General features: G+C 70.6%; 67 protein-coding genes, 1 pseudogene and 1 riboswitch. Of the genes and pseudogenes, 15 read left to right on the top strand and 53 right to left on the bottom strand.

What is annotated here, in order from left to right:
* Positions 1-157: 157 nt before the first annotated feature.
* The 10 genes and pseudogenes from ACFRKB_RS11385 to ACFRKB_RS11340 all read right to left on the bottom strand — a co-directional run bounded on the left by ACFRKB_RS11385 (position 158) and on the right by ACFRKB_RS11340 (position 4370).
* On the bottom strand, positions 158-370 hold the full coding sequence (locus tag ACFRKB_RS11385) for a hypothetical protein (protein ID WP_383105242.1): 213 nt from the start codon (positions 368-370) through the stop codon (positions 158-160).
* Positions 371-467: 97 nt separating this feature from the next.
* Positions 468-1037, bottom strand: a complete 570-nt coding sequence (locus ACFRKB_RS11380) for a hypothetical protein (protein WP_383105240.1) — start codon at positions 1035-1037, stop codon at positions 468-470.
* Entirely contained in the window at positions 1034-1540 is a 507-nt protein-coding gene (locus tag ACFRKB_RS11375; protein WP_383105238.1) for a hypothetical protein, read from the bottom strand. Before ACFRKB_RS11375 ends, ACFRKB_RS11380 begins: the two co-directional genes overlap by 4 nt.
* Positions 1537-2112, bottom strand: a complete 576-nt coding sequence (locus tag ACFRKB_RS11370) for a hypothetical protein (protein ID WP_383105236.1) — start codon at positions 2110-2112, stop codon at positions 1537-1539. Before ACFRKB_RS11370 ends, ACFRKB_RS11375 begins: the two co-directional genes overlap by 4 nt.
* Before the next feature lie 7 nt (positions 2113-2119).
* Positions 2120-2266, bottom strand: coding sequence for a hypothetical protein (locus ACFRKB_RS11365; protein WP_383105235.1), 147 nt, complete (start codon positions 2264-2266; stop codon positions 2120-2122).
* A 454-nt stretch (positions 2267-2720) separates the two neighbouring features.
* Positions 2721-3354, bottom strand: a pseudogene (locus ACFRKB_RS38935) (DUF2637 domain-containing protein); the annotation flags it as partial.
* An 89-nt stretch (positions 3355-3443) separates the two neighbouring features.
* A complete protein-coding gene (locus ACFRKB_RS11355) occupies positions 3444-3680 on the bottom strand; it encodes a hypothetical protein (protein ID WP_383105232.1) in 237 nt (78 codons plus the stop codon).
* Positions 3677-3832 carry a hypothetical protein gene (locus ACFRKB_RS11350; protein WP_383105231.1) on the bottom strand — a complete coding sequence of 52 codons (156 nt, stop codon included), beginning with the start codon at positions 3830-3832 and terminating at the stop codon, positions 3677-3679. Before ACFRKB_RS11350 ends, ACFRKB_RS11355 begins: the two co-directional genes overlap by 4 nt.
* Positions 3832-4095 carry a hypothetical protein gene (locus ACFRKB_RS11345; protein WP_383105229.1) on the bottom strand — a complete coding sequence of 88 codons (264 nt, stop codon included), beginning with the start codon at positions 4093-4095 and terminating at the stop codon, positions 3832-3834. The genes ACFRKB_RS11350 and ACFRKB_RS11345 overlap by 1 nt, the downstream gene beginning before the upstream one ends.
* Entirely contained in the window at positions 4095-4370 is a 276-nt protein-coding gene (locus tag ACFRKB_RS11340; RefSeq protein ID WP_383105228.1) for a hypothetical protein, read from the bottom strand. Before ACFRKB_RS11340 ends, ACFRKB_RS11345 begins: the two co-directional genes overlap by 1 nt.
* A 199-nt stretch (positions 4371-4569) precedes the next feature.
* Between ACFRKB_RS11340 and ACFRKB_RS11335 the strand changes: the two genes are divergently transcribed.
* The 6 genes from ACFRKB_RS11335 to ACFRKB_RS11310 all read left to right on the top strand — a co-directional run bounded on the left by ACFRKB_RS11335 (position 4570) and on the right by ACFRKB_RS11310 (position 9083).
* Positions 4570-5376, top strand: coding sequence for a GntR family transcriptional regulator (locus tag ACFRKB_RS11335; protein ID WP_383105226.1), 807 nt, complete (start codon positions 4570-4572; stop codon positions 5374-5376).
* Positions 5377-5638: 262 nt separating this feature from the next.
* Positions 5639-6565 (top strand): DUF6192 family protein, encoded by a 927-nt coding sequence (locus tag ACFRKB_RS11330; protein ID WP_383105225.1) that lies wholly within the window; start codon positions 5639-5641, stop codon positions 6563-6565.
* Between the two features lie 2 nt (positions 6566-6567).
* The gene (locus tag ACFRKB_RS11325) at positions 6568-7053 is read left to right on the top strand and encodes a hypothetical protein (protein WP_383105223.1); all 486 of its coding nucleotides are present in this window, start codon (positions 6568-6570) and stop codon (positions 7051-7053) included.
* A 249-nt stretch (positions 7054-7302) separates the two neighbouring features.
* Positions 7303-7641: a DUF6233 domain-containing protein gene (locus tag ACFRKB_RS11320; RefSeq protein WP_383105221.1), complete on the top strand. Its 339-nt coding sequence runs from the start codon at positions 7303-7305 to the stop codon at positions 7639-7641.
* A 23-nt stretch (positions 7642-7664) separates the two neighbouring features.
* Entirely contained in the window at positions 7665-8525 is an 861-nt protein-coding gene (locus tag ACFRKB_RS11315; protein ID WP_383105220.1) for an ATP-dependent DNA ligase, read from the top strand.
* 252 nt (positions 8526-8777) lie between these two features.
* Positions 8778-9083 (top strand): peptidoglycan-binding domain-containing protein, encoded by a 306-nt coding sequence (locus ACFRKB_RS11310; RefSeq protein ID WP_383105663.1) that lies wholly within the window; start codon positions 8778-8780, stop codon positions 9081-9083.
* Between the two features lie 107 nt (positions 9084-9190).
* On the opposite strand, the gene ACFRKB_RS11305 is transcribed toward ACFRKB_RS11310, so the two are convergent.
* The 28 genes from ACFRKB_RS11305 to ACFRKB_RS11170 all read right to left on the bottom strand — a co-directional run bounded on the left by ACFRKB_RS11305 (position 9191) and on the right by ACFRKB_RS11170 (position 23754).
* Entirely contained in the window at positions 9191-9373 is a 183-nt protein-coding gene (locus ACFRKB_RS11305) for a hypothetical protein (RefSeq protein ID WP_383105219.1), read from the bottom strand.
* 57 nt (positions 9374-9430) lie between these two features.
* Positions 9431-9646: a hypothetical protein gene (locus ACFRKB_RS11300; RefSeq protein WP_383105217.1), complete on the bottom strand. Its 216-nt coding sequence runs from the start codon at positions 9644-9646 to the stop codon at positions 9431-9433.
* A gap of 1 nt (position 9647) precedes the next feature.
* Positions 9648-9977 carry a hypothetical protein gene (locus ACFRKB_RS11295; protein ID WP_383105216.1) on the bottom strand — a complete coding sequence of 110 codons (330 nt, stop codon included), beginning with the start codon at positions 9975-9977 and terminating at the stop codon, positions 9648-9650.
* Positions 9970-10362 carry a hypothetical protein gene (locus ACFRKB_RS11290; RefSeq protein WP_383105214.1) on the bottom strand — a complete coding sequence of 131 codons (393 nt, stop codon included), beginning with the start codon at positions 10360-10362 and terminating at the stop codon, positions 9970-9972. Before ACFRKB_RS11290 ends, ACFRKB_RS11295 begins: the two co-directional genes overlap by 8 nt.
* A gap of 193 nt (positions 10363-10555) precedes the next feature.
* Positions 10556-10870, bottom strand: a complete 315-nt coding sequence (locus ACFRKB_RS11285; RefSeq protein ID WP_383105213.1) for a hypothetical protein — start codon at positions 10868-10870, stop codon at positions 10556-10558.
* Positions 10867-11229 carry a hypothetical protein gene (locus ACFRKB_RS11280; protein WP_383105661.1) on the bottom strand — a complete coding sequence of 121 codons (363 nt, stop codon included), beginning with the start codon at positions 11227-11229 and terminating at the stop codon, positions 10867-10869. The genes ACFRKB_RS11285 and ACFRKB_RS11280 overlap by 4 nt, the downstream gene beginning before the upstream one ends.
* Positions 11230-11509: 280 nt before the next feature.
* Positions 11510-11878 carry a hypothetical protein gene (locus ACFRKB_RS11275; protein ID WP_383105212.1) on the bottom strand — a complete coding sequence of 123 codons (369 nt, stop codon included), beginning with the start codon at positions 11876-11878 and terminating at the stop codon, positions 11510-11512.
* Between the two features lie 35 nt (positions 11879-11913).
* Positions 11914-12390: a hypothetical protein gene (locus tag ACFRKB_RS11270; protein ID WP_383105210.1), complete on the bottom strand. Its 477-nt coding sequence runs from the start codon at positions 12388-12390 to the stop codon at positions 11914-11916.
* A 46-nt stretch (positions 12391-12436) separates the two neighbouring features.
* Positions 12437-12760, bottom strand: a complete 324-nt coding sequence (locus tag ACFRKB_RS11265) for a hypothetical protein (RefSeq protein ID WP_383105208.1) — start codon at positions 12758-12760, stop codon at positions 12437-12439.
* The gene (locus ACFRKB_RS11260) at positions 12757-13455 is read right to left on the bottom strand and encodes a zinc finger domain-containing protein (RefSeq protein WP_383105206.1); all 699 of its coding nucleotides are present in this window, start codon (positions 13453-13455) and stop codon (positions 12757-12759) included. Before ACFRKB_RS11260 ends, ACFRKB_RS11265 begins: the two co-directional genes overlap by 4 nt.
* The gene (locus ACFRKB_RS11255) at positions 13452-14333 is read right to left on the bottom strand and encodes a hypothetical protein (protein WP_383105205.1); all 882 of its coding nucleotides are present in this window, start codon (positions 14331-14333) and stop codon (positions 13452-13454) included. Before ACFRKB_RS11255 ends, ACFRKB_RS11260 begins: the two co-directional genes overlap by 4 nt.
* 91 nt (positions 14334-14424) lie before the next feature.
* A complete protein-coding gene (locus ACFRKB_RS11250; protein WP_383105203.1) occupies positions 14425-14868 on the bottom strand; it encodes a hypothetical protein in 444 nt (147 codons plus the stop codon).
* A 20-nt stretch (positions 14869-14888) separates the two neighbouring features.
* Positions 14889-15110, bottom strand: a complete 222-nt coding sequence (locus ACFRKB_RS11245) for a hypothetical protein (RefSeq protein WP_383105202.1) — start codon at positions 15108-15110, stop codon at positions 14889-14891.
* Complete coding sequence (locus ACFRKB_RS11240; protein WP_383105201.1) at positions 15107-15388, bottom strand: WhiB family transcriptional regulator; 282 nt, start codon at positions 15386-15388, stop codon at positions 15107-15109. Before ACFRKB_RS11240 ends, ACFRKB_RS11245 begins: the two co-directional genes overlap by 4 nt.
* Positions 15385-16686: a DNA cytosine methyltransferase gene (locus ACFRKB_RS11235; protein ID WP_383105199.1), complete on the bottom strand. Its 1302-nt coding sequence runs from the start codon at positions 16684-16686 to the stop codon at positions 15385-15387. Before ACFRKB_RS11235 ends, ACFRKB_RS11240 begins: the two co-directional genes overlap by 4 nt.
* The gene (locus ACFRKB_RS11230; protein WP_383105197.1) at positions 16683-17102 is read right to left on the bottom strand and encodes a hypothetical protein; all 420 of its coding nucleotides are present in this window, start codon (positions 17100-17102) and stop codon (positions 16683-16685) included. The genes ACFRKB_RS11235 and ACFRKB_RS11230 overlap by 4 nt, the downstream gene beginning before the upstream one ends.
* Positions 17099-17695 (bottom strand): hypothetical protein, encoded by a 597-nt coding sequence (locus ACFRKB_RS11225; RefSeq protein ID WP_383105196.1) that lies wholly within the window; start codon positions 17693-17695, stop codon positions 17099-17101. The genes ACFRKB_RS11230 and ACFRKB_RS11225 overlap by 4 nt, the downstream gene beginning before the upstream one ends.
* Positions 17692-18099 (bottom strand): hypothetical protein, encoded by a 408-nt coding sequence (locus ACFRKB_RS11220; protein ID WP_383105195.1) that lies wholly within the window; start codon positions 18097-18099, stop codon positions 17692-17694. Before ACFRKB_RS11220 ends, ACFRKB_RS11225 begins: the two co-directional genes overlap by 4 nt.
* Positions 18099-18800 carry a 3'-5' exonuclease gene (locus ACFRKB_RS11215; RefSeq protein WP_383105193.1) on the bottom strand — a complete coding sequence of 234 codons (702 nt, stop codon included), beginning with the start codon at positions 18798-18800 and terminating at the stop codon, positions 18099-18101. The genes ACFRKB_RS11220 and ACFRKB_RS11215 overlap by 1 nt, the downstream gene beginning before the upstream one ends.
* Entirely contained in the window at positions 18797-19582 is a 786-nt protein-coding gene (locus ACFRKB_RS11210) for a hypothetical protein (protein ID WP_383105191.1), read from the bottom strand. Before ACFRKB_RS11210 ends, ACFRKB_RS11215 begins: the two co-directional genes overlap by 4 nt.
* Complete coding sequence (locus ACFRKB_RS11205) at positions 19579-20628, bottom strand: YqaJ viral recombinase family nuclease (RefSeq protein WP_383105190.1); 1050 nt, start codon at positions 20626-20628, stop codon at positions 19579-19581. Before ACFRKB_RS11205 ends, ACFRKB_RS11210 begins: the two co-directional genes overlap by 4 nt.
* The gene (locus ACFRKB_RS11200) at positions 20625-21587 is read right to left on the bottom strand and encodes a hypothetical protein (RefSeq protein ID WP_383105189.1); all 963 of its coding nucleotides are present in this window, start codon (positions 21585-21587) and stop codon (positions 20625-20627) included. The genes ACFRKB_RS11205 and ACFRKB_RS11200 overlap by 4 nt, the downstream gene beginning before the upstream one ends.
* A complete protein-coding gene (locus ACFRKB_RS11195) occupies positions 21584-21943 on the bottom strand; it encodes a hypothetical protein (protein WP_383105187.1) in 360 nt (119 codons plus the stop codon). Before ACFRKB_RS11195 ends, ACFRKB_RS11200 begins: the two co-directional genes overlap by 4 nt.
* Entirely contained in the window at positions 21936-22073 is a 138-nt protein-coding gene (locus ACFRKB_RS11190; RefSeq protein ID WP_383105186.1) for a hypothetical protein, read from the bottom strand. The genes ACFRKB_RS11195 and ACFRKB_RS11190 overlap by 8 nt, the downstream gene beginning before the upstream one ends.
* 8 nt (positions 22074-22081) lie before the next feature.
* Positions 22082-22723, bottom strand: a complete 642-nt coding sequence (locus ACFRKB_RS11185; RefSeq protein ID WP_383105184.1) for a hypothetical protein — start codon at positions 22721-22723, stop codon at positions 22082-22084.
* Positions 22720-23070 (bottom strand): hypothetical protein, encoded by a 351-nt coding sequence (locus ACFRKB_RS11180; RefSeq protein WP_383105182.1) that lies wholly within the window; start codon positions 23068-23070, stop codon positions 22720-22722. Before ACFRKB_RS11180 ends, ACFRKB_RS11185 begins: the two co-directional genes overlap by 4 nt.
* Before the next feature lie 89 nt (positions 23071-23159).
* Positions 23160-23411 carry a hypothetical protein gene (locus ACFRKB_RS11175; protein WP_383105181.1) on the bottom strand — a complete coding sequence of 84 codons (252 nt, stop codon included), beginning with the start codon at positions 23409-23411 and terminating at the stop codon, positions 23160-23162.
* A complete protein-coding gene (locus ACFRKB_RS11170) occupies positions 23395-23754 on the bottom strand; it encodes an XRE family transcriptional regulator (protein WP_383105180.1) in 360 nt (119 codons plus the stop codon). Before ACFRKB_RS11170 ends, ACFRKB_RS11175 begins: the two co-directional genes overlap by 17 nt.
* 211 nt (positions 23755-23965) lie before the next feature.
* Here ACFRKB_RS11170 and ACFRKB_RS11165 point away from each other — a divergent pair, with 211 nt between their 5' ends.
* From ACFRKB_RS11165 to ACFRKB_RS11145, 5 genes are all read left to right on the top strand, one after another.
* Positions 23966-24346 carry a helix-turn-helix domain-containing protein gene (locus tag ACFRKB_RS11165; RefSeq protein ID WP_383105178.1) on the top strand — a complete coding sequence of 127 codons (381 nt, stop codon included), beginning with the start codon at positions 23966-23968 and terminating at the stop codon, positions 24344-24346.
* A gap of 432 nt (positions 24347-24778) precedes the next feature.
* Positions 24779-26032 (top strand): tyrosine-type recombinase/integrase, encoded by a 1254-nt coding sequence (locus ACFRKB_RS11160; protein ID WP_383105177.1) that lies wholly within the window; start codon positions 24779-24781, stop codon positions 26030-26032.
* A gap of 275 nt (positions 26033-26307) precedes the next feature.
* A complete protein-coding gene (locus tag ACFRKB_RS11155) occupies positions 26308-26817 on the top strand; it encodes a GNAT family N-acetyltransferase (protein ID WP_383105175.1) in 510 nt (169 codons plus the stop codon).
* A 56-nt stretch (positions 26818-26873) separates the two neighbouring features.
* On the top strand, positions 26874-27146 hold the full coding sequence (locus tag ACFRKB_RS11150; RefSeq protein ID WP_383105174.1) for a DUF4873 domain-containing protein: 273 nt from the start codon (positions 26874-26876) through the stop codon (positions 27144-27146).
* A gap of 78 nt (positions 27147-27224) precedes the next feature.
* Positions 27225-27449 (top strand): DUF2277 domain-containing protein, encoded by a 225-nt coding sequence (locus ACFRKB_RS11145; RefSeq protein ID WP_383105173.1) that lies wholly within the window; start codon positions 27225-27227, stop codon positions 27447-27449.
* Positions 27450-27456: 7 nt separating this feature from the next.
* On the opposite strand, the gene ACFRKB_RS11140 is transcribed toward ACFRKB_RS11145, so the two are convergent.
* The 7 genes from ACFRKB_RS11140 to ACFRKB_RS11110 all read right to left on the bottom strand — a co-directional run bounded on the left by ACFRKB_RS11140 (position 27457) and on the right by ACFRKB_RS11110 (position 34361).
* Positions 27457-27873, bottom strand: a complete 417-nt coding sequence (locus ACFRKB_RS11140) for a VOC family protein (protein WP_383105172.1) — start codon at positions 27871-27873, stop codon at positions 27457-27459.
* Between the two features lie 9 nt (positions 27874-27882).
* Entirely contained in the window at positions 27883-28356 is a 474-nt protein-coding gene (locus ACFRKB_RS11135; RefSeq protein WP_383105170.1) for a helix-turn-helix domain-containing protein, read from the bottom strand.
* Between the two features lie 65 nt (positions 28357-28421).
* Entirely contained in the window at positions 28422-29066 is a 645-nt protein-coding gene (locus ACFRKB_RS11130) for a DedA family protein (protein ID WP_383105169.1), read from the bottom strand.
* Positions 29067-29238: 172 nt separating this feature from the next.
* The gene (locus ACFRKB_RS11125; protein WP_365970997.1) at positions 29239-29685 is read right to left on the bottom strand and encodes a DoxX family protein; all 447 of its coding nucleotides are present in this window, start codon (positions 29683-29685) and stop codon (positions 29239-29241) included.
* Positions 29686-29752: 67 nt separating this feature from the next.
* Positions 29753-31795: an FAD/NAD(P)-binding protein gene (locus ACFRKB_RS11120; RefSeq protein WP_383105168.1), complete on the bottom strand. Its 2043-nt coding sequence runs from the start codon at positions 31793-31795 to the stop codon at positions 29753-29755.
* 130 nt (positions 31796-31925) lie between these two features.
* Positions 31926-33623: an alkaline phosphatase D family protein gene (locus ACFRKB_RS11115; RefSeq protein WP_383105166.1), complete on the bottom strand. Its 1698-nt coding sequence runs from the start codon at positions 33621-33623 to the stop codon at positions 31926-31928.
* Positions 33624-33707: 84 nt separating this feature from the next.
* Positions 33708-34361 carry an HNH endonuclease family protein gene (locus ACFRKB_RS11110; protein WP_383105165.1) on the bottom strand — a complete coding sequence of 218 codons (654 nt, stop codon included), beginning with the start codon at positions 34359-34361 and terminating at the stop codon, positions 33708-33710.
* A 311-nt stretch (positions 34362-34672) separates the two neighbouring features.
* Between ACFRKB_RS11110 and ACFRKB_RS11105 the strand changes: the two genes are divergently transcribed.
* Positions 34673-35410: an ABC transporter permease gene (locus ACFRKB_RS11105; protein ID WP_383105164.1), complete on the top strand. Its 738-nt coding sequence runs from the start codon at positions 34673-34675 to the stop codon at positions 35408-35410.
* A gap of 25 nt (positions 35411-35435) precedes the next feature.
* Here ACFRKB_RS11105 and ACFRKB_RS11100 read toward each other — a convergent pair whose 3' ends face one another.
* Both ACFRKB_RS11100 and ACFRKB_RS11095 read right to left on the bottom strand, forming a co-directional pair.
* Positions 35436-36110, bottom strand: coding sequence for an HAD-IA family hydrolase (locus ACFRKB_RS11100; protein WP_383105162.1), 675 nt, complete (start codon positions 36108-36110; stop codon positions 35436-35438).
* A gap of 170 nt (positions 36111-36280) precedes the next feature.
* Positions 36281-37096, bottom strand: a complete 816-nt coding sequence (locus ACFRKB_RS11095) for a peptidoglycan-binding domain-containing protein (RefSeq protein ID WP_383105161.1) — start codon at positions 37094-37096, stop codon at positions 36281-36283.
* 346 nt (positions 37097-37442) lie between these two features.
* On the opposite strand from ACFRKB_RS11095, the gene ACFRKB_RS11090 reads away from it, so the two are divergent.
* On the top strand, positions 37443-39491 hold the full coding sequence (locus ACFRKB_RS11090; RefSeq protein WP_383105160.1) for an MDR family MFS transporter: 2049 nt from the start codon (positions 37443-37445) through the stop codon (positions 39489-39491).
* Positions 39492-39527: 36 nt separating this feature from the next.
* On the opposite strand, the gene ACFRKB_RS11085 is transcribed toward ACFRKB_RS11090, so the two are convergent.
* Positions 39528-40196 carry an O-methyltransferase gene (locus ACFRKB_RS11085; RefSeq protein ID WP_383105159.1) on the bottom strand — a complete coding sequence of 223 codons (669 nt, stop codon included), beginning with the start codon at positions 40194-40196 and terminating at the stop codon, positions 39528-39530.
* Between the two features lie 323 nt (positions 40197-40519).
* On the opposite strand from ACFRKB_RS11085, the gene ACFRKB_RS11080 reads away from it, so the two are divergent.
* Positions 40520-42580, top strand: coding sequence for a bifunctional glycosyltransferase 87/phosphatase PAP2 family protein (locus ACFRKB_RS11080; protein ID WP_383105157.1), 2061 nt, complete (start codon positions 40520-40522; stop codon positions 42578-42580).
* A gap of 15 nt (positions 42581-42595) precedes the next feature.
* Here ACFRKB_RS11080 and ACFRKB_RS11075 read toward each other — a convergent pair whose 3' ends face one another.
* The 5 genes from ACFRKB_RS11075 to ACFRKB_RS11055 are packed head-to-tail and all read right to left on the bottom strand — an operon-like array spanning position 42596 to position 48441.
* Positions 42596-43426, bottom strand: coding sequence for an ECF transporter S component (locus tag ACFRKB_RS11075; RefSeq protein ID WP_383105156.1), 831 nt, complete (start codon positions 43424-43426; stop codon positions 42596-42598).
* Positions 43423-45198 carry an ABC transporter ATP-binding protein gene (locus tag ACFRKB_RS11070; protein WP_383105155.1) on the bottom strand — a complete coding sequence of 592 codons (1776 nt, stop codon included), beginning with the start codon at positions 45196-45198 and terminating at the stop codon, positions 43423-43425. Before ACFRKB_RS11070 ends, ACFRKB_RS11075 begins: the two co-directional genes overlap by 4 nt.
* The gene (locus ACFRKB_RS11065; protein ID WP_383105154.1) at positions 45195-46358 is read right to left on the bottom strand and encodes an energy-coupling factor transporter transmembrane component T family protein; all 1164 of its coding nucleotides are present in this window, start codon (positions 46356-46358) and stop codon (positions 45195-45197) included. The genes ACFRKB_RS11070 and ACFRKB_RS11065 overlap by 4 nt, the downstream gene beginning before the upstream one ends.
* Entirely contained in the window at positions 46355-47116 is a 762-nt protein-coding gene (locus tag ACFRKB_RS11060; RefSeq protein WP_383105152.1) for an SCO2322 family protein, read from the bottom strand. The genes ACFRKB_RS11065 and ACFRKB_RS11060 overlap by 4 nt, the downstream gene beginning before the upstream one ends.
* On the bottom strand, positions 47113-48441 hold the full coding sequence (locus ACFRKB_RS11055) for a prenyltransferase/squalene oxidase repeat-containing protein (RefSeq protein ID WP_383105151.1): 1329 nt from the start codon (positions 48439-48441) through the stop codon (positions 47113-47115). Before ACFRKB_RS11055 ends, ACFRKB_RS11060 begins: the two co-directional genes overlap by 4 nt.
* A gap of 132 nt (positions 48442-48573) precedes the next feature.
* Positions 48574-48642: riboswitch (cobalamin riboswitch) on the bottom strand.
* A gap of 366 nt (positions 48643-49008) precedes the next feature.
* On the opposite strand from ACFRKB_RS11055, the gene ACFRKB_RS11050 reads away from it, so the two are divergent.
* On the top strand, positions 49009-51420 hold the full coding sequence (locus ACFRKB_RS11050; protein WP_463291732.1) for an endonuclease/exonuclease/phosphatase family protein: 2412 nt from the start codon (positions 49009-49011) through the stop codon (positions 51418-51420).
* The last annotated feature ends 171 nt before the right edge of the window (positions 51421-51591 follow it).

Raw genomic sequence — 51591 nt, 5'->3', positions numbered from 1 at the left:
TGACCGCGCGGCCGGAGGTAGTTACGGGAACTGGTCGAGGTGGTGCTACTTGGTTTCTCGGTGCGTGCCACGATGGCGGTCCTGTCTCTTGATCGGGATAGGGACCGGGGCGGCCGGGATGCCTGGCAGCTGTCGGCCGCCCCGGGGGAACTGGCCGTCAGGCGTGCTTCGGACGCCAGCGGCCGGCGCCGAGATCGGCCAGCTCGTCCAGGTGCTCGTCCGTGGCCTCGCGCATGGTTTCGGCAAGGCCGTGCTGCCCGGCGGCCTGAAGGTCGCGCTGGCTGCGCCGCGATGCGGCGATGTCGGCCGTGATCTCCTGTCGGATTTCTTTCTTGGGCTGGTCCGCGCGGAAGTGTCTGCTGCTGGCCATGTGTGCCTCTCTCAGGTGGGGTAGAACGGCGGTAGATCCGCCGTAGATCTGGGGTAGATGAGTGGTAGAACCGCAGGTAGACCCGGTGGTAGACGGCCTACGCGGCCTGCTCCTCAACGGCCTCCGGGGAAGGGGCTACGAGATCGTCCCGATGGACCCCGTACGCCACCCGGCGGGCCACCTTCACGGACCGCCGGACGGGCACCCCGAGCGCCTCCAACCGGGCCCGCACATCTGCCACCGTCCAGCCCTCTCCTTGGCCCTGTTTCTGGAGGTGCTCTAGGACGGTGGAGAGGTGCACTCCGGGACGGTCGCCGATGAGGTCGGACAGCATGGCCCGGAGGTGGTCCTCCGCGTCGTCCTCGGGGAGGTCCGGTTCGGCCGCCGGGGCCTCACTACTCGGGGGTGTGGCGCGGACTGCTTTCCAGCACCACACGGGGACGATCAGCCACAGCAGCGCGGGCATGGCCCGGATGACCCGCCAGAGTAGCCAGAGGCCGGCCAGGACGAGCAGGGCGCGGAGTATGCAGCCGAGGACGGCGGCCACACCGTTCAGGTCGTCCCGGCGGCCCTTCCGGATCCACGCGGTGACCGCGTCGGCCAGGCGCCGTGCCTGGATGCTGGAGCCGTCCCACAGGCGGCGCGCCAGGGTCTGGAGCCGTGTCACAGGATCCCCGCTCCCTCAACGGCCGCGCGCAGCTGCTCGCCCGCCGTGTTCAAGGAGCCGGGCAGCCAGTTCAGAAGGCTCGCCACACCTGCGGTCACACAGAGAGTCGCGCCGCAGAAGCCGCCGCCGGCCATGCGCTTCTTGTCCTGCTTGCCCGCGGCCTTCCACGCGAGGACGACGCCGACGGTCAGCAGGAACACGATCACCGCGCCCTCTGGGGTGAGCTGTCCGAGGTCGCCTCGGGTGAGGGCGCCGCTGCCCGCAGTTCCGGTAACTGCCTGAACGCCCTTCTCTCCAGCGCTGTTGGCTACGCCGGCGGAGCATCCGGCGAGCCATCCGAGGAGGCCGCCGGTGCAGATGGTGGCGACGGCGCCGAGGGCGAAGCCGGAGCCGAAGGGGATCAGTGCCCTGGGCTCGCGGCTGCCTTTCCACCAGTGGCGAAAGTTGAACCAGAAGATCGCGGCGGAGATCGCGAGTCCGGTGAGGGTGAGGCTGGTGGTCATCGGCGGGTTACTCCGGTCAGGATCGTGACGGCGTCAAAGGGGTCGATGGCGCCGAACGCGCCGACAAAAGTGGTGGCGAGGAAGAACACCCGCAGGAAGCTGCTCCCGTGGCCGTCGCGGCGCTGTTCGCGCTTCCTGACCAGGGCGTATCCGGCGAGGAAGAGGGCGCCTCCGCCGATGGCGTAGCCCCAGCCGGTGCCGAACTCACGGGCCTGGCCGACGGTGTAGTACCAGGTCCCGGCGCAGGAGTAGCCGCGGGGCAGGATCGGCGCGACGGCGAGGACCAGGCCCGCGGTGGCCTGGAGGGGTGTGGCGAACGTCCGCAGCCATGCCCGCAGGCGTTCCCAGCGGGTCGGCTCGGGCGGGAGGGGCGCGGGAAGGAAGGTGACGTACACCTCGATCGGCCCGGGGTCCGGCGGGGGCGGTGCGGGTACGGCGGGCGGGGCCGGCGGTGCGGGCGGCGGGGGTGGTGGTTGTCGCCAGGGCGGAATGTCGTCGGGCTCCGGCGGCCGGTCGGGCAGAGGCGCGCCGGCCGGGATGACCCGGGTCGGGGTGATCGGCTTGTCAGACATGAGGTCCTCAGGCGAGTGCGGTGACGAGTGCGCATCCGGCGATGAAGCCGAGTGCGATGGCGAGTGCGGTGGAGTGCTCGGGACGCATCCGGTCGAGTGCGCAGTAGGCGGCGACCATGGATGCGGATGCGAGTGCGGCGAACGCGGCGTGCATCAGCTGGCCTCGCGGTCGAGTGCGTTGCGGATGCGGGTGGCTCGGGCCTGGCCGATGCCGAGTTCGCGCTGCATCCGGCGTAGGGAGAGTGGCCCGATGGCGGCGAGTGCGCGTGCCTGTTCGATCAAGTCGGCGTCGGATGCGGTCGCACTCGGCCGAGCGGGTGCGGGTGAGGGGGGTGTTGCCGAGTGCGCATCTGCGGTGACCTGGTGGATTGCGGGCAGCATGGGTTTGAGGTCGAGGACGAGCGCGCTGTCCAGGTGCGGTGCATCTGGGGCCGGATGCGCACCTGGTGCGGCGAGTGCGAGCGCATTCGGATGCGGCGTGAGTGCGGGCGTATCCGTGGTCGGTCCTGCGAGTGCGGTTGCGTCGGCCACCACTCGGTCGAACTCCGCATCCGCATCCGGGGCCGCGGCGCCGACGGATGCGGGCGCACCGGGCGCATCCGTGAGCGGGGCGAGTGCGCGCCCGTAGCGGGTCAGCCGCAGTGGCATCCGCATCTCTACGGGTGCACTCCACCGCCACGTCCGGCCGTACCGCATCTGCAACCGTGCCCGGTAGATCAGCCGTTCCTGTTCGAGTGCGATGACGTCCTCGTACGAGCGCAGCTCCCACAGCTTCATCCGCCGCCAGAGCTTGAAGGTGGCCAGCGGGGCGAGGATCCAGCGGATCAGCCGTACAGGCTCCATGTGCCTGTCGGCGGTGATGTCCGCGATCCGGCCGGTTGCGTGGCGCGCGGCCTCGGTGACGACCACGAACAGGACCGGGATCACCGCGTGCATGCCCACACCGAGCGGGTCGGGCCATGCCGCGGCGGCGTTGAACGCGATCGTCGCCGCGGTGAGGAGCCAGGCCACCTGACGTAGCAGTGGGTACGGCATGCGGACCCAGGTGAGCAGGAGGTCGAGGGCGAGCAGGACGATGATGCCTGCGTCGATACCGATGGGGAACGCCAGCGCGAAGCTGCCGAAGCCCTTGGCCTCGGCGAGTTTGCGGACGGCGCCGTAGGAGCCGACGAAGCCGATTCCGGCGAGGAGGACGCCGCCGGCGGTGACGGTGTAGATGAGGCGTCGTTGAACGGTCGTCAGCGTGGGGCGGGCGTTCACGGTTCGGCTCCCGAGTAGGGGGCCGGGCCGCGCGGTTGGTGTGGCACGCGCGACCCGGCCGGTCAGGTGGGTCAGCGGGCCCGGTCGGTGACGTAAGGGCCTTTCGGGTACGGGCCGAAGAGGCGCGCCCATGCACGTCGCAGGGCGGATCCCTTCGGGGCCGTGCTGGGCTGCTCGGCCGTCGCTGCGGCCAGTGCGAGCGTGGCGTGGACCTGAGCCTCGGCGTAGATCTCGGCGGCGTCCCCGTCGAGATGTCCCGCGAGTTCCAGAAGGCGCTCGGCTTCGGCGTAGTGCCACGGGCCGTTCATTGGGCGCCTGTTGCGTTGCTGTCGGCAGCGCGCGCGTCCGCGTCCGCCTTGGCAGCAGCGCGGCGGCGTTCGGCTTCGGCGCGGGCGGCGTCCTGGCCCCGCTTGTACGCGTCGGCGGCGTCCTTGTCGCTGACGCCCTTGGGCTTGCCCATCAGCGGGTCACCGCCCCGAGCTGCTCACGCAGACGCTCCGCGTAGGCGCCGCGGGATCCGGTGAGCGGCAGGTCTGCGACGGCGGCGAGCGTGTCGGTGATGTCGCGGCCGACCGCAGCGTCGTTGTAGATCCCGTGCCAGTCCCAGACGCTGAGCTGCACCTCGGAGTGGAGGGCGCCCACGCTGATGGCGGTGGCCGGGTTCATGACGGTGAGCCGGTCGGCGGTCGCTGTCAGAATCACGTCGAGGGTCGCGGAATCCATCACGCCCCCCGGGCAGCAGCGCGGAGGCGCAGTGCGTACTCACCGCGGCTGATCGGCTGGTCAACGGTCGGCATGTAGCGGAGCAACTCGCGCTCGGCGGCCTCGGCGTCCGCAGTGAACCCGTGGGCTTCCGAGGTGTATCGCAGAGCAAGGGCGAGTCGACGCGACCCGGTCATGGGCTCATCGGGTCGGACCGCAGTCATGCGCTCGGCGATGGCGAGCAGCAGGGCGCGGGTATCGCGGTCCTGACCGGTGCGGCGCAGCGCTTCGTCCATGTCGGGGGCAGAGCTGTCTGTACCCGGTAGATGAGCACTGTGCAGGATAGGGTTCGTGGCCATATGTGGATCTCCTGAGGCATGGGCGGTCTCACATAGGCCCTGATCTGGTGTGCAAGACCAGATCAGGGCCGCGTGTCGTGGCGACAGCACGCACGCTATCCCATCTAGGAGTGCTCTGTATAGGATAGGAGGGTAGATGACCCGAGAGGACGCCATGGCCGGCACGTACAGGGACGTCGCTGCGAAGATCCGCCGTGACGTCGAAGCTGGGCTGTGGCCGATGGAGCGGCCAATCCCCGGCATCGACAGGCTGCGCGAGCGGTATGGCGTGGCCCGGGACACCGCCCACCGAGCGGTCAAGCACCTGGTGGCGGAGGGGCTCCTGTACAGCGAAGGGCGCCGCGGCACCTTTATCCGCCCGGTGCCACCCGAGCCCACAATCGTCAGGGACCGCTACGCGTACCGAGACGAGATCGGCTACTTCTTCGACCGCAACGCACAGGACTGGCGCGGAGTCGGCCCTGCGACCCAAGAAATTGGGGTCCCTCCGGAGGATGTCGCCGACTTGCTCAGCGTGCCGCACGGTGAGCACGTGATGATCCGCGACCGCGCCGTCGGTCCACCTAAGGCGGATCATCCGCACCAACTCGCTACGTCCTACCTTCCAATACGGCTGGTGAGCGAGCTGCCGGTCCTGGGCGCTGCACAGACCGGGCCGGGCGGGATCTATGACCGGATCGAGGAGCACCTCGGCGCGCCGATCGAATGGGGCGAGACGATAGGCGCGCGGCCGGCCAATGACACCGAGCAGCAGCGCCTCCGCATAGGGGGTGGTCTGCCGGTGCTGGTTGTGACGCGTGTGTCGCGGGTGGGTGACCTGGTCGTGGAGGTCAATCAGACGCGGATGAGCGCGGATCGCTTCGCCGTGTCGTATCGGGTGCTGCGCGACGAGTCGGCGCGGTGGCCCCGGCGTAACGACGGTGGCGAGCAGCCGGAGTCATAGCGAGCGCACGACAGAGGGCCCACCCCAGCACTAATGCGGTGGGCCCTCCGTTCTGCGCTTGTCGTGCGCCACTGATTCCGGCGAGAACGCCGGCATGCCTCCACTGCTCAGAAGCGCCCCCCCCGAGCCGGAGAGTTAAAATGCAGTAAAAGTGTCGTTTGATCCGCTTTGGGGGCGGAAGTACATACCTGACCAGTGCCAAGAACTGGCGTACGGGGCGGCGTAGCACGTCGCGGCTCCTAGCCAGGGGAGAAGGTGGCTCGTGACTACGTCAACCATTCCGGCCTCATTCGGAAAGCAGGAGTGGGACCGCTTCGTGCGGCGTGGCCGCACGCTGGTGAAGAAGATGTCGGCTATCCAGTTCGACCTCGGAGATCTCATGATCGAGATGCTCCAGGGGCGTCGCCGGGGGAACGGTGAAGTAGGCGAGGTTATCGAACTGTTCGCGCACGAGATCGGCCTGGCGCCGGCCACACTCCGCACGTACTACGACGTCGCCCGCCAGTGGCCGAAGGATAAGCGGCGCTCGGATGTTTGCTTCACGGTTCACGCAGCGCTGGCGTACACGCGAAGCCGCTATGTCAAGATCCGCAAGGACCCGGTCGATCCATTTACCGGCGAGCGGCACTGGACGGTGAACGAGGCGCTACGGGCGGCTGACCACGACCGGAAGCCACACACGCCCACGAACGCTGAGGAGCGACTAGCGAAGACCCGTGAACTTCTGCGCAGCGAAAGCGATGCCGCCGAAGCAGTGAGAGAGATCCTGGCCCGGCCGGACGTCCGCAGTCGCGCGGCCTCCGACCAACGGACCCGGCATCTGATGCGCCAGGCGCAGTATGAGCACTGGCAGCAGGTGGACGAAGCGGCCGAGATTGACCAAGAGCTGGCGGAAAGCATCGAGGGCGAGGAAGAGCTGGAAGAGGAAGCTCCGAAGGTCTCTTACGACGAAGGCCCCATCGAGATCCTCAGACTACTGGGTAGTTTCGCAGCATTCTTCGTCTCACTCCAGAAGACCATTCCGCAGATCCACTCCCAGGATTACACAGAAGAGGCCAAGGAAGCCGTGCTGGACAATATCGCCAAGGCGCGCTCCTTCCTCGACTGGTGTGAATCTGCGGTCACAACAGGCAAGACCGATATGGACAAGGCGCTCGCGCGCCTGTTGGAGGATGAAGAAGGCGAATAGTCATGGCAACCAGGCGTCGTCAGGCTGCGCACGATAGCGGGGAGGATCTTTGGAATCGAGTGGAAGCGGCCGGCGAGCCGGGTCTCGCAACGGATGAGGCCATGGGCAGCAATACCCGGGGGCAGTTTGAGTACGGGAAGGGCTGGATCAAGGACAAGAAATGCAAGGCTGAGAAGAAGTGCTGGGTTTATCACCACGGTATGTATTCAGTGACCGTTGATCCGGACAAGTCAACGATGTACGCCAGTGAGAGGATGCGTTCTCTCTACAGGCAGGCACGAAGGATTTATGACTGTTCGATCGCCCCCCTGCCGCCTGCTGCGCAAAAGTTGCCAACCGTGAAACTTCTGCGCAGTCAATGTGAAAGCATTTTCGCTGCGATGTCGGTTCTGGAGGCTGCGGGATTCTCGGCTGAGACGGCCGTGAAAAAGGAAACCAGCGCGAAGAAGAGAGCATCGACTAGCGCCGTGAAGACGCGCACTCGATGAACACTGTCGGGGATGCTCGCGAGTGTCAGCCTGGGGCGTGTTGAAGCGCGGTGAGGGTGACGCCCGGGTAGACCGTATGGCCAAGGCCCCCACCCGGGTCGCTCAGGATGGGGGCTTTCGTGTTGTCTGCTCGACTGCGCCATCGCTGGCGGCGGGATTCGTACCCGCGTCGTGACGATCACGGTAGCCGACGGGGGCGGTCGACGGGTGGATGACGCGGCGCGTGTCGCCCCATCTAGACTCGAACGTGTGATCGATAAACCATCGGCCCGGTTGGAGGCCCTCTACTTCCTGAAGCGCGTCCAGCTCGAACAACTGGAGCGCACGGAACGGTGGATCGCGGACGAGGAGGGGCGCCTCGCGGAAGTCGCAGCCCGTCGGCCACGCGCGGAGCCGCCAGCATGGGTGGCCGAGCGCGGCATCAGCGCCCGCCGCGAGCCCATCGCCATTCATGCAGGGACCTGTTCCATGGCCCGCGGAAAACTCCAGGCCCTCACCCGCGAGCAGGCGGTGGAGGCGCTCACCGTGCACGGGATCCGGCCGTGCCAGCTCTGCCGGCCGGACACGGACCTGGGTGTGCTGGACTGACCGGGCGGTCGCACGCTGGAGGTGTGGAACTTCCTGTCGACGTCGCGCTCGCCAAGGCCGTACCGACGCTGCCCGCCGGTGAGGGCTGGTGGTACGAGCCCAAATTCGACGGACACCGCACGATCATGGCTCGCACCGCGGAGGCCGCGGTCTTGTACGCCCGCTCGGGCCGGGTCGTGACCCCGTGGTGGAGAGACCTCGCGCGTGCCGGTGAGCAGCTGCTGCCTGGCGCGGTCCTCGATGGTGAGGCAGTTATCTGGACCGGCCATCGCATCGACTTTTCGGCGGCTCAGTCCCGCGCCGCGTCGGCGCCGGCCCGCGCTCTGCTGCTCAGCCACCAGCTGCCCGCGGCATACGCCGTGTGGGATCTCCTGTCCCATCCGTCACTGGGTGACGTGCGCGGTCGGCCGTACGTGGAGCGCCGCGGTCTGCTGCTCGGGGTGCTGTCGGAGATCGGTCCGCCGATCCAGGCCGTGCCCGCTACGGACGATCGTGATGTGGCGATCGCCTGGTACGAGGGGCTCCGCGAGCAGGGAATCGAGGGTGTCGTGGCGAAGCGCGGGGATGGCGCGTATCCGGGCGGCCGGCGGGGCTGGTTCAAGGTGAGGCATGCGGATACGCGGGATGCGACGGTGGTCGGTTATGTGGGGTCGAGGTCCCGGCCGCGGGGGCTGGTCCTCGCGCTGGAGGGTGAGGTGCGGATGACGAGTCGTCTGGATCCGGTGGTCGCTGCGCGTATCGGCGCGGTGCTGGCTGGGGTGAGTGAGTTGGGGCCGGCCACGGTTGGGGATGAGCGGTACACGGCGGTGGAGGCGAGTGTGGTGGTGGAGGTGTTGGTGGGGACGGGGCGGCATGCGCTGCTCACGGTGACGCGGATGCGATGAAATGCGCGGCGCAGACGGGCGAACGCCCGCCCCCGCAGATGCTTGGGGGACGGGCGTCGCTCGGGATGGGGATGGCTTTTCGGCCACTTTCGCATGCTTAGTCGAAACTTTTCCGTCGCGTGTATAGGTTCCCTCTCGATCGGCTGCGAACACCATTTGGTCTTCGCTCGCTTCTCATGAGGGGGAACCGTGAGCTACGCAATCAGAGGGATTGCTCTTTTCGCTGGCGCTGGCGCGTTGGTGGTGAGCAGCATGCTGGGGACGGCGTCAGTTGCCAGCGCGAGCCCCGCCGCGGCCGCCGCTGTAGTGCCGGCCGACTCCTGCGGTTACTACAGCGGGACGGCCCTGACTCAACGAGGCAACTCCGGCCCCCGTGTGTACGAAATCCAGTGCCTGCTGAACTGGTACAGCGGGTACCCCGTCTCGGTCACACCGGACGGCGACTTCGGTCCCGCCACGGAGCGAGGCGTCCGCTGGCTCCAGTCCTGTGCCGGTCTTACCGTTGACGGTCTGGTGGGAACGAACACGTGGAGGGCCCTTAGGACCAGCTCCTGCTGACAGTAGGAAGGTGCGCTCTGCCCTGGCTGCTGGTGCTGGGGCAGAGCGCACGGCTGTGCCAGCCGAATTGGGATTCGTATATTCGCGTCCCGGCGTCGTTCAGCGGCTCACCACCGCGGGGTGGTCGCGGCCCCCTCTTCGAGCGCGCCCATGTTGCGGGGCTCGGCGTAGTAGGCGTCGGCCTCGGCGTTGATCGCGTCGCACCGACATTTCGTCGGGGCCCACGAGGGTCCGTCGCTGGTGTTGACGGGGCAGTCGCCGTAGTGGTCGGGGTCGGTCTTCTGGGACATGGGTGGTTCCCCCTTCGGTGGTCTGTTTCAGGGTGGCAGGGTGTGGTCTGCGGCGGGTCAGTTTTCGTCGGTCGGCTGCTCAGTGATCGTGGTGATCCGCTCCATCAGCCGGTGCTCCCAGTTCGGCTGCATCTCGCGTCGATAGGCAAGCTTCTTTAGGGCCTCAGCTTTGGTGTCCCACCCGACCAGGACGCCGGCCGGCTTCCGCCAGGGTTGGCTGGGCGCGGGGCGGGACTGGATGAAGTAGGTGATGCTGGCGGGCTGGTCGGGCATTTCACTCCTTGGTGGAGGGCTGGCCATCGGATGTAGTGACGGGCGATGACGGGATGTCGAGGCCGCCCGCACGGCCGGTGCTCTGCTGGGCCGCGTGGCTGAACGGATCGTCCGGCTGCTCAACGAACGGGTCGAGCGAGGCGAGGAGTTCGCGTAGCGGTCCCTCCTTGCGGTCGCTGGTGTAGCGCCACCGTTCGGCGAGGGCGCGTATGCGGGCGACGGCGCCCTCGGCGCGGCGCCGGTGACGGGCGGTGTCGCGGGCGCACCAGGCGGCGGCGAGCAGGGCGACGGCGGACGCGGTGAGCGAGGCGACGTCGACGGGGTCAGGCATGGCCGGCCTCCGTCTCGGGCGCGGCCAGGACAACAGACGCGGACGGCGACTCCTCAGCGTCTCCACGCTCGCCTGTGAGGAGCGCGCGCACCTCGGCCTGCGCCGCCCGGTAGCCCTCACCGAACGCGCCCTTGCCGACCTCGCTCCACGACCAGATCAGGGCCCTCCCGATGCGGGCCGAGTCACTGAGCCAGGGTTCCGGCTGCTGCGCCTCGGCGGCGAGCAGTTCCCGCAGCACCTCGGCGACATGGCGGGGGCCTACCGGATGCGCGGCGGGCCAACCGTCGGGGCCCTTCTCATGGCGGCTCATCCGCGAGTAGGGGTTGCCGAGTTCGGTGAACCGCTCAGTGAGAGCGGCTTCGAGGCGGGCGGGCAGATCAGGCATGGTCGGTCTCCTTCATGCAGTCGGGGTGATGGCGGTACAGGTGGCCGGGCTCCCACCAGCCGGGCGTGCTGCTCCGCGGTTCGGGCGGCGCGCCGGCGGGTGTGCCGGTGTTCGGCGTGGAGCATCGCGGCGAGCGCGGCCGCGGCGGCGAGGAGCAGCAGGGGGATGCCGGCGCCGATCCAGCGGGCGGCGGTCACTGGGTGCCGTTGATCTGCCGGGCCACGGCGAGGGCGTGGCGGTCAGGACCGACCTGCTCGGCGTCCTCTGCCGCGCTGTCCAGCCAGTCGGCAAGGGGCAGACCGAGCGCCGGGTCCATCGCGGCGATGTAGTCGGCGTCGGCGCGGCCCTGGTCGCTGTCCTCGGTGTCGACAAGGCCGGCCGTCGGGCTGGAGACCGTCCAGCCGTAGTCGCCGATGCCTGTCTGGGTCCAGGGGCCTGGTGTCGCGGTGGTGGCGAACGCGCGCAGTTTGTGGGCAGCGGCGCGGAGTTCGTCGGCGGGTGTGGTCATCGGGTCACCGCCGGGTCGACCTCGGGATGCGTGAACCGGACCGGGATACCGAGCGCCCGCGCGTACCGGATCTCCGCCGTGGTGGAGGTGCCGATGTAGTCCCCGACGACCAGGACCTCATCGGCCATGCGGATCTTCGCCCGGTGCAGGTCGTCGAGCATGACCTTCAGCGCCTCGGCGCCGGCCGGGTCGGCCCACAGTTTGTGCGGCTGCTTCATGTTGACGCCGGGCCGGACGACGATCCGGCCGGCCGCAGTCTCGCGCAGGTCTGCCTCGGCCATCTCCGCCATGAACCTCGTGCTGCCGCAGATGCAGACGATGTCCGGAATCTGCAGGCGCTCCTTGGCGGCGGTGAGCATCTCGCTCGGGCTCCGCAGGTTGGGGTACGACACGTGGGTCTCCTTCGGGGTTTGTGTGGTCATGAGGTGTCCGTTCCATGGAAGTCCTGTGTGGCTATCTACTGGCCTAGTGGGGGCTGGGGTGGGAAACCCGTGCGCTGCGGGGCTCGCGGGGCGCCTGAAGGGCGTACACCCGGGTCCATGGGCCCGTCGCGGCGTCAGCGCCACGGCGGGTGCGCCCAATGCGCCAGCGGGAGGCCGGCGGTGACGATGACCAGGACCACGAAAAGCACCGTGTCGATCACTGCTGCTCCCCAGCACGTCTCTGCCGCATGGCCATCGCGTCCGCCACTGTGAACCCGTTGACCGTGACGTGCGGCGCGGCCTCCCTCGCGAGGCGCAGCGCGGTCTCCTCGTCGAACCGATGCTCCTCCAGCCACCGCTGACGACTCGCCTCGTATGCCTCGTACTGGTCGCTGGTGGGCTCGCCCGGCCAGTCGTGGCCCCAGGACCATGTGCCGTCGGCGCCGAGGTACGAGCTCCGGAGGACGACGGCCCATCGGCTCTTGCCCCGGTATTCGACGGTGATCCCGAAGAGGTCGCTGTCGATGCCGTCTTCGGGAAGGCAGTTGATCCGGTACTGAGTGACTTGAGTGGTCGGCTCGTGCACGGCGACCTGGGTTGGGTCGGGGGATTGTTGGGTCGTCACTGCTGCTGCGCCCCGTCCGTGGACACCGGGCCCGGCTGCTCGACGGTGCGGGCCATGCTGCGGAGCTCGGCGGTTGCCCACCGGGCGCCGTTGTCGAACATGTCGACGTGGTCCTGCGGGAGGTCCATGGCGTCGATCCGGTCGGCGGCCCGGGTGAGCGTGATGGCGCGGGCCTGATCCAACTCGGCACGCAAACGGGCGTTCTCTTGGCGGATGGCGGCAGTGAATCTGACTGCCGCGTTGGCCATCTCCTGCTGCTCCTCGTCCGCCACGGCCATGTAGGCGCGGAGAGCAGCACGGTCGACGGGCCGTTTGGCGGTGCGGGCAGCTGCCTCCCAACGGACACGCCGCTCATGTGTCTGCCACGTCTCCAGAGGCATGTGCAGGCCATCGGCGTGTCCGGCCGGTCGGGCGCACTGATCGCCGTCTACGAAGGTCACGTTGCAGCGGGTCTCGGGCTCGGGCTGGTCCATGGTGATCCTTTAGGTTGGCTAACGTTCTGTGTAGGTGGGGCGTAGGTCAGGCGACGTTCTGCGTAGCCCGCGCGGCGGCTCGCCAGCGAGTGACGGTGCGGGAGGTGACGGCGAAGATCCGGGCGATCTCCGCGGCAGAGAGTCCAAGGCTGGTGAGCTGGACGCCGGCTGCGGCGCGTTCTTTGGGGGTCATTCCGGCGGGGGGTCTGCGGTCGCGTACGGCGGTGTCGATGGCTATGGGGTCAGGGGTCGCGTGTGTCTGGTGGGGGTTGCCGAAGCGCCATTGGCGGCAGCGGTGGGTGTGGCACATGAGGTAGCGGGGTGCGGCGGTGCGGGGGCATCCGGTGATGCGGCAGGGGCGGGTGGTCATGCGGCGTTTCCGTTCGTTGTCGGCCAGGTGTCGGCTGGTACGGGTTTCATCGCGGTGGTGGCGGCCTCGGTGCGGGAGGGGTGTGCACCGGTGGTGAGGGTGTGGCGGGTGCCGTTGCGGCCGGGGCGGGTGCAGGGGCGGCCGGCGTAGGCGCGGCAGGTCTCGACCGGGCAGGCGACAGCAAGGGCATCAGGGAGACCGGCGCGGATGTTCCGCTCCCGCTCCGCACGTGCCGGCCGCAGGATGCGCAGGGCTTCAGCGACGGATGGGGGCATGTACGTTCCGAGTTCGGCCATGCGCTGTTCGACTTCGGCGGCTGCCGGCCCGGAGGTGAGCGCCTCGTGCTCGACGGGTGGTTTCTGGCCGGTGATGACGGCGCGGCGGTGGGCGGCGAGCGCGGCCCGGTAGGCGGCTTCGTTGTCGGGGTCGACTGGCGGGGCGGGGTCGACGTCGCGGTTCATGCGGTCGCGGACGGTGGCGGCCCACTGTGTGGCGATGTCCGCGGGGAGGATCGGCCACGTCGACTTGGCGTAGTGGGTCTGGATGGCGGTGATGGCGTAGTCGTACGGGACTTCGGCGAGGATGCCGGCCCACATGTGGATCTGGGCGCGGCGTTCCATCTCATCAGCGCGGCGGACGCGGGGGTCGGCAAGCGCGACCTGGGCGAGGAGTTGCGGCAACTCGGAGGGTTTCACTGGGCGTTCCTCTCTGCGGCGTCTTCGGCGGCGCGGAGTTCGGCGGCGATGCGGGCCATGTCGGCGAGGTAGTCGGACGTGGCGGATGGCGGTCCGGTGATGGCGCGGGGGCCGGTGTAGGTGGGCGCGTTTTGGAGGCCGGTCCAGCCGGTGAGGAAGTAGCGGGCGCTGTAGGGGGTGGTCTTCGCGGCGGTCCAGGCGCGGGCGGCGTGGTCGACGAGGGCGGGTACGCCGACGCGGCGTACGGCATCGCGGAGTTCGAGCCATTCGGTGGCTTGGAAGGTCCAGGAGATGTTCATGCCGCGGGCGGCCATGGCCTCGATGAGGGGTTGGACTTCTCCTCTTCCGGAGGGCTCGGCCACGGCGGTGCCGGGGGTGTTCGTGGAGGGGGGAGGGGGAGGAGGTTCCTCCGTAGGAGGAACCGGACGGGACGGGGATGGGGACGGGGTGTCGTTACTCCCCCCGTTACGCGACGCGTTACGTGATGCGTTAGTAACGCCGTTACTTTCGATCTTGTCGGCGTTCCGCTTTGCGTCCTGCTCGGCCTTCTTCCGCTCTCGGTATGCCTGCTGACGTGCTGCGTTGGCTTCGCGGTCGGCTTTCACCTTTGCGCGGTCGGGGTTGTACTCAAGGAAGTCGTGAATCATCCAGCCGTCTTCAACCCGGTCCCACAGCCGAGCATCTTCAAGTTCCCTGGCCGTCTTTTTCATGTCGCGTACGCGTGCCACAAGTGTCAATTCGCGGTCGGTGAGCTTGCCTTCGGTGAGGTTTTCGGAGGACCAGCAGAGGGCGGAGACGTATAGCCGGAACGCGCGATCCGACAGCAACGCGACCTTCCGGTGCGAGGGGAATCTGTCGTCCAGGCGGACCCAGGGCATGTGCGTCTTCCTTCACGGGTGCGGGGTGGTGCGGTGTCTCGTCCGGGGCGGGGCTCGGGGCCGGCCGCCCCGGACGGTGGGGCGTCGTGGGTCAGGAGGTGCGGCCGGTCATCTCGTTGAGGGACACGACAGCCATGTCGAACAGGGCCCGGATGCCGTCGGCCAGCGCCTCGGCTGCCTGCTCGTCGCCCGGCCGGACGAGTGCGTTGAACAGGGCGTGCGCGGTGTCCCGCTCGTTGTTGGCCCACGCGGTGGAGAACTGGGCGGCGAACCGGATGCCGGGCGGCAGGACGGCGATGTCGCCCGGCTTTCCGGTGGTGGCGTCCAGGACGAGGAGGCCGAACGCGTCGCCCTTGGGCAGCGTCTTGCGGGGGGTGATGGCGGACATCTCGGCCAGTGCTGCACAGAGGCCCATGGCGCTGGCCGGGCCGCCGGTGATGAACGGCTCGAAGAGCGGGCTGGCCTTCTCAGGGTGGCCGGTCATCCCGTGCGCGAGGGCGGCCATGATGGTCTCGGACGGGTCGTCCTGTGGCACGACAGGAATCGTGTGGTCCATCAGAGTTGTCCGTTCTGGTAGGCGTCGGCCGCTTCGGCGGCCTGCTGCTGGAGGGCGGCCTCCGCGCATGTCTTGTGCGCCGGGGACCGCTTCGAGTCACGGAGTTGGGTCGGACCGCCGCAGTACCGGCACGGCCGCGGTCCCCTGCTGTCCCAGTGCGAGGAATCGCCCCAGTCGAGGAGCCCACCCGGGGGCGGCTGCGGGCGTGGTCGGCGCGTCATGCCGCGTCCTTCTCGTCCGCGACGTCTGCGGCGTCTGCGGTCTTGCGGCGGAGCTGGCCCCGTTGCCGCGCCGACATGCCGCCCCACACGCCCTGCGTCTCGGGCACAGAGAGCGCATGAGCCAGACAGTCGGTACGGACGGGGCAGCCCATGCAGATGTTGCGGGCGGGTGCGCTGGTGACGCCCTTCTCGGGGTGGAACAGGTCGGGGTCGGTCTCGGCACAGAGCGCGTCGGCCATCCACGCGGGCCTCGGAATGTTGTGTGCGCGGTTCGTCATGGCAGCACCGCCATGACGCGCTCGCCGATCCAATGAGCCGCGTTGACCGACACTGCGTTGCCGATGCCGAGGATCTGCTGCTCCTGACTGGCGTCCGGGAGGACGTAGTCCGCCGGGAACCGCTGCGCGCTCGCCAGCTCGCGCGGGTTCAGCATCCGTAGCGTGCAGTCATCGACCTCCGGCGCTGGACGCACCAGGCTGTGGTGCGGCTTGCACGCGATGGTCGTGAGCGGCTCCGCGGTCGTACGGACGGCGCCCTTGCGGCCGTTGGGCACGATGAGCGCGTGATGCCTGCCCTGTGCGGAGACCGCCGGTACGGGACCTGTGGCGGCGACCGCCGTGGTGTTGCGCCGGAGCATCGTGACGTGCGGCGCGTACCCGAACTGGTCGAGGCCGGCCGCGACGCGGGCCCTGGTGGATGCGGCGTACGGGGTGAACTTCTTCCGGTCTGGGCGACCGTCCCCGATGCGCGTGCCGTCCAGAGACCAGTCGATGACGTCACCGATGGGCCGTACGGTCGGGTCGAGGATGAGGTGTCCGCACTGGCGGTTGGGGCAGCGGTAGTCGTACTGGACGCCCCAACTGCCCATCTTGCGGCGGCGCGGATTGCGCCACACCTGCCGTGCCTGCACAGGCCCGCACTCCGGGCAGAGTGCGGCGGGCCGGACCTCCAGGTCGGGGAGCGGGATGCCCTCGCGGGTGAAGACGACGTACCCGCGGTTGCGGTGCTGCGGCGCGAGCTCGTTGTCTTCCCCGCCGAGGTGCGCGCTGGAGGCGCACACGATCTGGTGGTTGTAGCCGAGGATCTTGAAGCCGCCGAGCCACCAGTCGAAGAGCTCCCAGTCGATGAAGAACTCCGGGACGTTCTCGCAGATGACCGCGTCGTACCGGTGAACCTCGGTCGCGGCGATGATGTCGAGCGCGGTCGCCCTGGTCCGCTCGAATCCGGGCTGGATCGGGTTGCCGTACTCGTCGACGCGGACCTTCTCGCCGTCCGGGCCGACGATGCACGTCTGTCCGTATGTCCGCTTCCGGCCGCCGGCCGGGGCGATCTCGGTGCAGATCGGGGAGCCGGACAGGACGCGGGTGCGAGGCAGCGACCGTTTGTCGAAGGCGTTGATGTCCTCGGTGAGGTGTTCGGCGTGCGGGTGGTTGGCGCGGTGTGCGTCGACCTGGACGCGGTTGTGGTTCATAGCCAGGCGTAGGCGCATGCCGGCCTCGCTGAGACCGCGTCCGAATCCGCCGAGTCCGCAGAACAGGTCGGTGAAGTCGACATCGCTGTCGTGTCGGAAGATCACCGGGTCACCTCCCCGAAGATCGCGGCGTACTGCTCGCGCATCGGCCGGTCCTCCACATGCGCGGGCGCCACACAGCCGTCGTAGCCGCAGCCCGGCCGTACGTTCCCGACCGGGTCCCGGTCGTACTGGAGCCGGAACGCCATCACCGCGGCACTGACGCGCTGGTTGCGGACGGTCAGCGAGGGAGTTCCGGCGTTGACGTACCCGGTCCAGCGGAGGTGACCATCGCCGTCGGGGGCGGTGCGGGCGTAGAACTGCTGTGCCGGGTCGAGGCGCTGGGTGCCGCAGAGCGGGGCGATTCCGAGTGCGTCGCGGGTGGTGGTGACGGTCTTGGTGCCGACGTGGAGCTGGGCGGCGATGCGGTAGACGGGGACGCCCTGGTGCAGGAGGTCGGCGATGTCGGCGCGGATCTTCACCGGGCCACCACCGGGGTCTGCTCCGGCCACGCCACGCCGTCCAACGCCCGCGTGTGCGTGGGCGGCAGGTCGGTAGTGGGGTAGCCGAGCCAGTGCAGGCCGAGGTGCGCCATGCTCGCGGCGTCGGCTTTGTCGTAGCGGCCGGGTCCGTCGCACTCGATTCCGAAAAGGGTCCGTACGCCGTCGCGGACCATGCCCTTCGAGGCGTTGCCCTTGCCGGTGGCGTACATGGCGCGCTGCGACGGCGGGCACACCGCGTACGGAATCTCGCGGCGCCACAGGTCGTGGGCGATGAGCCACCACAGGCCGGCCATCTCGTGGTGTCCGGCCATCGCGCCGTGCCCGTACGACGGTCCCTCGATGACGACGAGGTCCGCCGCGCGGGTGCGGTCGGCGATCTCGCTGCGGAGCCAGGAGAGGCGGAGGTGGCCGCGGTTGTGGGTTTTGCGGGGGCGGAGGGCGTCGGCCCAGTCTGCTCCGGCGATGCCGCAGGAGGTGAGGGACGGGTCGAGGCCGATGACGAGGGGGCGGGGGCCCGCCCCGGCCGAAGCCGGGGCGGGGAGGACGGGCGCGGGGTTGAAGAGTGTCGTCACAGCTTCACTCCGCTCGGGCCCGGGAGCGGCTTGTCGCTGCGCCGCTGCTGCCACAGGTCGCCCGAGTCGACGGCCGGCGAGGTGATGCCGACGGCGTCGTCGAGGCGCTGCTGGAGCCGGTCCGCGCGGCGCGTCTGCGTGGTGAGCGCAGCGGACAGGCGGGCGACCGCGCGCGTCAGGCGGACGATGCGCCGCTCGTAGCCGATGGCGTCCGCGATGCTGTCGCCGAGGTCCTCGGCGCGCACGTCCTGGAGCTGCTCGGTGAGGTGCTGGTTGCGGACGGCGGTGCGTTTGGCGGCGCCGAGGTGCGCGGCGGCGTCTGTACGGGCTTCGTCGCGCTGCTCGGCCAGCTGCTCGATCCGGGTGCGCATGGCGGCCAGGCGGCCACGGGAGATCCACGGCATCAGGCACCGCCCTGCTGGCGAGGGATCAGCGGCCACGCGCCCTCGACGACCGCCGTCGGGTCTTTCCGCCGGAAGTACTCCTGAAGGGACGCGGCCTGTTCGGCGGCCCATGCGACCTGCGCGTGGTGCAGCTCGGACAGCGTCATTCGGGCCACCTGCTCGTACTGGGTGGCCTGTCGCCAGGCGACGCGGCACGCGGCGATCGCGTCGGCGTCGGCCTGGTGGGCGTCGCCGATTGGGACCTTGTAGTGCTCGCAGAGGGCTGTGAGCTTCCTGCTGCCGCGGCGGTACTTGTCGACGGCCTTGTCGATGACGAATGGGTCCACCACCGGGCCGGTGGGCAGCGGATCGAGGCTGTACCGCTCGGCCTCGCGGTCCAGCAGCGTGAGGTCGTAGCGCGCGTTCATCGCGACGATCGGGATGCCTGCGGTGATGGCCTGGCCGAGTCCGGCGAGCAGCTCGGCGACGACCTGCGCGAGCGGCGCGCCCTCCGTACGGGCTCGGTCGGTGGTCACCCCGTGAATGCCGGCGGCCTCCGCGGGGATCTCCTCGCCGTCGACGTCGCTCAGCCACGTCGCGGAGTCCACCGGTGCGCCGCCACCGCACTGGACGATGCACGCGGTGACGATGCGGGCGGTCAGCGGGTCGGGCCCGGTGGTCTCCAGGTCGAAGCCGGTCATACGGCCGAGGTGCCAGCTCACTGGCCACCCCCGGCAGCGCGCTCCTTGCCGATACGGACGACCATGTCGCCCGCCCGCTCCTCGTCGCCAACCTCGTTCGTCAGCAGCGCGCCCAACTGGCCGGTCTGCTTCAGCTCGTAGTGGATCTGGCGGAGGCGCCCGGCGCTGGTCTGCGGGTGCGTGATCTCGTCGAGGTACTGGACGGCTGGGCGGACGGGCGCCTCACCACGCTCGACGTTCACCGAGTCCGGGTCCGCGTCGCCGGTCGGCACCAGCCCGCCGAGGAACAGCAGCGACCGCAGCGAGGTGGACAAGGCCTTGGCGGTTCCCTTGTCGGCGGAGTCCATCGACTCGCCCACGGACTGGACCTCGATGAAGTCTCCGGCCGGGCCGATGATCCGGTACGTGACGGTGACGGTGCACTCGCGGGAGTTCTTGCCCGTGCTCGTCTTCACGTCCCGGTACGCGGCCTCTGTCTTCACCGGCAGGACGAGCACGCCGTGAAGGCGGCAGGCCGGGCCGAAGGCGTTGAGGGCGGCGTCGACACCGCGGAACTGGTAGCTGCCGCGCTCGCCGGGCTTGCCGTACCAGCCGCCCTTGCTGACGCCGCGGACCGTGCCCATGACGCGGGACCAGGCGACGTGGACGGGGACCTGCTCGGGTCCGTCCGGGCCGGGCTCGGGAATGCCCGGGTCGGTAAGCGGCTCGGAGGTGTAGGCGGCCGTCGGCTCGGGGGCCGGGCCGGTGGTGTCGGTGCGGCCGGCGGCAGCTGCCGCGCGTTCGGCCAGCGTGGGGGCGCTCATGCGTTGTGCTCCTCACGGACAGTGCGGGGGATGCTGATCTGGCGGTACGTGCGGTCCTCGACGCAGTCCGCGTACGCCTCGGGCCAGCGCTCGGCGAGCCGTGCGGTGTCGGTCCACTGCTTGGAGCGCTCATCGAGCGAGACGTGGACGCGGTCCAGGACCGTGGCGGCCTCAGCGGCGCCGAGACCGGCGAGGATGCGGGCCTTCGCCGCCTTCTTCCGCTTCTCCGCAGCGACGTAGTCGTTGTGGGCGTCGAGGTAGTCGGCGACCGCGTCCTGTGTGTCGATGTCCCGGGTGATGTCCACGACCCCGGCGCGCTCCGGGTGGAGCCGGTCGTACAGGTCGAGGAGGACGTCCGGGTCCGCGTCGGCGTCGAGGACGGGCGGGCGCCGGTCGATGATCTGCTGCCAGGCGCGGGCCCCGGTGGCGCGCAGGTCCGCAATGAGGTCGGCGTGATCGGCGACCCGTACGACGAACTGGCGGTAGTCGTTGCCGCCCAGCCGCACCGCAACGTGGATGTGGTCGAACCCGCAGACGTCGGCCTGCCACAGGACCTGCGCGAGGACATCGTCCGCGACGCCCTTACGGAATTGCCCCGCCTTCATCTTGTCGCGACACTTGATCTCCACCGCGCACCGCTCGCGCTCGATGGCCAGCGGGCATTCGAGGACGCGGCGGTCCAGCGTGCACATCTGCCACGGCCGGTCCACGTTCGCGACGAGCCCGACGCGCCATACGACGGACCGGTTGCGGCGGGCCCACTCGCGGGCGATGCCCTCCTCGTCGATCCGACCCCACAAGGCGGGTTCGCTGTCGTCGGATTCCAGCGGGAGCCCGCCGGTCTTGTCGTGGTAGACGGACAGGGCGTTGCCGTAGCGGCTGATGCCGAGGACGGCGGCCATGTCGGAGGAGCCGAGGCCCTGGCGTCGGGCGGTGAGCCAGTCGGCGCGGTCAGCGTCGGCGGGGAGGATGAGTCGGCCGGTGGGTGTGACCCGGCGGCCGGCGGCCGGGGCGGTGCTCGCCCCGGCCTGCGCGACGGTCGTCATGAGGCGCCGTCCTTCCGGGTGTTGAGGCGGTAGAAGCGGCGACCGGGCTCGTCGTACTCGACGAGCCAGCCCATGGCGCGCAGGGCCGTGAGGTCGCGGCGGCAGGTGGCGCGCTTGGGGGCCTGGGAGAGGTAGAACTTCCGTACGTCCTCGGTGGTCCAGGTGCGGCCGGGGTGGCGGCGGATGTGGGTGAGGAGGTCGGCGAGCCGGTCGCGGAGTGCTGCGGCGGGAGCCCATTCGCCGGATTGGGCAGGCGGCTCGACTCCAAGGCGCCGCCAGTGGGTGGCTTCCGCGTTGGCCGCAGATGTGGCATCAAGGCGTGCGCGGCCCCGCTCGGGCTGGGGAGTGGCCGCCAGACTCGGGGTGCTGTCCTTCCGCCACTGGATCTTCATGAACCGGCGGGGCCCGCCGTAGCCCTTGGTCTCCACCTGGACGTTGAGGTCGCGGGGGATGGCGTGGCCGTGGAGGTGGGCGTACGTCATCTGCGCGGTGCCTACGGGCCCGCAGTCGGTGGGGTGGCCCTCGGGGAGCCAGCCGTCGATCTGCATGAAGACGTGGCCGTAGTAGTCCGGGGCCAGCTCGATGACGTTCCAGCCGGTGAGGGTGGTGGGGTCGTATCCGACGAACTGGATCTCGCCGTCGAGTACGTCGGACTGGACGGGAGTGGCCGTCGGCGCCGGGGCGCTGGCCTTCTCCACCGGGGTTGCAAGACCACCGGCCATGCGGTGCAGCAGGTCGATGGCGCGGGTCATGCCCCGTCGCCACGCGCCACGCCCGCCGCTGGGGAGGCTGGCGTCCCGGTCCATCGCGATCGCGTCGGCGGCCTCGCGGAGCACCTCGGCGCGGACCTCGTCCCGGTACCGCTCGATCCGGCTGCTGGCCCACCCCTCGGGGTGCGGGAGCAGGGCGGCCATGGGAGTGGTGAGGAGATCGGAGTGCAGCCTCTCGCGGGCGCTCATGCGGTCCGCCGATCCTGCTGCGCCGGAACCGGACGCGGCCCCGACGCCCGCAGCAGACGCTCCGCCAACTCCCGCGCCCTGTGCCCGTACAGCGGCACTCGCGACGAGGAGCGCTCGGCCAGCGCGGCCACCAGCTCCTCGTACGGCAGGCGTCCCTCCGGGGCCGGCGCGGCGGTGGTGTCGGCCAGGTCGTGCAGCTGGTCCCACGCGGTGGTGTCGGCCGGGTCGAGGAGGAGATCCAGGACGTCTCCGACGACCAGCGCGGTGAGGGCGTGCATGTCGAGGATGACAGCGGTGGGGGTGAGGTTGATCGAGATGGGGATGGGCCCGGTGATGGGCGTGCGGTCGTCAGCCACGGGGGATACCTCCGAGGTGGCGCCAGACCTGGCGCAGGCGGTCGATGGGGTGGTGCTCGTCGACGATCGCGACGAGGAGGGTGCAGCCGAGGCCCCACGCGAGGCAGGCGGCGGCGATGATGAGCAGCACGGTGTCCATCACTCCTCCGCATCCGGGTCGCACTCGGAGGCGACCTCCAGCGGCGTCACGACGTAGCCCGTGCGCCACGTGCGCCCGGGGGACATGCCGGCCGGGGTGACGTGCGCGAACAGTTCGGCCTCGCCGTCCTCGGGCTGGTCGACGGTGTCCTCGTCTTCGCGCCACCAGAGCGACACCTTCGTGCTCGCGTCGTACTCGTGGCGCAGCACGCTCTCGCAGTGCTTCCGGGCCTCGGCGGCCGTGGTGTACCGACCCATGACGATCGAGTCGTGCGACGCGCGGTGCACCATCAGCGGCGCGGCCTCCAGCTCGGCGACCCGGGCGAAGGCGTCAACAGCCTTCGCGTTGACGGCGCGGACCATCTCGTTCAGCTCGGACCGCTCGGCCTCCAGCTCGGCGACCCGGGCCCGCTCGGCGTTCGCGATGCGCTCCAGCTCAACGCGCTTCTGCTCCAAGCGCGCAACCGTGGGCACCGCCTCGGCGACCCGGGCCTGCAGCGCGGTCAGCTCGGCCGCCTTCTCCGGCGACATCAACAGACCCGCAGCCTCCAGAGCCGCAGCAATACCCGCCGCCGTCCGACGCCCCTGCTCCATCGCGGCATGCACCACACCCGCAGCAGCCAACACCCTCGTGGCGTTCACGCCGCCACCGCCGCAACACCAGCAGCCGACAAGAACCAAGCCGCCACCACGACGTCGCCGAACATCCGCCGGGCCTGCACGTACACCGACCCGTCCTCACGGACCGTCTCCGCCACGTCCAACCCGAACTGGACCGTGAACTCCTCCAACCCCTCCCGGTCGTCGTGGAAGTAGAACCGCACCTCCGGGGAACGCGGCGCCCACGGCTGCACCAGAACCTGCGCGCTGGTCGGGATCGCGTTGGCCTCACTGGTGATGCGTTCGACCAGCGCCAGCGCCGCCATGTAGCCGTTGCGCCGGATGGTGCCGATGTCCGGCTGAGCCGGAGCAGTAATCTCTGTGGTCACGGTGACCTCTTCTTTCTCAGTGGTTGAGGTGTGCCGAGGGGCTGCCATGGACCAGGCCCGGTCCGGGCGGCCCCGCTTCATGAGGCGAGTCAGGCGCCCGCAGCGACCAGCGCCGGAGGCTCCGCCGAAGCGGCCTCGTCCTGCTCCGCCATCCACCGCTCGACCTTCGCCAGGTCGAAGCGCTTCTGACGGCCGGCGAACGGCTCGACAGGCATCCCGGCCTTGATCCACTTCAGGACCTGCCAGTCGGAGACGCCGTAACGCGTCTCCAGCTGCCGCTGGGTGAGGAGCGGGATCAGACCGGCCGGGAGGCCGGTGAGGCGGTCACTCTTCTTCGGCATCAGACCTTGACCTTTCGATTGTCATAGTCGAACGTGAGGGCATGCGGAACAGCCGGTGGATCCGGGCGTCGAGCCCCTCGGTGATGAGCCATGCGGTGCTCAACTCGCAGCGGTCCCGCGCGGTGCGCCCCTTGCCAGCCACTCGGCCGATGGTTGCCGCGCTGACGCCGCGTCCTTCCGGGTCGACCCGCTTCGTCTTGTCTGCGAGTTCCGGGCCGGACAGCCCCTGTCGCTCCATCTCGTCGCGTAGTGGCTGGCCGTCGCCCTTGCGGAAGACCTTCGGCATGCGGACCCCATGCTGTTCGGTGGTGTGTGTGACGCCCACTTGCTGCGTCTTCGACATTTCTACATTCGAAGGCGAACGTCCGTCAAGGGTTCCCCCGAGGTCTTCCGAGATCTGGTAGCGTCGTGATCCAGTAATCGAATATGCGATCGAATTATGCCTCTGGACTTGATCTACGGTGCGTTGCGGGGAGGTTACGCGCTGCACTAGATCTCGCCATGCTTCTACTTTCGCTTGCAAAAAGTAGAAGCGGGCAGGCAGTCTGGAGCCCGTGGAAAACGTCGAGGAAACCCCCACGGAAGACCTCGCGCAGCTCTTGGTGGCCCTGAAGTCGGAGTACGACGTCAAGGAGCCAGAGATCGCGAGTCGCATCGGCGTGCACGTCTCCACCGTGAACAACTGGGTCAACCGCAAACGTGCTGGCAAGCGGGGCCCCAACAAGGACAAACTGCGCGCACTCCATGCGGCGTTCCCGAAGTTCTCCGAGGAGCGCATCTTCGCTGCGGCCTCACGTGAGGTGCCGGGCCCCCTGAGTGCCGATGCCAAGGAGCGGCTGCTCGCCCTCTTCGGGGAGCTGACCGAGGATCAGCAGGAGCTCCAGGAGATCCAGATGCGGGCGATCGTTGAGCGCAACCATTCCGGCCGCTCATAGGTCATACCTGCAAGGCTCTTTCACTCTGCGTACATAACGGATCGTCAACTTCCGTCTTCTGGTCGCAAAAAGCACTGTAGGGATGTACGGTCGGTCACACGGCCGAACCTCCCCCGTTCGAGGCCGCGGATTACCAACCGCCTGCGCTCTACGGGGGTACTGCCATGTGTGTTCGCGTTGCATTCGATCCGCTTCCGGCCGATCTGTGGGACCCCAGCACTCGGTTGATCACCATTCCCGAGAGCGTTCCACCAGGCCGCCGTGAAACCGCCGTTCGAGCCGTTCTCGCCGAACTCGCCGTGCCACAGCCTCAGTTCGGTGCAGTCTGCTACTGCGGGCAGCCCATCGAATTGCTGCCCCGCGTACCTGAGCAGCGAAGGAGTGATCAGGTGGTGAACCGTGGCGCGTAGAGCGACCAACAACCCACGGCAGATGCGTAGCAAAACATGTGGCTGCGCCCCGTGTATCGAGAAGTATCCGCCGGCCGAACACGGCGAGCGGAAGAGCCGACGGGACTGCGTCGGATCGTGGCAGGCTCGGTTCCGGGACCCGACTGGTAAGCAGAAGGCCCGCAACTTCCAGAAGAAGGCCGACGCGGACGCCTTCCTCGACAAGATCAGGACCGCCGTTCGGGACCGCACCTACAGGGACCCCAAGCGCGGAAAGATCACACTCGCCGAGTGGTGGGGCGAATGGTGGGAGGTTCAGAAGAAGAAAGGGCACGTGACCACACGGAACCGGAAACTCGGCTTGTGGAAGACGCACATCTCCGGGAAGTGGGGGGCGTACCGCCTCATCGACCTGGAGTACATGGAACTCCAGCGGTGGCTCAGCTGGGAGGTGAAGGGGCACGAGAGCCAGAAGAGATGCAAGGAACTCCTCACGGCCCTGCTCGACGCCGCGATCAAGGACGGAGAGCGGATCTCAGTTAATCCGGCCCTCCACCTGGAAATCACCACACCGCGGGTGGAAAAGCACCCCGACGACCTCAAGCCCCCGACGGAAGCCCAGTACGCGCTCATTCACGCAGCGTTGCCCGCGTACTACCAGGTCATCCTGAAGGAGTTCGCCCACGAGACGGGCATGAGGCCAGGTGAGTACGCCGGCCTGCGGCTCCACTGCGTGGACGAGGAAGAGATGGTCGTGCACATCAAGGAGATCCTCGTGCTCGACGGCGGCAGACTCCGCCGTCAGGCGGCCCCCAAGACCAAGGCGGGTTTTCGTACGGTGCCGCTGACGGCGACGGCCGTCGGAGCGATCCAGTTCATGAAGGAGAAGTGGCAGCCGCACGCCACCCGATCCCGTATCGGTGACGGTCTCGATCTGCACGTGGAGGAGCTGGTGTTCCGAGGTCCCCGCGGAGGCGCGCTGAATGCCAACAACATGTCGAAGCGCCCGTGGCGTACGGCTATCCAGCAGGCTGGGGTGGCGCGGCAGGTTGTCAATCCGGAGACCGGGCACACCGAGTGGTGGCCGCGGATCTACGAGTACCGGCACCGGGTGACGTCAGTGCTGCACCATGCGGGTGTTTCGGAGAAGGACACGCAGTCGGTGCTGGGGCAGGAGCGCGGCGGCCGGGTGACGTGGGTCTATACGCATGAGAGCGAGGACGCTCGGGAGAACGTGCGGATGGCGCTCAGTGGTGGAAGTGGACTCCGAGTCGTTCGGGAGCGGGATACAGCGTGAATCCACGAGGAGTCCACAAATCCCGCTCGGATCATCTCGGAATCCCTCGAAGGTTCCCGATTGGGTGGCAATGTATGATCGCTGCTTAGTCTCGGATCTCCTCGGGTGTTCTCGGAGAGTCCGGGGGTATTTGAGGGATGCTCTTACAAAGCAGATGTCGGCGGTTCGAAACCGTCCGCGCCCACCAGTGATCACGTCACCGGCTCCGGCCGGTCAGGACGAACGCGGACGAAGGGTCCGATCGCCATGTGCCAGCCGCCGAAGCGGGCCGTCGCGTGAGTACGAGAGCCGGAGTTCTCGTACGGCCGCTGACCGCCGCGCACGCCGCTCAGGTCCTGGCGATCTACCAGGCGGGCATCGACGAGGGCAACGCGACCTTCGAGACGGCCGCCCCCTCCTGGGACGCGTTCGACGCGGGAAAGCTGCCCGAACACCGTTTCGTGGCGCTGGCGCCGGACGGCGAACGGGTGCTGGGCTGGGTCGCCGTCGCCACGGTGTCCGGGCGGTCCGCCTACGCCGGGGTCGTCGAGCATTCCATCTATGTCCGCCCCGAGGCCCGTGGCCAGGGGGTGGCGCGCTCGCTGCTCGACGCGCTGATCGCCTCGACCGAGGCGGCCGGGATCTGGACCATCCAGGCCGGCATCTTCCCCGAGAACACCGGGAGTCTGGCGCTGCACGAGCGCGCGGGGTTCCGGATCATCGGCACCCGCGAGCGCGTCGGCCGACATCACGGGGTCTGGCGGGACGTACAGCTCATCGAGCGCCGCAGCCCTGTCGTCAGCTAGGTCTTCCGGTGGAGCTCAGGGTGAGAGACCGGCGTCCATGTGCGCACACTGGGGCCATGAGCAACTACCAGGGGCCCGCGACGCTCGTCGCCGGTGACGCGGAGATCGCGGTCGAGGCCACGCTGAGCGCGAGCCTGACGGGCGAGGTGCGCCAGTGGGGCGGCAGCGTACAGACCGCGGACGCGGGGGAGGCCCTGCGAGCGGCGCTGGACAGCGGAGACGTACGCATCCGGTTCCCCGACGGCCAGGAAGGCGCCGTCGTGGCCACGCACACGGCCATCGGCAGCGGCCGGGTGCGGGTCTCGGGGAGCGGCACGATTCCGTTCTGACCAGGCCGTGCCGGACGAGGTCAGGCCCGCCCGGCCCGGGGCCTGACGGGCGCGCACCGCATCGGCCACACTGGAACCATGTGCCGCAGTATCAAGACCCTCCGCCCGCCCGTACTCCCCGAAGAGGCCACCGAGGAGGAGATCCGCGCCGCCGCCCTCCAGTACGTACGCAAGGTCTCCGGTTTCCGTGCGCCCGCCGCGCACAATCGCGAGGTCTTCGACCAGGCCGTCGCCGAGATCGCGGAGTCGACCGCGAAGCTCCTCCGGGACATCGAGGTCCGGGGGCGGGTGGGGGCGGGCTGACGCGGTCCTACGTGCCGCGGGGCTGGTTGAAGCGCAGCATGTTGCCCGCGGGATCGCGGAACGCGCAGTCGCGCACGCCGTACGGCTGGTCGACCGGCTCCTGCAGCACCTCCGCGCCCGAGGCCCGGATACGTTCGAAGGTGGCGTCGCAGTCGTCGGTCCTGAAGATCACGCCGCGCAGCATGCCCTTGGCCAGCAGCTCCGCCATGGCCTGCTTGTCGGCCGGCGAGGCGTTCGGGTTCGCCGCGGGGGGTTCCAGCACGATCTCCACGTCGGGCTGCGACGGCGAGCCCACCGTCACCCAGCGCATCCCCTCGAACCCGACGTCGTTGCGCACCTCGAAACCGAGCACGTCCCGGTAGAAGGCGAGTGCCTTGTCGTGGTCGTCGACGGCGATGAAGCACTGCGAAAGTCTGATGTCCATGCGGTCACGCTACGGGTGAGCCGCGGGCTTCGCCTCCCCGGTCCGCTCGCCTCCCCGGTTCCGATCGGGGGCCGCTTTCCTGACCGGGTCCGCGTTCCTGACCGGTCGCGTGAAGATCTTGGCGACGCAGGGCGGGATGGCCGCGCTCCCGTCATGGGGGCGGGCGCGGTACGCGCTCGGGCTCTCGCCCACCAGCTCGGTGAACCGCGAGCTGAACGACCCCAGCGACGTGCACCCGACCGCGAAGCAGACCTCTGTCACCGACAGGTCGCCGCGCCGCAGCAGGGCCTTGGCCCGCTCGATCCTGCGGGTCATCAGATAGCTGTACGGCGTCTCCCCGAACGCGGCGCGGAAGCTGCGGGAGAAGTGGCCGGACGACATATGGGCCGCGCGTGCCAGCGCGGGGACATCGAGCGGCTCCGCGTAGTCGCGGTCCATCTGGTCGCGGGCCCGGCGGAGCCGGACCAGGTCCGATAGCGTCACCCCGTCAGCATCGCACGAGGGTTTGCGCCACCACCAGGAGTCGGGCGCGGGGGCCGGTGCGGGTGTCAGGCGGTCGCCGGTGCCGCGCTCGGGCGGCGTATGACGTACGCGGCGAGCGCGCCCGCCGCGAACAGGGCCAGTACGGACACGCCCACGCCGATCCAGGTCGTCCCGAGCCACCGGCCGCCGTAGTAGCCGAGGCCCGCGCTGTAGCCCGTCCACGCGACGGCCGCCAGCGCCGACCAGGGCAGGAACTCCTTCACCTTGCGGTGGGCCGCGCCCGCGCCCAGGGAGACCACCGAGCGTCCGGCCGGTGCGAACCGGGCGATGACGACCAGGATTCCGCCGCCCCCGCTGAGCGCCCCGCCGAGACGTTCCTGCGCGGTGGTCAGACGGCGGGAGCGGGCGATGGCCCGGCCGAGGCGGTCTCCGCCGCGCCGGGCGAGCCGGAAGGCGACCAGATCGCCGAGTACGGACGCGCTGAACGCGCAGAGCATCAGCAGAAGCAGCGAGGGCACTTCGTCCGGCACCTGTGCCACCTTGCCGGTCGCGCCCGCCACCGTGGTCGTACCGGCCGCGGCCGCGGTGGCGGCCGTGATCACCAGAACGCCGCTGGGCAGCACCGGAAGGAATACGTCGAGCAGTACGGAGAGGGCCACGACGGCGTAGATCCATGGGCTGCCCGTCAGCGACCCCACACTCTCCAGCACCTACGTCACTTCCCGCCCGGTCCCGTTGACAGCGCCTCGATGTCGCAGGGGGAGCGGCAGTGGCGGCTGCGGCCTGCCAGCGTACGCGTGTACGGGAGCGGGAGACCGGGCGGGGCCCGGCCTGACGGTGCCCGGACCCCGCGGGGGCGGGATCCGGGCACCCGAGGTCGGATCAGGCGGCCACGGCCGTGCGTTGATCCCGCCTCTCCTCCCCGGACCCGCCCCCGGAGCCGCGCGCTCCGAACAGCTGGTCCAGGGCGAACGCCCCTGGCCCGGTGAAGACGATCAGCAGGAACGCCCAGCAGAACATGGCCGCCGGTTCGCCGTTGTTCTCTATGGGGAAGAGACCATCGCCCTGGTGCACGTTGAAGTACGCGTACGCCATGGAGCCGGAGGCCAGCAGCGCCGCCACCCGGGTGCCGAGGCCGAGCAGTACGAGGGCCCCGCCCACGAGCTGGATGACGGCCGCGTACCAGCCGGGCCAGGCGCCGGTGGAGACGGTGTCCTTGGCGAAGTACCCGAAGAGCGAGGCCGCGCCGTGGCAGGCGAAGAGGAGCCCGACGACCACACGGAACAGGCCGAGTACGTAGGGCTGGGCGCGATTGAGGCGTGTGTACATGGGGGGTTGTACTCCTTCGATCATTGGTCTGGACCGATGAGAAGTTCCTGCCTCAGGTTATGGATGCCTAATCAATGCTTGCAAGTTCAACATTCAGTGGGGGATCAATTCGCGTCGCGTATCCGGGCCGCCGGATGTCAGGTGTCCGCAGGGTGGCACGCGCCACCGCGTCGGAGTCCGAGAGCATCACCGAGTCGACGCCGGGGCGCGCGCCCGCCGCCGTTACCCAATGGACTCCTTCCGTGGGCACCCCGAGAGCGAACCTCCGCGGGTGGGCTTCCCCCCGACGGTCTATCAGGCGGTATGGACGGCGCGTTACGTCCAGCCCACCGGTTTCGTAACCGCCGACCTGGTGCGGCCGGCACTGACCGGTCTTCAGGAGCCGCGAGAGCAGCGGATCGCAGCTGCGCCTGAGATCCGGCTCCGGAAGCCGGGCTTCCACGAGCGTCGTGGCGTGGATCAGCGACCCCGGGACGTCGGGGGACTCGGCGGTGAACCTGCCGTCCCTGGTCCGTACGGTCGTCCGCGGGCCGATCACATCCAGCACCCCCGCCTCGATCAGGGCGGCCATCTCCTCGATACGGCGGCGCGGCGGTCCGATGGAGAGGAAAGCGTTCAAAGGCGTGTACCAGCGGTCGAGATGGTCGCGCCGGGAGGTGCCGGAGAGGCCGGAGTGGTCCACGATCTGCCGCACCTCATTACGGAGGTCACGCAGCACGTCCAGGGCCGCCTTGACCGGGCCCGCGACATTGCCGAGCGCCGCCTGGGCCGCGTCCTCGCGCAGATGGGCGAGGAGCCAGGCGCGGTGATCGGCGGGGTCGCGGAAGGTCACGCCGTCGTACGGGCGCGAGATCCGGTCCCAGGACCAGCGGTCGGCGGGCGCGATCCCGGCCTCGTCGAGGACGGCGGCCTCCTGCGGGCTGCCGTGGGGTGCGGTGAGGAACCGGTCGAGGACGCGTTCCCATGAATCCGTCGCGCGGAGCGTCGTCCCGTAGAAGACCGCCTCCACCTCCTTGGCGACCAGCGGCCATATCTCCTGGAGGAAGTCCGGCGGGTCGCCCTCGTCCGCGCGCTTGCGGAACACCGCGATCACGTCCTGGGTCAGCAGCAGCGGGCGGTGCCGCCCGGAGGGTCCCTTCGCGTTGTCCCCGCGCGCCTGGTACGGGACGCCGCGCCGCGACCCCGCGTACAACTGCGGCTCACGCCCCGACGGGTGGTATACGACAACGCCGTCGGCGTCGCGCGTGAAGAGGCCGCCCCTGCCCGCCGTCAGCAGCGCCATGTGGTCGAAGAAGTTCAGCCCGAGTCCGCGCAGCAGAACCGGTTCGCCCGGCGCCACCGCCGAGAGATCGGCGTCGGCGGGGTTGGCGGGCCGCAGATAGCGGAGCCGGTGGCGGACCGCGTACTCCGCGAGGGCCGCCTGGGTCTGGCCGGAAACCACCGGTAGATGGCCCTGTGCGAGCACCACGGCGCTGAGGCCGGAAATCGTCGTGCCATCGTCGAGGAAGAGCGTCTGGGTGGGGCGGTGCGCGGGGGAGCTAGCGGGTGTTTGGGGTGAACCGGCTGAGGCGGGTGGGGCTGACGGGTCGAGAGCCACGCTGTCGGCGTCGTCATCGAGCCGGATCGCACGGGCCCGGTGCACGATGACCGTCACGGTCTCCGGAGCGTTCTCCACCGTTCTGCGGAAGGCCCATTCCAGATACCGGCCATAGGTGGCGCGGCTCGGGTAGTCGTCGGGTCCGAGCCGCTCGTCCTGCCGGGTGGCGGCCCACTCGTACAGGCTCGGCCCCGGGCGTATCGGGCCCTCGCACTCGACGCTGTCGTCGGTGAAGACGGTCACCTGTGAGGCGACGGTGTTCATCAGCAACTCGGCGGGCTGGTCGGTGCGCCAGACGAGCCCCGCGCCCGGCGGCGCGGGGTCGATGAGATGCACGGTGAGGGGGACGTCCGGGGCCAGTTCGGGCACGGACGCGCAGAGTCTTTCGAGGACCGAGGTGCCACGGGGGCCGGCGCCGACGACTGCGAGAGAGCGGGGCAGGGGCTGCCGTACATCGCACAAAGCTGTGACTCCCGGGACGGGTGGGGTGCTGGAAGCGAATAGTCCGCTCATCATGCCGCTCGTACGTGGCGAGTTCGAACCCTTGGGTGAAGGATCACGCCGTGTGGGAATGATCACGGCAACGTTGTCGGCGGCGCGGGAGCCGGCGTCGGGAGCGCGGCCGGGCCGGTCAGGGGCGCCGTCAGGGCGTCAGGGACCGTTCCTGTACGGTCACCAGCTCCGCGCCGGGCGTCGGACCGGCCTCCGGGGCGCGCCCCCGTGCGCGGGCTTGTTCCAGCCGCAGATCGGCGGAACGGCCGCGCAGAGTCAGGGTCATCAGCTGATTACCGAACCAAGGACCGCCCGTTTTACGCCAGTTGACGGACGACGGGGTGATCCGTCCATGTCTGGTCAGCGCATGCCCCAGCCGCCGGGCCAGTCCGCTCCAGCCGAAGCGGAAGCCCAGCTTCATATAGCCGGGAACGGAGTTGTGCACGGGCGAGCAGGTCAGCTGCGTGATCCGCGCGTCCGGGCCGTCGCCCGCCGTCCAGGAGGGCTCGGCCACATACGCGTGATGCACATCGCCGGACAGGACGCACACCGTCGCCGGGGCGTCGGGGCCGCTGCCCGCCTCCGCGATCAGCGCCGTCAGCTCCTCGAAGGAGTCCGGGAAGGCGGCCCAGTGCTCCAGATCGGCGGCCCTGCGCAGCCGCTCGCCGAACCGCGCCCAGCGGGGGCCGCGTTCGCCGCCGCAGAGGGCGGAGTCCCAGGACTCCACGTCATGGATGAACGGTGGCAGCAGCCAGGGCAGTGAGGTGCCGATCAGGAGATGGTCGTACGGTCCGGGCCCGGACGGATCGCCGGTACTCCGGCCGTCCAGTACCTGGTCGCGTACCCAGCGCGCCTCGGCGTCGTCCAGCATCGCGCGGTCCCCCTCCGCCAGCACGCGGGCGGCGCGGGAGTCGACCATCAGGAGCCGCGTGCGCCCGAAGTCGCGCCGGTAACTCCAGCGCGCGCACGCCGGATCGCGGTCGGCCTCGGCGGCGAAGCGCCGCAGCAGCTCCGTGCCGTCGGGCTCCGCGCGCACCGCGGCGTACAGCTTGTCCGCCGCCAGTTCGCCGGGGGAGAGGTTGCCCAGGTGCTGATAGACCCAGTACGACATCAGGCCGCCGAGCACCCGCTCCTGCCACCAGGGCTTCGTCCGCATGTCGGCCAGCCAGGAGGCGCTGGTGTTCCAGTCGTCGATCAGATCGTGATCGTCGAAGATCATGCAACTGGGGACGGTGGAGAGCAGCCACCGTACGGCGGGGTCGCTCCAGGACTCGTCGTAGAGGTGGGTGTACTCCTCGTAGTCCGCGACCTCCACGCCCGGCGGCTCGCTCAGGTCGCGGCGTTCGGCCAGCCGTCGCCGGGTGGCCTTCGAGGTCTCGTCCGCGTACACCTGGTCGCCCAGGAGCAGCAGGACGTCGGGGCGCGCGGCGGCGGGATCGCCCGCGATCCGGGTGGCCAGGGCGTCCAGCGCGTCCGGTCCGATCGGGTCGGGCTCGTCCTGCGGCGGTGACGCCCAGCGGCAGGAGCCGAAGGACACCCGCAGTCCGGGGTCGGGCACGGCCGGGGTGCGGATCGTGCTCGGCGGGAACCGGGAGTCCTCGGGCGGCCAGACGCGGCGGTCGTCGAGCAGCACTTCGTACGGGGTGTCGGTGCCGGGGGTCAGACCGGTCACCGGGATCAGCGCGTAGTGGTGGCCGGCGATGTGGAACGTACGCGAGGTGCCGTACGCGCCGCCCTCGCAGCGGACCTCCGCCGTGGACGGGCGGTCGGCCTCGACCCATACGGTCGCGGTGCCGCCGCCGTCCCCGTCGACGTAGCGCAGCAGTGGTCCCAGGCGCAGCCGGGTCATAAAAGCCTCCTCCGTCGCCCCGTACGGTACGGAACGACCGTACGGAGCCGACGAGAGGGACCGTGGGACCGGGGAAGAGGTTGCTCAGCAGCCGTTCAGGGTGCTCTGGAGCGCGCTCTTCTCGGCGGAGTCGACCTTCAGGTTGTAGTAGTACTTCACCTGCACCCAGGCGCGGACGTAGGTGCACTTGTACGCGGCGCGCGGCGGCATCCACGCCGCCGGGTCCTTGTCGCCCTTGGACTGGTTCACGTTGTCCGTGACGGCGATGAGCTGCGGACGGGTCAGGTCGTTGGCGAACGCCTGGCGCTGCGCCGTGGACCAGCTGTTCGCGCCCGACTTCCAGGCCTCGGAGAGCGGCACCATGTGGTCGATGTCCACGTCGGACGCGGCGCTCCAGGTGGCGCCGTCGTACTCGGAGTACCAGGTACCGCTGGTGGCGGCACAGCTGGAGTTCTGCTGGACGTTCGAACCGTCGCGCTTGAGCACGACCTCACGGGTGTCGCAGGAGCCGGACTGGGTGATCCAGTGCGGGAACAGGTCGCGGCTGTAACCGCTGGAGGAACCTTCCGCCTGGACGGTCAGCTGGCTGAGGTAGCTGCGCGCCGTGGCGGCGCTGACCGGGGTGGGCATGGCGGCCTGCGCCGTGGGCGCGGTGAGCAGGGTGCTGGCGGCGGCGAGGGCGGCCGTGGCGGCGAGGACGCCGGCACGGGACATTCGACGCGCGTAGACACCGGACATGTGAACTCCCTTGGAGTGGGGGGACCTGACGGGACCGTGCGGGGCGGTGCGAGTGAAGCCGTGGGGGGCTGGACCGTGCGGGGCCGTGGGCCCGGCGGCCATCGTGGTCGTGCCGGGTTTCCGGAAGGTGGGCTTCAGGTAACAGGGTGACGACATGAGCACGTCACATCAAGGGGGTCAGGAGAATCGTCTCTTCCTGGGGGGTGGGCAATTGTGTTCGATCCGGGCGAGGTTGGTGAGATCGGAGCGGGCCGGTACGGCGGAGCACCGGTACGGCGGGGGCCTCGGGAGACGCGGCATAGGGTGGGCCCGTGCTGCTGCGGGTCGATATCACGTTCGGGGCCGTACTCGGCGCGCTGCTGATCGTGGCCGTGGCGGTGGCCGCGCTCGCCCATCTGGGCCGCGCCCGCGAGATCGCCGTCGCGGGGGTCAGGGCCGCCGTCCAGCTCGGCGCGGTCTCCCTGTTGATCGGCTGGGTGGTCGGCGCCGTACCGCCGCTGCTGGGCTTTGTCGCCCTCATGTACGCCGTCGCCGTCCGGACCGCCGGCCGCCGGGTCACCGGCAACAGGACCTGGTGGTGGGCGGCCGTGCCGATCGGCGCGGGGGTGGCGCCCGTCATGGCCGCGCTGCTGCTCACGGGGGTCGTGCCGGCCAAGGGCATCGCGATCATCCCCATCACCGGCATCCTCATCGGCGGCGCGCTCACCGCGACGGTGCTGGGCGGCCGGCGGGCGCTCGACGAACTGCACACGCGGCGGGGCGAGGTCGAGGCGGGGCTCGCCCTCGGGCTGCCGGACCGTGACGCCCGGATGGAGGTGGCGAGACCGGCCGCGGCGGACGCGCTGCTGCCGGGGCTCGACCAGACGCGGACGGTGGGGCTCGTGACCCTGCCGGGCGCGTTCGTGGGCATGTTGCTGGGCGGCGCGTCACCGGTGCTGGCGGGGGCGGTCCAACTGTTCGTCCTGGTGGCGCTGATGGCGGTGCAGGCGGTGGCGGTGAGCGTGGTGCTCGAACTGGTGGCGCGGGGGCGGCTGCACCGGGAGGAGTGACCCGCGGCCGTCACCGTCCGCCGGATCAGCCGAAGCGCAGCGCGATCTCGCCCGTCGGCAGTGCTTCCACCCGCAGGTGGGTGAGGTCCTCGACATGCGCGTCCGGGGACATCGCCCTCGCTCGCGGACCCACGCCCACCACGCGCATGCCCGCCGCCCGCGCGGCCTCGATGCCGGCCTCGGAGTCCTCGAAGACCACGCAGTCCTCCGGGGCGAAGCCCAGGGCCGACGCGCCCAGGAGGAAGCCCTCCGGGTGGGGCTTGCTGGCGGTGACGTCCTCGGCGGTGACGCGGGTGCCGGGCATCGGGAGGGCCGCCGCCGTCATACGGGCGTCGGACAGGGCGACGTCCGCCGACGTGACCAGCGCGTGCGGGAGTTCGGCGATGGCGGACAGGAAGGCCGGGGCGCCGGGGATGGGGACGACGCCCTCGGTGTCGGCGGTCTCCTGGGCGAGCATGGCGCGGTTGTCGGCGTAGTTCTGCTCCATGGGGCGGTCCGGGAGCAGGACGGCCATCGTGGCGTACCCCTGGCGGCCGTGGACGACCTTGAGGACCTCCTCGTGGTCCAGGCCGTGCTCGCTCGCCCAGAGGCGCCAGCAGCGCTCCACGGAGGCGTCGGAGTTGACGAGAGTGCCGTCCATGTCGAGCAGGAGGGCGCGGGCGGTCAGGACGGACGTCGTGGTGGAAGCGGTGGCCGTCATCGGCGGACTCCAGAGCGCGGAAGCGAGGACAAGCGAGGCGGGCGGGACTTGCGGGACGAGCGAGGCGGGCGGGACGGACGGGTCGGACGGGCCGGGCGGGACAAGTGGCTCCGCCCGTCGGTCAGGGTGAACGGGCGGAACCACTTTGTTTCGTCATTATACAAAGCGGGTCAGTGGCGGCGACCGGTACCCCGGGTATCCGCCTCCAGGGACTGCCGGGTGTGCGGTCCGTAGACGCCCAGAGGGTCACCGTCAATCTTTTTGTACGACTGATAGAGCCCGACGGCACCCGCAACGCGGTCGTCGTACCGGCCGTCGGCGTTGCCGCGGAAGAGCCGGATCTCCGCCAGCCGCCGCTGGAGCTCGACGACCTCGGGCCCGGAGTCGCCCGGACCGAGCGAGTCACCCGCCGGGTCCTGACCGGGCTCCCGGAACGGCTCGTTCAGGGTCTCCGGGGCGGAGGGGGACGGCGCCTTCGCGGAGGCCGACCGCGGAACGCTCGGAGTCGGGGCGGGCGGCGGGGGCGCGGCGGCCGGCGGTGTGGCCGACGGGGTCGGGACCGGGGTGGGTGTCACCGCGGGCGGCGAGGTGTCCCGCGGGCTCATCGACGGCAGCCATGTGTGCGCCGTGGCGGGCCGCGCCCGCTCCTGCCCGGCGTCCTGCGAGAGGACCTTCCCGGCGAACGCCACCGTACCGATCACCGCCACCGCCGCGGCGCCGATCGCCGCCGCCCGGTACGGCTTGCGCCGGACGGGCGGCGTTGCCGGGTGATCCTCGCCGCCTCCGGCCGCGACCGGCGGCGCGGCGGGGGTGCCCGTCGGCGCGAGCGGCGGCAGCGGGCCCGCCGTACGGAACGAGCGCGGCGCCTCGGGGCGCTCGTCGAGCGTCACGTACGGCCGTATCCGCAGCGGATCGAAGTCCTCGGCCGCCGCGATCTCGGCCGCCCGCTCCGTCGCGCTCTTCTCGGGTCCTTTCGCGTGCGTCACGGATCGCGCGCCGCGCTCCCCGCAGTCGCAGCCGGGTCTGTCTTCCGCGGCCGGCGGTGTACCGCATCCGGGACAGAGCTGTCCGGTCAACGTGGGTCCCCTCCCCTTGAACTGCCGCCGATTATGCAGCCCGTACTCGAACGGAATGCGACGCCCGGGCATCCCCGGCGGGTCTCCCGTGCGCGCGGGACGCGGGAGGAGGCGGGTGCCTCATACCGCACAACGGGACAGAACGGTGCGAAGCGGCCAGGATGGAGGTTCGGCGAACCAGCGGCGAACCAGAACCGGCGGCGAACCAGAGGAGACACACCATGGCTCGGCCCATGGCTCAGAAGGAGATACCCCCATGGCCCAGGAAGTGACCACCCCTGCCCTGAGCCCCGCCCCCGGCGAGGGCCAGAACCCGCGCGGCGTGCTCGTCGCCATCGGTGCCCTGCTGCTCGGCCTGCTGCTCGCCGCGCTCGACCAGACCATCGTCTCCACCGCGCTGCCCACCATCGTCAGCGACCTCGGGGGCCTGGAGCATCTGTCCTGGGTGGTCACCGCCTATCTGCTGGCCTCGACCGCCGCCACGCCCCTCTGGGGCAAACTCGGTGACCAGTACGGCCGCAAGAAGCTCTTCCAGACCGCGATCGTCATCTTCCTCATCGGATCCGCGCTCTGCGGCATCGCCCAGAACATGCCCCAGCTCATCGGCTTCCGCGCGCTCCAGGGGCTGGGCGGCGGCGGGCTGATCGTGCTGTCGATGGCGATCGTCGGCGATATCGTCCCGCCACGCGAACGCGGCAAGTACCAGGGCCTGTTCGGGGCGGTCTTCGGCGCGACCAGTGTGCTCGGCCCGCTGCTCGGCGGCTTCTTCACCCAGTCCCTCAGCTGGCGCTGGGTCTTCTACATCAATCTGCCCGTCGGCGTCGTCGCCCTGCTCGTCATCGCCACCGTCCTGCGTATCCCGGTGCGCGCGGCCAAGCACACCATCGACTATCTCGGCACCTTCCTGATCGCGTCCGTCGCCGTCTGCCTCGTGCTCGTCGCCTCGCTCGGCGGCACGACCTGGGCCTGGGGCTCGCCCGAGATCATCGGACTCGCCGTCCTCGGGCTGGTGCTCCTCGCCGTCTTCGTACGGGTCGAACGGCGCGCGGCCGAACCCGTACTGCCGCTGCGGCTCTTCCGGCTCAGGACCTTCACGCTGGTCGCGCTCATCAGCTTCATCGTCGGCTTCGCGATGTTCGGCGCGATGACCTATCTGCCGACGTTCCTCCAGGTGGCGCAGGGCGTGAGCCCCACCCTGTCCGGGGTGCATCTGCTGCCCATGGTGCTCGGGCTGCTGATCACCTCCACCCTCTCCGGGCAGATCGTCAGCCGTACCGGCCGCTGGAAGGTCTTCCCCATCCTCGGCACCGGCATCACCGCCCTCGGACTGCTGCTACTCCACCAGCTCACCGTGTCCAGCGGCACCTGGGAGATGAGCGTCTATCTCTTCGTCTTCGGCGCCGGGCTCGGACTGGTCATGCAGATCCTCGTCCTGGCCGTCCAGAACTCCGTCAGCTATGCGGATCTGGGCGTCGCCACCTCGGGCGCCACGTTCTTCCGCTCGATCGGCGCCTCCTTCGGCGTCGCCATCTTCGGCACGATCTTCAGCAATCTGCTCAGCGGCAAGATCAGTGCCGCGCTGGCCGGCAAGACGCTGCCGCCGGACGTCGCGCCGGGCGACATCTCGGCCGACCCGCATGCCATCACCCGGCTGCCGGCCGCGCTGCGGCCCCCCGTCCTCGACGCGTTCGCGACCTCCATCACCGATGTCTTCCTGTACGCCGTGCCGGTCGTGCTCCTCGCCTTCCTCGTGGCGTGGTTCCTCAAGGAGGACAAGCTGCGCGGCTCCGTGACCGCCCCGGAGGGCACCGAGACCCTGGCGTCCAACCCGGTCGAGCGCTCCTCGCACGACGAGTGCGCCCGCGCCCTGTCGGTCCTCGGCAGCCGCGAGGGCCGCCGGCGGATCTACGAGACGATCACCGCGAAGGCGGGGTACGACCTGCTCCCGGCGGCCAGTTGGCTGCTGCTGCGCATCAGACGCCATGGCTCGGTGGAACCCGCCCTGCTCGCGGACGTCACGCCCGTACCGCTCAGGACCATCACCGACGCGTCCCGGCAGCTGGAGGTGCGCGGGCTGGCGCGGCGCGAGGGGCTGGGTCTGACGCTCAGTGACCGGGGAGCGGAGATGGCCGAGGTGCTGGCGAAGGCGCGCGAGGATTCCCTGGCGGAGCTGCTGGGGGACTGGTGGGGGCCCGACCGGCCGACGGATCTGGTGCGGCTGGTGCGGGAGCTGACCCGCGAGATGTGCGGCTCCGACAGCGAACGGCCACGCGTCCCGGGGCCGCCGAGGGACCACGCCGCCTAGGTCCTGGGGCGGCGTGGTCCTCGGGGGCTGGGTGGGTCAGGCGAGTACGCGGGCGAGTGCGAAGCCGTCGTACCCCTTGGAGCCCACCGTCTGCACCGCCGTCGCGGACAGCCGCGGGTGCTCCGCCATCAGCTCGATCACGCGCCGCGTGCCCCGTACGGCGTCGTCGGTGCTGTCCGCGTCGCTGACCGCCCCGTTCCGTACGACGTTGTCGACGATGATGACGCTGCCCGGCCGCGTGAGCTTCAGCGCCCACTCCACATAGTGCGGATTGTTGCGCTTGTCGGCGTCGATGAAGACCAGATCGAAGGGGCCCGCGTCCTCGGCGGCGAGAACGGGCAGCGTCTCCAGCGCGGCCCCGGTCCTGACCTCGGCGATCTTGTCGAGCCCCGCGTGCGCCAGATTGGCGCGCGCCACCTCGGCGTGGGCGGGGTCGTACTCCAGCGAGATCAGCTTCCCGTCCTCCGGCAGCGCGCGGGCCAGCCAGATGGTGCTGTAGCCGCCGAGCGTGCCGATTTCGAGGACCGTGCGCGCGCCCTGGATCCGGGCCAGCAGGTGCAGCAACTTGCCCTGGTTGGGAGCGACGTTGATGGCGGGGAGGCCGGCCGCGTCGCTCGCGGCGAGGGCGGCCGAGAGCGCTTCGTCGGCGGGCGCGAGCTGATCGGTGAAGTAGCGGTCGACCGCGTTCCACTGCTCCTGGGACATGAGGACCTTTCGTCGGTACGGGAGGTACGGGAGGTACGGGAGGTACGGGAGTACGGGAGGTACGGGAGGTACGGGAGGTACGGGAGGTGACGGACGGGAGGTGACGGACGGGAGGTGACGGGCTCAAGGGATGGCGATACCGCGCCCATTGTCCGCCGCCGGACCGTCTCGTTGTCCTCGAAAGTCCGGAAATCAGGGGCATCAGGACAAAACATGGATGACAGTCAGGCGAAGAGGGGGTTGCGTGAGTCTTCCCGACAGGGCAGTGCGAGGCTCTATGCCCCAGGGACGGCGTCAACGAACGGGCGGAGGGTCGGCGCGGCGTGGTGAATGCGGAGCACAGCGTGCACGGCGGTGCGGCGGCGGGTACGGCGGGGACCGGTTTCGGTGCGGCCCGCGCGGTTCTCTGGCTGGTCGCCGCCGTACTGGCGGTCAGACAGGCGGCGGCGGTGCTCCGGCATCCGCCCGGTGAACGGCTGACCGATCTGGAGACCTGGATCGGTGAGAACGGCGTGCTGCATGTGACGGGTTCGCTGTACGACACCGGGAGGTTCACCGGGACACCGTTCGCCGGCCTCGTGCTCAAACCGCTGGCGCGCTCGGCCGAACAGAGCCTCGGGATCGCGTGGACCCTCGGGACGCTCCTGCTGGTCGTCGCCCTCGGTCTCGTCGCGGCCCGTGCGCTGCCCGGCCGGGTGTCGCGCCGTACCGGACTGCTGGCCGCGCCGGTCGCGATCAGTCTGCTGATGCTGTCGCTGCCCGTGCGCAACAGCTTCTCGCTCGGCCAGACCAGCATCATTCCCGTCCTGTTGGTGCTGCTCGGCTGCTTCGTCGCGCGGGGCGAACGCGGCTCCGGGGTGCTGATAGGCATCGGCGCGGCGCTCCAGCCCGCCATGCTGCTCTTCGTACCGCTGCTCTGGCTGACCGGCCGCAAGCGGGCAGCGGTGACGACGACCGGGGTCTTCGCGGCCGGTACGGCGGTGGCGTGGCTCGCGATGCCGGGCGACTCCTGGGCGTACTGGGTGCACCATGTGGCGGGCGCGGGCCTCGGCCGGCGACCCGACAGTCTCGCCAACCAGTCCCTGCACGGCGCACTGCTCAGGTTCGGCCTGGAAGGGCCCCTGGAAGTGGTGCTGTTCGTCGCGCTGGCAACCGTCGTCGTCTTCCTGGGGCTGCGACGCGCGGTCCGTTACGCGCGTGACGGGCAGCTGCTGCTCGCGGTCGCGCTGACCGGCTGTGTCGCGATCGCGGTCTCGCCGACGGCCTGGCAGCACCAGCTGCTGTGGGTGCTGCTGGCGCTGGTCGGCCGGGTGGGAACACAGGCCAGGGACCGGCTCGTGTGGCCGGCGGTCGTGGTGCTGGTGATGACACTGCCGGGGACGATGCTCCTGCCGAACGTGGGGGTGCTCGTGCCCCTGCGGGAGAACGCCCCGCTGGTCGCGGCTCTGGCGGCGGCCTGCGCGGTGCCGTTCCTGACGCGCGCCGCGCCGTACTTCGAGAAACCCGTTCCGACCGAGTACGCGCGGCCGGTGCCCGCGCGCTGGAGCCGGATACCGCTCGCGCCGTTCTGGAAGCGGCTGTTCAGCCGGCCGAACCTGCTGCTCGAAGTGCTCGCCATCCGGGTCGGTTTCTCCGTCTACACCCAGATCCGGCTCGCCGCGACGGGCGGTCGCGAGGCCGCCGAGGAACACGGCCGGCAGATCCACTCGATCGAGCGGGCGCTCGGGATCGACATCGAACGCTGGGTCAACCACGCGGCCGTGGACGTGAAGTGGGCCGAGAGCTTCTTCAACTTCTACTACTCGTCGTTCCACTTCGTGGTGCCGCTGGCGATCCTCGGCGTCCTGTACGTACGCCGCCCCGCGGACTACCGCTGGGCGCGCTCCTCGCTCGCCTTCGCCACGGTGCTCGCGCTGATCGGCTTCTGGCTCTATCCGCTGGCGCCGCCTCGGCTGATGCCCGGCCTCGGCTTCATCGACACCCTGCACGGCCCACAGGATCTGACCAACCCGGACTACGGGGCGCTGACCTCGCTCACCAACCAGTACGCGGCGATGCCGTCGCTGCACTTCGGCTGGTCGCTGTGGTGCGGTGTGGTGATCGTCGTCCTGGCACCCAGGACATGGATGAAACTGCTCGGGCTGCTCCATCCGCTCCTCACGGTGTGCGCGATCGTGGCCACCGCCAATCACTGGGTGCTCGACGCGGTGGGCGGCGCGGTGGTGGTGGGGGCCGGCTTCGGGCTGACGTATCTGCTGGCGGGCCCCCGGAAGCTGCTGCCACGCGCGGGCGCGCTCGTGAAGGCGGATCCGTTCCCGGAGGGGGAGAAGGGCGTCGGCACGCGGGGTACGGACGGCAGCGCGGAGCGGACGCCGGCCGGCTGAGCGCCGGACCCGGACTCAGGACCCGGCCGCCGGGTCCCCGAACCGCGCCTCCGCCTCGAACGCGGCCCGTCGCGTCGCCCTCCGCAGGGCCTTGAGCACTGTCGCGCCGATCGTCAGGGTCAGGACGACCGTCAGCGCCGCCCGGCCCAGGTCCCAGCCGAACGACGTCGCCGCGCAGTACGCCAGGAAACGCGCCAGGTTGTCGTGGACCGGATCGCCCGGATGGAACGAGATCCCGGAGGAGAGCCCGCCGATGTACGTCCACCCCTGGAGGTTCATGACCGTGCCGTACGCGAACGCCGCGAACGCTCCGTACAGCGCGAGCATCAGCAGCTCGCCGCGGCCCCGCGGCCGGTCGGCGCCGGGGAGCAGCCCCGCGCCCATCGTGAACCAGCCCATGGCCAGCATCTGGAACGGCATCCACGGCCCGACCCCGCCCGTCAGCAGCGCGGAGGCGAACATCGTGACCGAGCCGAGCACGAAGCCGAACCCCGGCCCGAGGACCCGGCCGCTCAGCACCATCAGGAAGAACATCGGCTCAAGTCCCGCCGTACCGGCTCCCAGTGGCCGCAGTGCCGCCCCGACGGCGGCCAGCACCCCCAGCATCGCCACCGCCTTCGCGTCCAGCCCGGAATCGGCGATCGTCGCGACGACGACGCCCACGAGGAGCGGGAGCAGCGCGGCGAAGAGCCACGGCGCGTCCTGGGAGTGCGCGAGTCCGGACGCGGAGTCGGCGAGCAGTGGCCAGCCGAAGGCGACCACTCCGATCGCGCTGATGAGGGCGAGGGCGCAGACCGCGCGGGGGCCGAGCCGCACGGCGCGCGCCCGGGGCGCCGGGGCCGTCATTCCGTCCCCTCCGCTTGCCGCGCCGCGGCCCCCGCGGCACCCGCGGCCTCCGTCGCCGCCAGCGCCGTACGGATCTGAGTCACCGTCAGCCACTCCCGCGGGGCCATGACCTTCGCCACCTGGGGCGCGAAGGCCGGCGACGAGACCACCACCCGGGGCGTCGGGCCGTCCGCCACGATCTCGCCGTCGGCCAGGATCACCACCCGGTGCGCCAGCTCCGCGGCCAGCTCCACATCGTGGGTCGCCAGGACGATCGCGTGTCCCTCGGCCGCCAGCGCGCGCAGCACCCCGACGAGACGGGCCTTCGCCGCGTAGTCCAGGCCGCGCGTCGGCTCGTCCAGGAGCAGCAGCGGAGGCCGTCCGGTCAGGACGACCGCGAGGGCCAGCGCCAGCCGCTGCCCCTCGGACAGATCGCGCGGATGGGTCGCGTCCGCCACCTCGGGCAGCAGCTCATGGACCAGCGCCCGGCAACTCCCGTCCGCCGCGCCCGCGTCGCTGTCCGCCGCCGCGCATTCGGCCGCGACCGTGTCCGCGTACAGCAGATCGCGCGGCTCCTGCGGTACGAGACCGACGTGCCGGATCAGCTCGCCCGGCTGGGTGCGGTGCGGTACGCGGTCCCCGACGAGGACGGATCCGGCGGCCGGGGCGACCATCCCGACCAGGGTGGACAGCAGCGTGGACTTGCCGGCGCCGTTACGGCCCATCAGCGCGACGGTCTCGCCGGGCGCGACGGTCAGCGACACCCCGCGCAGCGCTTCGGTCCGGCCGCGCCGTACCCCGAGCCCGGTGACGACCGCGAGCGGCCCGGCGCGGTCGGGGGCGCCGGCCTTCGCCGGTGTCGCGCGGCGGCGCAGGAGTCTGCCGAGCGGGGTACGGGCGGCCGTCGCCGCCGGGGGCGCCGCCGGTGCCGCCGGGGGCGCGACCGTCCCCGTACCGTCCACGGCCTCCGGTTCCCGGCCCGCCAGCCGCTCCCGCAGTCCCGCCGCCCGGCGCCGCGCGTCCCGTACGGACAGGGGCAGCGGCTCCCAGCCGGTCAGCCGGCCCAGCGCGACCACCGGCGGATACACCGGCGAGACCGCCATGATCCGCTCCGGGTCCCCGACGACCGGGGGCTGTCCGGGGCCCGGCAGCAGGATGACCTGGTCCGCGTACTGCACCACGCGCTCCAGCCGGTGTTCGGCGAGCAGGACCGTCGTACCGAGGTCGTGCACCAGCCGTTGCAGCACGGCGAGGACCTCCTCCGCCGCCGCCGGGTCCAGCGCCGAGGTCGGTTCGTCGAGCACCAGCACCCTGGGGTGCGGGGTCAGTACGGAACCGATCGCGACCCGCTGCCGCTGCCCGCCCGAGAGCGTGGCGATCGGCCGGTCGCGCAGCTCGGCCAGGCCCAGCAGATCAAGTGTTTCCTCGACGCGGCGCCGCATCACATCGGGCGCCAGACCCAGCGACTCCATGCCGTACGCCAGCTCGTCCTCGACGGTGTCGGTGACGAAGTGCGCCAGCGGGTCCTGGCCCACCGTGCCGACCAGATCGGCGAGTTCGCGCGGTGTGTGGGTACGGGTGTCCCGGCCGCCGACGGTCACCCGGCCGCGCAGCAGGCCGCCGGTGAAGTGCGGGACGAGACCGGACACGGTCCCCAGCAAGGTCGACTTGCCGACCCCGGAAGGGCCGACGAGCAGGACGAGTTCGCCCTCGGGCACGGTGAGATCGACCCCGCCGATCGCGGGCGCGGGGGCATCGCCGTAGGTCACCGACACCTGCTCGAACCGGATCACGACGCCGTCTTTCTCTGTGAGGGAAGTGCCGCGGGGGAGGGGGCGGGTACGGGCGCGACGAACGCGGGCAGCAGTCCGAGCAGCGCCCCCGCCGCCGGCCAGAGCGGCAGCTCCGGCGCCACCAGCGGTACGACACCGGGGTGCAGCGCGTCCGCTTCGACGGCGCCCGCCCGGATCATCAGCGCCGCGACGGCCGCGCCCGAGCCCGCCACCAGCCAGGCGCGGACGCCCCAGCGGTCGGGGCGGTAGCGGGTACGGACCGAGCGCCGGCCGCCGAGCCGCAGCCCGGCCAGCGCGGCGGCCACCCCGGCGCCCAGCAGCGGCAGTCCATAGCCCGCGCCCTCGGCCGCGAGCAGCGCGTACGAACCGGCGCAGACGCCCAGCAGCCCGCCCAGCGTGAGCGCGGTGGTGGTGGAGCGTACGGTGCGCGGGACCTCGGCCGTACGTCCGTAGCCACGGGCGTCCATCGAGGCCGCGACGGCCACCGAACGCTCCAACGCGCCCTCCAGCACCGGCAGTCCGATCTGGAGGACCGCCCGGACCCCGCCGGTGGGCCGGCCGCGCAGCCTGCGGGCGGTACGCAGCCGCGCCACATCGGCGACCATGTTCGGCGCGAAGGTCATGGCGACGACGACGGCGACCCCGGCCTCGTACAGTGCGCCCGGCAGCGACTTGAGCAGCCGGGCCGGGCTGGCGAGCGCGTTCGCCGCGCCCACGCAGATCAGCAGCGTGGCCAGCTTCGCGCCGTCGTACAGCGCGAAGACCAGCTGCTCGGCCGTCACCCGGCCACCGATCCGCACCCCCGCCGCCCAGTCGGGGAGCGGCACTTCGGGCAGGGTGATCAGGACGCGCTCGCCGGGCACCGGTGAGCCGAGGAAGACCGAGAACAGCAGCCGGATGACGATCACGGCCAGCCCCAGCTTGATGAACGCGCCGTACGAACGGGCCCAGGGCGCGTCCGTACGGCGGGCCGCCACCACATAGCCCGCGACCCCGACCAGCAGCCCGAGCAGCAGCGGATTGGTCGTACGGGACGCGGCGACGGCCAGCCCGAGCGCCCAGAGCCACCAGGCCCCGGCGTGCAGGGCGTTGGAGCGGTTCGCCTCGGGCGCGCGGAGGGTGGTGGGACGCTTCGAGGGGCGGTGTGCGGCGCGCCTCATCCGCGTACGCGACGGGCCCGCCAGAAAGCGGCGGCGGCGAGGACGACGACCGCGGCGATCCCGGTGAAGAGGCCGAAGGACGGACCGTCGTCGTCACTCGTGGTGCGGGAGACGACCGCGTTCTGGCTGCCGCTGCCCGTCATGCCACCGGCTGTCAGTTCCGTGGGGTACGCCGGAGGCGGCGTCTGTACCGGCGTGGGCGGCGGAGTCGGCGCCGGCTCAGTCCCTCCGTCCGCCGCCACCTGTTCCCCGCACCCCGACGCCGGATACCCGGCGATCGCGCAGAGCAGCGCCTCGCTGTTGTAGCGCAGCGGCTTCGCCACCGCCGCGAGCGCCTCCGCGCTCGTCGCGTCCTCGCCCACCCGGGCGCACTCCGCCCGCAGCGCGGGCGGCTTCTCGCCGTCCGGGGCGTCGGCGTCCGTACCGGAGTCGATGACGACGGCGATCCGCTTGTGGCCGTCCCGCGCGGGGGTGCCGCCGCACACGGCGGCGAAGTCCGGTGTCTCGCGCGGCCGGTCCGCGTCGCCGCTGTCCGCGCTCACCGCGAAGCGGAAGCCGTTGACGGCGCCGTCGGCGGGCCGCGCCGTGGCCGGGCCCTGGGTGGCGTACGTCCAGGTCGCGCCGTCGCTCTCCCAGAACGACCAGTAGCGGTAACCGGCCGCCTGGGCCGTCCCCGCCCCGGCGACGACGGCGCCGAGCGCCACGGCCGCCAGACAGGCGAGGGTGCGTATGAGGGCGGAGGCGCGGGTGCGTATCACGGCCGGGCGGTCTTCCTGCGGACGCTGATCCGGAAGCCGATGTAGCCGGCCACGACCACCCCCATGACGATGAGCCACAGCACGGCGCGCCCGCCGTCGTCGACGCTCGTGCTCGCCGCGGCGGCCGGCGAGGCCGGTACGGCGATGGTCTTCGGCGCGGGCCCGGTCGCGTTCAGCCGCTCCACGAGATCGATACCGCCGAAGTTGCGCGGGTCCGTGTCCGTGGCGTGGGCGGCGAGGATCAACTGCGCGTAGGCGGCGGGGCCGTTCTCCTGCGCCCACGCCCCGCTGTTCTGCTTCAGCCACTCCAGCGCCCGGTTGGCCTGGTTCCCGTAACCGGCGGCCGTCAGGGCCAGGACCGCTTCCGCCGTGTTCCCGATGTCGGGCTGGGGCGCGCTGTCGTCGGCGCCGGGCATCGGCGGCAGGTCGAGATGGCCGGTGGCCGCGAGCGCGGAGGTCAGATAGGCGGCGCCGTTACGGGCGGCCCGCTCCGGCGAGGGGTCCGCGGAGGGGACACAGTCCGGCGCGGGGCCCGCCTTCACGGGACCGCTCACCAGCCGCTTGCCGACCCCGGCGAGCACGGCCGCCGCGGTGGCGTCGTCGTTGGCGGACAGCTTCCCGGAGGCGTCCGGCTGGTAGGCGAAGGCACCGGCGTCCGCGCCCGACGCCGCGGTGCATGGGATCGATAGACCCACCAGCGCGTCGTAGGCGTTCTTTCCCTCGGGGGACCGTACCGCCGCGGGCCGTACCCCGGCGGTGGTCAGCGCGCCGATCACCAGCGAGGTGGAGTTGGCGTCGCTCGGGGTGCCGGGGGTGTAGCTCCAGCCGCCGTCCTTGTTCTGCACGGACCTCAGCCAGGCGATCGCCCTGTCCATGGCGGGCCGCTGCCCGCCGAGCGTGGAGAGCGCCTGGACGGCCGCCGCGGTCGCGTTGGAGTCGACCATCGTCTTCGCGTCGCAGGGCGTGGCGGGATCGGGACGGTACGCGGGGAACGCGCCGTTGGCGCACTGCTGGCCCTTCAGCCAGGCCACCGCCTGGTTCGCGGGCCGCACATGGGCCGCGAACTGGCCCATCATCGCCAGCGACTGGCGCCAGACCCCGTCGTATGTCGGGTCCTTCTCGCCGTACAGACCCGGCGGGATCACGACGGGCGCCGGCGTGGCCGGAGAGGGTTCGGCCGGAGAGGGTTCGGGGGCGGGGTCGGCGGACGGGGACGCGCCGGGGGCGGCCGGCACATCGCCCCCCGCGACGGCGGCCGGGGCGAGCGCCACACAGAGCACGGCGGTGGTGGCGAGCGCCGCTGCGCAGCGGCGGACGGTGGTCATGGCGGGCGGGGCCTCTCCTGCGGGAGCCGGGCTGCGGGCACACCAGCGGCCCCTCCCGGCAACGTATTCCTCGACGATGCCGGCCACCGGCGGCTTCCGATGGCACTCGAGCCGGTCACGACCGCGTACGGAGCATTCCGGCTCGCCGCCGGGAAAGGCGGCTCACGGCTGCGGGTCAGCGCCGGTTTCGCACCGGCTTCCCTCCATACGGGCATGATGACGACGCGCTCACTCTACCGGCCCCGGCACGGTCCGCTCCGGGCGGATGTCCCGGGAGGCGGCCTTCGCGAACGGCCCGCCACGCCGGTACTGTGCCTGCCACACACCCGGCTGTCGGACCCTCGTACGACACTCTCTTCTCCGACATCCAGGTTAAATCCGGCGAACAGTCGGGAAACACTTGGTATTTGCTGGACACAGGCTCTTGTTGACGTTCTATCTACGCGCGTATCTTGAGCCGACTTCCAGGGTTCTCATAGTTCGTGCGCTTCTCGTACGACTCGCACGTATCCCACACGTCACATTCGCAAGGAAGAGTTCACCGTGTCCCCATCCATACCCCCGGCCCTGCGCGGCCGGCGTGCCAAGGCGATCGCCGTGGCCCTCCCCGTCGGCCTGGCCGGATCGCTCATCGTGCTTCCGTTCACCGCTCAGGCGACGCCGTCCCCGGACGCCGTCATCTCCGAGGTGTTCGGCGGCGGCGGGAACTCCGGTGCCACCCTCACCAACGACTTCATCGAGCTGGGCAACGCGGGCGACGGTCCCTTCGACCTCACCGGCTGGTCCGTCCAGTACCTGAGCGGCTCGCCCACCTCCACCTCCAAGTGGCAGGTCACCGAGATCAAGGGCGCCATCCCCGCGGGTGGCAGCTACCTCATCGAGGAGGCCAAGGGATCCGGCGGCGACACCGCGCTGCCCACCCCCGACGCGACCGGCACCATCGCCATGTCGGCGAGCAGCGGCACCATCGCGCTCGTCCGTTCCACCACCCCGCTGACCTGCCTGACCGCGGCGGACTGCGCGGCCGACACCAACGTCAAGGACCTGGTCGGCTTCGGCACCGCCGCCGTCCGGGAGACCTCCCCCGCCACCGGCGCCGACAACACCCACTCGGTGGCCCGTAACGCGGCGCTCACCGACACGGACAACAACTCCGCCGACTTCACCGGCGCGACGCCGACCCCGCGCAACAGCACGGGCGCGGGCGGCGGTGGCGGCGAGCCGTCCCCCACCCCCTCGCCCACCAACACCACCCCCGGCGAGCTGCGGATCCACGACATCCAGGGCACCACCCGGATCTCCCCGCAGGCCGGAAAGACCGTCACCAACGTCCCCGGCGTGGTCACCGCGGTCCGCGGGACCGGCTCCTCGCGCGGCTTCTGGATCCAGGACACCGCGCCGGACAACGACCCGGCCACCAGCGAGGGCGTCTTCGTCTTCACCGGCTCCTCCACCCCGCAGGTGAAGGCCGGCGACTCGGTCCTGGTCACCGCCAAGGTCACCGAGTACTACCCGGGCGGCCAGAGCTCGGGCAGCCAGTCCGTCACCGAGCTGACCGGCGCGACCACGGTCGTCCTGTCCTCCGGCAACCCGCTCCCGGCGGCCGAGCAGATCGACGCCTCGACGCTGCCCGAGAGCTACGCGCCGGACGCGAAGGGGCTCAGCATCGAGTCGCTCCCGCTGAAGCCCGGCAACTACGCGCTGGACTGGTTCGAGTCCCGTGAGGGCATGCTGGTCCAGATCGGCGACAGCCGCGTGGTGGGTGCCTCCAACTCCTACGGCGAGACGTGGGTCACCACCAAGCCCGAGCAGAACCCGACCCCGCGCGGCGGCACCGTCTACCCGTCGTACGACCAGGTGAACTCGGGCCGTCTGCTGATCACTTCGCTGACCGGCGACAAGCCCGCGGCCAATGTCGGCGACACCCTCTCCGGTACGACCACCGGCCCGCTGGACTACGCCAACTACGGTGGGTACGGCCTCCAGGCGACCACCCTGGGCACGGTCAAGTCCGGCGGTATCAAGCCGGAGGTGGCCCAGAAGGGCAAGGCCGACGAGCTGTCGGTCGCCACGTACAACGTCGAGAACCTCGACCCGACCGACCCGCAGGCCAAGTTCGACCGGCTGGCCGAGGGCATCGTCAAGAGCCTCGCCACGCCGGACATCGTGAGCCTGGAGGAGATCCAGGACAACAACGGCGCCAAGGACGACGGTACGGTCGCCGCGGACAAGACCCTCGCGCAGTTCGTCGCCGCGATCCAGGCGGCGGGCGGCCCGGCGTACGACTGGCGCTCCGTCGACCCGGCGGACAAGACCGACGGCGGTGAGCCGGGCGGCAACATCCGTAACGTCTTCCTCTTCAACCCGAAGCGCGTCAGCTTCGTGGACCGGCCGGGCGGCGACGCCACCACCGCCACCAAGGTCGTCACCACCGGCAAGAACGGCAAGGACATCACGCTGTCCGTGTCCCCGGGCCGGATCAACCCGACCTCGGACGCCTGGAAGAGCAGCCGCAAGCCGCTGGTCGGGGAGTTCACCTTCCGCGGCGAGCAGGTCTTCGTGATCGGCAACCACTTCAACTCCAAGGGCGGCGACCAGCCGACCCACGGCGTCTTCCAGCCGCCGACCCTCGGCTCCGAGACCCAGCGGCTGACCCAGGCGAAGGAGGTCCACGACTTCGTCGCCGGCCTGCTCGCCAAGGACAAGAAGGCCAAGGTCGTCGTCCTCGGTGACCTGAACGACTACCAGTTCTCCAAGCCGGTCGCCACCCTCACCCAGGGCGGGATCCTCACCGACCTGATGGACACGCTGCCGAAGAACGAGCGCTACAGCTACGTCTACGACGGCAACTCGCAGACGCTGGACCACATCCTGGTCAGCCCCGGCATCAAGAAGCCCGCGTACGACGTGGTGCACATCAACGCGGAGTTCGCCGACCAGGCGAGCGACCACGACCCGCAGGTCGTCCGCATCAAGTGAGCCGTTTCCCCGGCTGAACAGGACCGTGGGGGGGTGGGCGCACCCGGTCAACCCACACGGCCGGGGGGCGGGGGGTGAGGGAGGCCTAAAAAAAAACCCCAAAAGGACGCGGGGGGTTGTGTTGGAGGGGTGGGGGGGGCGGGGGGGGGTGGAGGGCCGCTGGTCGGCGTC

It is taken from the genome of Streptomyces scopuliridis, assembly GCF_042790125.1.
Taxonomy (GTDB): Bacteria; Actinomycetota; Actinomycetes; order Streptomycetales; family Streptomycetaceae; genus Streptomyces; species Streptomyces scopuliridis_A.
This window is presented reverse-complemented; position numbering and strand designations above follow the sequence as displayed.

What these genes read in the sequence shown, in the direction of transcription:
- ACFRKB_RS11205 (WP_383105190.1), bottom strand. Translation starts at nt 20,628, where the DNA reads ATGACGACCGTCGCGCAGGCCGGGGCGAGCACCGCCCCGGCCGCCGGC.
- ACFRKB_RS11200 (WP_383105189.1), bottom strand. Translation starts at nt 21,587, where the DNA reads ATGAGCGCCCGCGAGAGGCTGCACTCCGATCTCCTCACCACTCCCATG.
- ACFRKB_RS11255 (WP_383105205.1), bottom strand. Translation starts at nt 14,333, where the DNA reads ATGCCCTGGGTCCGCCTGGACGACAGATTCCCCTCGCACCGGAAGGTC.
- ACFRKB_RS11310 (WP_383105663.1), top strand. Translation starts at nt 8,778, where the DNA reads ATGCTGGGGACGGCGTCAGTTGCCAGCGCGAGCCCCGCCGCGGCCGCC.
- ACFRKB_RS11265 (WP_383105208.1), bottom strand. Translation starts at nt 12,760, where the DNA reads ATGACCACCCGCCCCTGCCGCATCACCGGATGCCCCCGCACCGCCGCA.
- ACFRKB_RS11375 (WP_383105238.1), bottom strand. Translation starts at nt 1,540, where the DNA reads ATGACCACCAGCCTCACCCTCACCGGACTCGCGATCTCCGCCGCGATC.
- ACFRKB_RS11175 (WP_383105181.1), bottom strand. Translation starts at nt 23,411, where the DNA reads ATGCCGAAGAAGAGTGACCGCCTCACCGGCCTCCCGGCCGGTCTGATC.
- ACFRKB_RS11280 (WP_383105661.1), bottom strand. Translation starts at nt 11,229, where the DNA reads ATGCTCACCGCCGCCAAGGAGCGCCTGCAGATTCCGGACATCGTCTGC.
- ACFRKB_RS11370 (WP_383105236.1), bottom strand. Translation starts at nt 2,112, where the DNA reads ATGTCTGACAAGCCGATCACCCCGACCCGGGTCATCCCGGCCGGCGCG.
- ACFRKB_RS11285 (WP_383105213.1), bottom strand. Translation starts at nt 10,870, where the DNA reads ATGACCACACCCGCCGACGAACTCCGCGCCGCTGCCCACAAACTGCGC.
- ACFRKB_RS11160 (WP_383105177.1), top strand. Translation starts at nt 24,779, where the DNA reads ATGCGTAGCAAAACATGTGGCTGCGCCCCGTGTATCGAGAAGTATCCG.
- ACFRKB_RS11365 (WP_383105235.1), bottom strand. Translation starts at nt 2,266, where the DNA reads ATGCACGCCGCGTTCGCCGCACTCGCATCCGCATCCATGGTCGCCGCC.
- ACFRKB_RS11150 (WP_383105174.1), top strand. Translation starts at nt 26,874, where the DNA reads ATGAGCAACTACCAGGGGCCCGCGACGCTCGTCGCCGGTGACGCGGAG.
- ACFRKB_RS11125 (WP_365970997.1), bottom strand. Translation starts at nt 29,685, where the DNA reads ATGTACACACGCCTCAATCGCGCCCAGCCCTACGTACTCGGCCTGTTC.
- ACFRKB_RS11295 (WP_383105216.1), bottom strand. Translation starts at nt 9,977, where the DNA reads ATGCCTGACCCCGTCGACGTCGCCTCGCTCACCGCGTCCGCCGTCGCC.
- ACFRKB_RS11340 (WP_383105228.1), bottom strand. Translation starts at nt 4,370, where the DNA reads ATGGACGAAGCGCTGCGCCGCACCGGTCAGGACCGCGATACCCGCGCC.
- ACFRKB_RS11140 (WP_383105172.1), bottom strand. Translation starts at nt 27,873, where the DNA reads ATGGACATCAGACTTTCGCAGTGCTTCATCGCCGTCGACGACCACGAC.
- ACFRKB_RS11100 (WP_383105162.1), bottom strand. Translation starts at nt 36,110, where the DNA reads ATGACGGCCACCGCTTCCACCACGACGTCCGTCCTGACCGCCCGCGCC.
- ACFRKB_RS11120 (WP_383105168.1), bottom strand. Translation starts at nt 31,795, where the DNA reads ATGAGCGGACTATTCGCTTCCAGCACCCCACCCGTCCCGGGAGTCACA.
- ACFRKB_RS11085 (WP_383105159.1), bottom strand. Translation starts at nt 40,196, where the DNA reads ATGTCCCAGGAGCAGTGGAACGCGGTCGACCGCTACTTCACCGATCAG.
- ACFRKB_RS11065 (WP_383105154.1), bottom strand. Translation starts at nt 46,358, where the DNA reads ATGAGGCGCGCCGCACACCGCCCCTCGAAGCGTCCCACCACCCTCCGC.
- ACFRKB_RS11055 (WP_383105151.1), bottom strand. Translation starts at nt 48,441, where the DNA reads ATGACCACCGTCCGCCGCTGCGCAGCGGCGCTCGCCACCACCGCCGTG.
- ACFRKB_RS11305 (WP_383105219.1), bottom strand. Translation starts at nt 9,373, where the DNA reads ATGTCCCAGAAGACCGACCCCGACCACTACGGCGACTGCCCCGTCAAC.
- ACFRKB_RS11345 (WP_383105229.1), bottom strand. Translation starts at nt 4,095, where the DNA reads ATGGATTCCGCGACCCTCGACGTGATTCTGACAGCGACCGCCGACCGG.
- ACFRKB_RS11110 (WP_383105165.1), bottom strand. Translation starts at nt 34,361, where the DNA reads ATGTCCGGTGTCTACGCGCGTCGAATGTCCCGTGCCGGCGTCCTCGCC.
- ACFRKB_RS11355 (WP_383105232.1), bottom strand. Translation starts at nt 3,680, where the DNA reads ATGAACGGCCCGTGGCACTACGCCGAAGCCGAGCGCCTTCTGGAACTC.
- ACFRKB_RS11245 (WP_383105202.1), bottom strand. Translation starts at nt 15,110, where the DNA reads ATGACGCGCCGACCACGCCCGCAGCCGCCCCCGGGTGGGCTCCTCGAC.
- ACFRKB_RS11290 (WP_383105214.1), bottom strand. Translation starts at nt 10,362, where the DNA reads ATGCCTGATCTGCCCGCCCGCCTCGAAGCCGCTCTCACTGAGCGGTTC.
- ACFRKB_RS11090 (WP_383105160.1), top strand. Translation starts at nt 37,443, where the DNA reads ATGGCCCAGGAAGTGACCACCCCTGCCCTGAGCCCCGCCCCCGGCGAG.
- ACFRKB_RS11220 (WP_383105195.1), bottom strand. Translation starts at nt 18,099, where the DNA reads ATGCCGTGGATCTCCCGTGGCCGCCTGGCCGCCATGCGCACCCGGATC.
- ACFRKB_RS11385 (WP_383105242.1), bottom strand. Translation starts at nt 370, where the DNA reads ATGGCCAGCAGCAGACACTTCCGCGCGGACCAGCCCAAGAAAGAAATC.
- ACFRKB_RS11075 (WP_383105156.1), bottom strand. Translation starts at nt 43,426, where the DNA reads ATGACGGCCCCGGCGCCCCGGGCGCGCGCCGTGCGGCTCGGCCCCCGC.
- ACFRKB_RS11170 (WP_383105180.1), bottom strand. Translation starts at nt 23,754, where the DNA reads ATGTCGAAGACGCAGCAAGTGGGCGTCACACACACCACCGAACAGCAT.
- ACFRKB_RS11350 (WP_383105231.1), bottom strand. Translation starts at nt 3,832, where the DNA reads ATGGGCAAGCCCAAGGGCGTCAGCGACAAGGACGCCGCCGACGCGTAC.
- ACFRKB_RS11270 (WP_383105210.1), bottom strand. Translation starts at nt 12,390, where the DNA reads ATGGACCAGCCCGAGCCCGAGACCCGCTGCAACGTGACCTTCGTAGAC.
- ACFRKB_RS11300 (WP_383105217.1), bottom strand. Translation starts at nt 9,646, where the DNA reads ATGCCCGACCAGCCCGCCAGCATCACCTACTTCATCCAGTCCCGCCCC.
- ACFRKB_RS11325 (WP_383105223.1), top strand. Translation starts at nt 6,568, where the DNA reads ATGGCAACCAGGCGTCGTCAGGCTGCGCACGATAGCGGGGAGGATCTT.
- ACFRKB_RS11145 (WP_383105173.1), top strand. Translation starts at nt 27,225, where the DNA reads ATGTGCCGCAGTATCAAGACCCTCCGCCCGCCCGTACTCCCCGAAGAG.
- ACFRKB_RS11240 (WP_383105201.1), bottom strand. Translation starts at nt 15,388, where the DNA reads ATGACGAACCGCGCACACAACATTCCGAGGCCCGCGTGGATGGCCGAC.
- ACFRKB_RS11335 (WP_383105226.1), top strand. Translation starts at nt 4,570, where the DNA reads ATGACCCGAGAGGACGCCATGGCCGGCACGTACAGGGACGTCGCTGCG.
- ACFRKB_RS11210 (WP_383105191.1), bottom strand. Translation starts at nt 19,582, where the DNA reads ATGAGCGCCCCCACGCTGGCCGAACGCGCGGCAGCTGCCGCCGGCCGC.
- ACFRKB_RS11115 (WP_383105166.1), bottom strand. Translation starts at nt 33,623, where the DNA reads ATGACCCGGCTGCGCCTGGGACCACTGCTGCGCTACGTCGACGGGGAC.